Here is a 57,671-nt window from a genome sequence, read left to right on the forward strand (position 1 = left end):
AAAAGGAGCAAAAAACTATAGTTTTCTACTCCTTTTTATTAACAATTAATTCCTAAAAAGACTTTTTCAGTGCCCTCCTATTTTGGGCAGTTGTTTTTTTATCGTCAACAATTTGCGGTAAATATATGGAAATGTAGTAACATAAACTTAAAATTCCATAACTATCAAACGGTCTATAATGCTTATATTTAAGTAAGATTTTTAAAGAAACAAATTAAAAATTAATTTGTTTCTAATGTTTAATTTAAATAATAAAATAATATGTTACAGAAAAAAGATACCGCACCCGATTTCACGTTATACGCTTCACCCGACAAAGAAATATCATTATCTGATATGAAAGGTAAAAATGTAATCCTTGCATTTTATCCTGCAGATTGGAGTCCGGTTTGTAGCGACCAAATGGCTTTATACAATGAAACGCTTAAATATTTCAAAAAACAAGATGCCGAAATATTAGGTATATCAGTAGATAGTAAATGGTGTCATAAGGCTTTTGCCGAATCCCGTAATTTACACTTCCCATTATTAGCCGACTTTGAACCTAAAGGTGCAATTTCAAAGGTATATGGGGTTTATGATGAAGCCGAAGGTCAGTCTAAACGAGCTTTATTTGTGATCAATAAAGAAGGTGTTATCGAATGGAGCTATGTTTCTCCAAATGAAGTAAATCCTGGTGCCGATGGTATTTTAGAAGCATTGGAAAATATGAATAAATAAAAAAAAAAGAAATGAGTTTACATCCAGAAATTAATAAAAAAGACCACATCAAAGGAGATTCAAATGCTAATTTAGAAATTGTAGAATTTGGTGATTTTCAATGTGGTCATTGTGGTGCAGCACATCCAGTAGTAGAAAAAATAACAAAAGAATTTGGAGGCCAAGTTAAATTTGTATTCCGTAATTTTCCTTTATCAGAAATGCATGCACATGCTCTCGATGCTGCCAGAGCCGCAGAAGCTGCTGCAATACAAGGAAAATATTGGGAGATGCACAATAGTATTTTTGAAAACCAAGAGTATTTACAATCGAATGACTTTATTGTGCATGCCGAAAAACTAGGACTAGATATTGAAAAATTCAAAGATGATATGCAACTAACTAGTGTAGCAGAAAAGATAGATAATGACTTTGAAAGCGGTATTCGAAGCGGAGTAAATGGTACGCCTTCCTTTTTCGTTAACGGAAATAAATTTGACGGAGATGCTTCTAATTTGTTAGAATTAATTCAAAATAATATTCAATAAGATCTTTCTGTTAAAAAATAGTTTTGATAGTGACCTAGGTCATTTTAATTGTTTTTATACTTCGATACCTTCGTAAAATCATTAATTTAAAACTAAAAAAATGAAAACACCTAATATTGGAATTTCAGCAGAAAACAGACAACTAATAGCAGACCAATTATCAAAAATAGTAGCAGACGAATTCATACTTTATTCAAAAACGCTTAATTTTCATTGGAATATTGAAGGCCCTGATTTTCATTCAGTGCACTTATACTTAGAAACGTTGTATCAAGAGCAACAAGAAACTGTTGATACTGCAGCCGAAAAAATACGCGCTATAGGTCATTATGTACCCGCTACTTTAAGTAAATATTTAGAATTAACACATCTTACAGAACAAACAAAGGGAAAGAACGATAGTCAAAGTATATTCACTGAATTGTTAGAAGACCACGAAAGTATAATTGTTTTTATTAGAGAAGAAATACAACCCATTGCGGAGAAAATGAAAGCTGATGGTATTAGTGATTATATTACAGGATTGATGGAACAACACGAGAAAACTGCTTGGATGTTGCGTTCACATTTAAAATAAAATAGTGCTTTAAGCATATCTAATAAGCTAATTTAAAAACCCAAGCAGTATCAATTCTGTTTGGGTTTTTAATTATTTAGGATAGTTAGCTTTTCAAATTAGTGTTGTATTAACTGGGAGTTTGAAAAAAAAGGGCCGTTAAAAAAGCCGTTATAATCTAACAAGTGTAAAATAGGAGTAAACAATATTACATTAAAAAATATAGTGAATGCTGCCGATATTAATACAAAAGATATTACCGTAAAAGCTTATGAACACACCATAAAATTGACGGTTAAAGTACATTTATTGAAAGAAAAAGAGAATGCAATAAGAACAGCTTTATATGCACCAGGAGTATATAATCTTGAAAAGGAGTTAGAAGTTGAATATTAACTTTTGTCTAAAAAAAGATAAAAGAAGTCAATATGAACGTATTCTTATAGAAACTACCGTAATTCAAAAAAATGGATTAAGGAAATTTTGTGTAATGACCTAGGTCAGTCATTAGTGAGTTTTTCTGTAGTAGTTTTGTGTCAGCAGGCAAAAATAGGAGTCCTGCTTTAGAAAAAGAATATAAGAAATAATTAAAACTATAGAAATGAACTATAAAAATATTACAGTAGCTGGAAGTGGCGTTTTAGGGTATCAAATTGCGTTTCAAACTGCGTTTCATGGCTTTCATGTAACCGTATATGACATCAATGATGCTGTTTTGGAAAAAGCAAAAGAAAAATTTAAAAGCTTGAGTGAAGCTTATAAAAAAGATTTAATGGCTACAAAAGAGCAATTAGATAAAACCTTTCAAAACCTTAGTTACAATTCTGATTTAGCAGTTGCTGTTGCAAATGCCGACTTAGTAATTGAAGCTGTACCCGAAAACCCAAAAATAAAAATAGATTTTTACAATAAATTAGCAAAAGTAGCTCCTGAAAAAACTGTTTTTGCGACAAACTCTTCGACACTTTTACCGAGTGAATTTGCTGAAGCAACAGGAAGACCTTCAAAATTTTTAGCATTGCATTTTGCAAATACGATTTGGATTCATAACACGGCAGAAATCATGGGACATGCTACTACAGACCCCAAAGTTTTTAAAGACGTAGTTAGTTTTGCCAAAGCTATTGGGATGTTGGCTTTACCACTACACAAAGAACAGCCGGGATACATCCTCAACTCTTTATTAGTCCCCTTGTTAAGTGCTGCGACAAACTTGTTAGTAAATGAAGTTGCTGATCCAGAAACGATAGATAAAACTTGGATGAAAGCTACTGGAGCTCCACTAGGACCTTTTGCAATTCTTGATGTTGTAGGGATTACAACAGCTTATAATATTAATATAATTGCTGAAGAGAAAAATCAAGATGAATTAAAAATTAAAACAGTAAAATACTTAAAAGAGAATTTTATTGATAAAAATAAATTAGGTGTTGCAACTGGCGAAGGGTTTTATAAATATCCTAATCCAGCTTATAAAGATCCTGATTTCTTAAAATAGATTGTAACTGATTATATAGGTTATGTCATTTAATTATTGAGCTTTTCCTGAAAAAGGATTCCGCCGTTAAGGAGTTGTTGTTTGTGTTGATTTGCCTTTAACTATGTGGCCAGACAAGCATATATCGCTTTTGGGCGTGCTGTAGTTGCTGCAGCTTTTGAAGGTGTTGACAGCACACTTATGGAAGGTTTTGATCCAGATTCTTTAGACAAGATTTGAGGATTGAGAGAAAAAGGACTTCGAAGCTGCGTATTATTGGCCTTAGGATATCGGGATGTAGAAAACGATTGGCTGGTTAATCTAAAAGAAGTTCGGAAAAGTACGGAGGATTTGGCTACTTTTATCGATTGATAGTCTTACAATAATGGTAGAATTAAATTAGAGTGGTTCAAAGGCAATTTGTTTTTTACTAGGAGTTGATTAACTAGCGGATTAACTAATTTTTAAACTTAAGTATATGAGAATTATTTCTTGGAATATAAATGGCATAAGGGCTATTGTGAAAAAAGATTTTTTTGAATCAATCGAAGCAATGAATCCTGATATCCTGTGTTTACAGGAAACAAAAGCTCAGGATAGTGAAGTTGAAAAGGCCTTATTACCACTGAAAAGTTATAATCATAATTATAATTCAGGAACTAAAAAAGGTTATTCAGGAACAGCAGAATTAAGTAAAACAAAGCCTATATCATTTACTAACGATATGAACTTTTTAGAACACGATGCTGAAGGAAGAATACAGTGCGCTGAATATGTAGACTTCTATTTGGTAAACGTTTATGTTCCTAACTCTGGACAACAATTAGATCGTTTAGACTATAGAAAAAAATGGGATATCGATTTTCTCCATTACTTAAAAGAGTTAGAGAACACTAAACCTGTTATTGTTTGTGGTGATTTTAATGTAGCTCATAAAGCAATTGATTTAAAAAATGATAAAGCAAATTACAATAAAACAGCGGGTTATACTCAAATTGAAATCGATGGAATGGATAATTTTATCAATGCAGGGTTTGTAGATTCTTTTAGATATTTTCATCCCAATGATATTGCATATACCTTCTGGAGCTATCGTTTTAAGGCAAGGGAGCGTAATACGGGTTGGAGAATTGATTATTTTTTAGTTAGTAGTTCTTTGGTTGATAAAATAAAATCTGTGGAAATATTGCCTCAATATCATGGGTCAGATCATTGCCCAATTAGTATGGAAATTATTTTTTAGTGTGATCAAATTACTCACCGTCGCGCGTTGAGGTACTCTTTTAAAAACATCTATTTGAAATGCGCTTACGGTAGATAAATTTGAATCTGCGTTCATCAATACTAGCCCATAGCCTAATTTCGATAATTTATAGTCCTGAATTATTTCCCTGTTGATTGCGCTATAAACTGGCTTAAAATGTTTTTGAACCTAGATTCCTGAAGCATTTGCAACCTTAACAGCCGTTGCAAAAGCATTTGCAATTTGATCTGGTGATAATCCCTTGTCTAGTAGGTCACTGGCAAAATACGTCATATTTATGGTGTAGTAAAAATTCATAAAATTATGAATGTTATTATTTACTTTGTATCCTTTTTCAAATAGTATTAGTTCCATATTTATAGTTTCTAAAATAAGATGTAATCACGTCATTTTTATTAATGTCTATTTTAAAAAAGTAGGCTTTTTGTTCTAATTCCGGTGTTAGTTGTTTAAAAATTAGCTAAACAGTATGTATAAAAGTCTCAGGAAAACAACTGGTTTTTATTCAATCAAATGTTTGCTACTTCGTGTTATAATTTTATTCTCAGTACAAGTGTCTAATTATCATAAGAATATCGGTTCAATAAACTTACTTGTATTATTTTTTTTGCTTCATTCAAAAGTTGTTCAACTTCCTCAAGCGTATTATTTCTTATTTGGGCAATTTCTTCCAGCTCTAGTTGTTGACTACTAAACAACTCAAAAACATTTCGCATCGAGTAAGGTAAATTGTGTAGTACCATTGCTATGTGTTTTTGAATTTCTTCGGCACTTATGTCTTTATCAATTTTTTCAATCAATGCCTTTTGATTATCTTCTATAAAAACGTGGTTTAAAGTATAATCATTGTGGTTGTAAGACATATCATCTAGTTCTTCAATCATTAGTAAATCTCCACCACCGTCTGTACTATAATTTTCCTGCATTTCATCCCATTCAGGTTTGGAATAATCATCAATATTTTTAAAGAAAAATTCATCAAACTCTTCTTCTACGATAATATCATCTAGCAATTCATTAGTTTTCTTGAATAACCAGAGATAAAAATCTTTTTCATGCTTAACGTCCTCTATGTTATCATAGATTGTAATAAAAAGTTGGTCTATAATATCATCTGCTTTGAATTTATTTTTCGAAAAATGTCCTTTTTTAATTGCTGTGTTCAGTTGTCCAGTGACATACTTTTTTATTTCAGGCATTATTTTCAACACCAATGCATTAAAATTGGGCTCATCACCTTCATTTTTTAGTTGAATAAGATCCTGAAAACTATTGCTTACGAATAAACGGAACTCTTTTTTGTTATGAGAATGTGAAATATTTGTTTGCATAAGACGATTGTTTTAATAAGTTAAGTATAAAGGTGCAAACTTGCTAGTACAGATAAAATGACGTAGGTCAGTCTATAAAAATAGAGCAACTGACTTACATCATTTAATTTGCTTTATAATCGAAGTATATTTGAATAAAATGTTTGTCATGTGGCTGAAAAACATGGTTTTAAAAAACAATATAGAAGTAGTATAGTTGTTGAAAATAATTTCTTTAGTCCATTAAAATTGAACCAAAAGGAGAATATATTCCCTTAGACCTTAAAACAGAATCGTATGAAAACACAGCGTCATAATATCCAAATTACGCATAAGGAAAAAATTTTATTTCCTGAGTCTGGAATAACGAAAAATGATTTAATTGTTTATTATGAAAAAATAGCTGATCACTTACTTCCCTTTTTAAAAAACCGCCCTTTAACAATGCAACGTTTTCCAAAAGGAATCGAAGAAGAAGGGTTTTTCCAAAAAAATGTACCTCTATTCTTTCCTGATTGGATAAAAAAAGAAGAGATTAGAAAGGTTGGTGGCTGGTTAAATCAAGTAATTTGTGATACTAATGAAACACTACTTTATTTAGTAAATCAATATGTTATTACCTTTCATACCTCATCGAGTACAATAGATAACATTGAATATCCAGATAAACTTATTTTTGATCTAGATTCTCCAAAAGAAAATTTCGAATTGGCTATCGTAGGAGCTAAGGCTTTAAGAGAACTATTAGAAAATAATTTGGGATTTAAGGCCTTTTTAATGACTACGGGGTCTAGAGGATTACACGTTATTGTTCCTTTAAAACAAAAAGAAGACTTTAATCAAGTACACGCTTTTGCTAAAGTAATATCAAATTATATTGCTAGTCATAACCCAGATACATTTACAACTACAATTCGTAAAGATAAACGGGAAGGATGTCTATATATTGACTATCTGCGAAATTCTTACGGCCAAACAAGTGTTGCGCCATATTCAGTAAGAGCTATCGAAAAAGCGCCGGTAGCTACCCCTATATTTTGGAGTGAATTAGAGGATGATAATTTAAATGCACAGCTTTGGAACATCAATAATATTTTTAAAAGACTCGAGACAAAAGATGATCCTTGGAAAGATTTTCATGTTTCTGGAGCAAGCATTAAAAATGCTAAAGCTTTGATGGAACAAAAGTTAAGTTCGAAATAATTGATTGAAATATTTCGAACTTTCTTAGTTAAATAAATAGTGTTCTAGTAATTATTAAGATAGAAAAGCGTATATCATTAGCTATGATGGTTTTATGCTTCTTCGCAATTGAATTATAGAAATTGAATTTAACTGATTTAAGTACTTTAAAAAGTGAATTGCTAGTGATTATTTGCAATTTGTCCTAACCTATTTTTGTCTAATATCACCAGTTTTCTGTTTGTTTCAACACTAATTAATCCTTCGTTTTTAAATTCTGTCAACATTCTAATGGCTGTTTCTGTAGCAGTCCCAATAAGTCCGGCAAAATCTTCTCTGGGAATGATAATTCCCGTATGGTTGTCATCTTTCATCATTCCTTTTTTGTCTAGTTCTAAAAGTGCTTTGGCAGTTCGTTTTCTTACAGTTGCAAATGCCATATCGACCAGTTGCTCTTGCAGTTCAATGATGTTATTAGATATCATACCAAAAAACTTATTTGAGACATCTCTATTTCCATATAGCAGTTTAGTAAATTCTTCTTTTGGAATCGATAAAATCTCTGCATCTTCTAATACACTGGCTGTTTCTACATAAGTTCCAGTTTTAGCAAGCAGGGATAGCTGACCTATAAAATCTCCGGGGCCATATAAACCCATAACAAATTCTTTTCCTGACTCTGTAGATCGGTATGTTTTTACATTACCTGTTTTAATAAAATATAATTGAAGCGCAGTACTTCCTTCTCTAAATATTTCCTCCTTGTTTTTATATTTTTTAAGAGTATGTTCTTTAGATAGCTCTTCAAGATTTAGATACTCTGATGCTTCATTTAGGAATTCACTAATGCCGTCAATATTGTTAGAAAACTCCTTTGTTATAAATTCCTTTTTCTTTAAGCGACATTCTATTGCGTCTAATAAATCTTCCTCTTCAAAAGGTTTAATTAAATAATCATCGGCACCTAAATTCATGCCCTTTCTTATATCGGCCTTTTCAGATTTTGCTGTGAGATAAATAAAAGGAATATTTGCTGTCTTTGGGTTTATACTTAGACATTCATACACCCCGTAACCATCTAATTCCGGCATCATAATATCGCAAATAATAATATCTGGAAGATGTTCGATTGCTTTTTCAATCCCTATTTTACCATTTTCAGCAGTAATGACATTGTAATTTTCCAGTTCAAGAATATCGGCTGTATTTTCTCTTACGTCTTGATTATCTTCAATTAAAAGTATTTTCTTCATTTTATTTTTTATTTAAAGGAAACTCAATAAAAAAAGTAGTGCCCTCATTTAATTGACTCTTAAAACTAATAGTACCACCCATTAATTCTGTGTACTGTTTCACAATGTTTAGTCCTAAACCAGTTCCTTGAATATTTGCAGCATTATTAGCACGATAAAACCGCTGAAACATATTGTTTTGATCTTCGGTAGGAATTCCAATACCTTGATCTTTTATTTCTATATATACAAGTTGATGATTAGCTTCTATCGTAATAATTATTTCTTTATTATCTTCTGAATATTTTATTGCGTTCGATAATAAATTATATATGATATGTTTAAGAAGTTTTAAATCTAAAAACACTTCAATTATTAAATGGTCACATTTTAATGTGATTATTTGGCCATTTTTTTTGATTCCATCTATTTCGTCAATTAATGATTTTGAGAAATCCACTAAATTGAATACTTGTGGTTCGGCAATTATTTTTCCTTCTTGCAGTTTACTCAGAGAAAGGAAATCATTAAGTATCACTACTAGGTTTTTAACATTTGACCTTATTTTAGAAACATAATTTAATCTTTTTTCCTCTTTACCGGCTTCATTTTGCTTTTCAATTAATATAGCAGAAGAAAGAATAGCACTCAAAGGTGTCCTAAATTCATGCGACGCCATCGAAATGAAACGTGATTTTAATTCGCTCAATTCCTGCTCTTTTTTTAAGGTATTAAACATTTCAAACTCAGCCTTCTTTTGCAAGGTGACGTTATTAAAGATTAATAAAACTTGCTCAATTTTTTCGTCCTTATTCGATAAAGGGGTAGTGTTGACTAGATAATGCTTGTCTTTATGTTCAATTTCAAAAGAGATATGTTCTCCTTTGAGCGTTTTTTTGATGTTCTCTTTAACTTTTGCCTTAATATAATCTGTAACTCCAACAACGTCATCAACTCTGGTTTCTTTATCGGCTAAATTTTTGAAGCCCAACGCGACTAATTCTTCTCCTGCAATAAATACGATCTTAAATTTTGAGTCAATTACAGTAATAAATCCCCGTGGAAAATTATGAGAGACATTATCAAGCAATTGCTTACTTCTCAAAACTTTGGTTTCGGCCTCCTTGGTTTCATGTATTTGATTCTGAAGACTTACATTAGATTCCGTTAATTTTTGTACGACAGTTGTAAGTTCTTTAGTTCGCTCTTTTACTTTTTCTTTTAACTCTATAGTGTAATCGCGTAATTTTTCTTCGCTCTCTTTTAATTTGTCTTCTGCTTTCTTCTGCTTCGCAATGCTATTAGTTACCCCAATAATTCTTTCCGAATTTCCGTCTGTATCTTTAAAAACTTTTCCTTTTTCATGAAGCCAATGTACTGATAAATCAGGATGTACTATTCTATATTCTATATTATAACTGCTACTATTTTTTATTGCTTCGGCTATGGTTGACTCTACAATGTCCCTGTCTTCAGGATAAATTTTCTGTAAAAAATCTAAGTAGCTAACAGTATGTTCTTCTGGCTTAAAGCCAAACAAATAATTTTGATATGAATCCCTCACAAAACTATTTGTATGTAAATTCCGGTACCAGGAGCCAAATTCACCCGCTTCCAAGGTCAGTATTAATCTTTGTTCGTTTTCGAGGATGCTTTTTTCTGTAATTTTACTTTCGGTGATATCGCGTACAATGCATAGAAAATTACTCTCATCTGTTTGAACTATTCGTGATTCTAAATGTTTCAACTCACCCATAATGGTAAGTGAATATTCTACGATTTGATTTTTTTTAGTTTTTTCGCAATTAGCAAAACCCATTCTTATTTTATCGCAAACATTTTTTGGAAGTAGCTTATCAATATTTTGACCTATGTGCTCGCTGTAAGCTGCTACCAGCTGAAAATCATTTGGAGCATTAACTTCAAGATGATTTCCGTATTTGTCATAAAGAATCACTAAGTCTGGTAAAGCCTCTAGTATAGCCTGGGTTTTTTCTTTACTGCTTTCTAGTTTTAATTCAATATTTTGATGCTTAGTAATATCTTGAATGGTGCCATACATTTCTTTTGCACTGCCTTCTTCATCATAAACTGTTTTTCCTTTTGCGAGGATATATCTTGTAGTACCATCTGGCCTAACGATCCTTTTCTTGTATTTATAGCTCGTTTTATTTATTATACCTTCGTATATCGTTTTGGCAACATTTTCTCTGTCTTCTGTATGAATAAAATTTCTTACGGTTTCTTTATTTAGCCGCTCATCTCCTGGTGGAAGGCCATAGATTCTATAGAATTCGTCTGACCAACTTCTCTCGTTAGTTTGTAAGTTCCAATACCAGTTTGCAACATGCGCAATTTGCTGGGCTTCTGCCATTCTGCTTTCGCTAACTACTAATGCCTGTTTTGCAGACATACGCTGCGTAATGTCAATTATAAAAGCAATTACCACTTGTTTATTGTCTATTTCAGTGGGACTTAAGCTTATTTCCAACTGAAATTGCGAGTCATCTTTTTTTAATCCCCATAAATCTAAATCGTGTCCCATACGTCTAGCCTTGGGTTTTGTAGAATAATTGGCTCTATGGGATTTGTGATTATTTTTAAATTTAGCTGGAATAAGACTTTCAACTTCTTTTTGAATTAATTCATTTCTTTTGTAACCAAACATTTGCTCGCTAGCAGGATTTGCTTTAATAATTAAACCATTTTCATCAATTACTAAAATTCCTTCTACTGAAGACTGGAAAATACTTTTAAAAAGGATGTCATCTTTTGGATTATCAATCATTTTTACTATTTTTAAATTCGTCCACTTTCCTTAATTTTGGTAGAGAATCAGGATAATTTTCTTGTATAAAGCCTATAAGCTGTTCTCTTATCTCACAGCGCATATTCCAAACATCTGTAGCATTTTTAGCACTAAAGGTGGCCCGTAATTCAATGGTTCGATCATCACTGTTTGTAACTAATAATTCACCTACTTTATTATCCCATAACAGATTATCTTTTAAAAGTGATAGTAATTTTGTTCTCAATATCGCAACAGGAAAGGTATAATCCACATGCAGAAAAACACTGCCAATTAATTCTCTAGAACTAAAGATCCAGTTTACAAATGAGTTATCGCTAAAGAAATTTAGGGGTAAAACGAGACGTCTCCAATCCCAAGTTTTAATGACCACATAGGTTAGAGTTATATCTTCAACAACGCCAAATTCTCCTTGTATAACAACTTCATCATCTATTTTAATAGGCTGGGTAAAAGCTATTTGAAAACCAGTTATTAGATTAGCAATCGATTTTTGAGCAGCGACACCTGCTATAATACCTATAACGCCGGCTGAAGTTAGAATAGTGGTACCTAGCTTTCTTGCCGCTGGAATATTCCATAAGATTACTGCAATAGCAATAGTGATAATGATAATAATGGAAAAACTCTTCAAAAAGCGCAGTTGCGTCAAAACCTTTCTCTCTTTTGCCTGATGGTATCCATCAATAGTAAACTTTTCTTTAACAACTTCTTCTGAAGCATTTAATAATGTAATTATGACCCAAGAGAAATTGATGATAATTAAATTTTCAACCATCTTTTGCCAAAATGTATTTAATTCAATAACGCTAAAAGAACTGTAGATAAATAGAAGAGGAAGTAAAAATTTAGTAGGTTTTCTTAAATGTTTTATCAGTTGCGATTTTAAAACGGTTGGATTTTTTCGAGTAGAAAACTTAATAAACCAAAATAGTCCCCATCGCAAGAGAAGGCCCAATAAAATACAACCTAAGATTACTATACTATAAGTAATGATAGGCTCTAAATGGATTGATGTTTTTATTTCATTGAAATTCATATATTTAACAAAAATACATTAACAATTGGTTATTTAAAATGATTTTTATCATATAGTTTTTTAATTCGAAGAAAATTTAGGTCGGACTTTATAGAAGTACTCTACGTATGTACTTTATTCCTTTTGATAAATTTGTTCAATACTGTAAAGCTAATCAGGAATTTAATCGAAAGGGTCGGGGAGGTTAAGGAAACTATTGCGACAGATTGTCCAGGAAACTTTCCAAGAGACTGCGGATTTTCCTAGTTTAAATTTTTGTAATTAAAAGAGGAATAAATTTATAACAAATCAATAGTAAAATTAGTATCTGAGATGGTATTAATTACTAAATTTACGCTATGATTATAAAGAAAAAAACAAACTGGTTCGGAATGCTGTTTGAATGGAACGGTTCAGTTCTTCCTCAATTATTACCACGCTTATTTATACTTTTCCTATACACGATTGCTATTGTATATTTTAGAGATTCTTTACTCGAATACCATCTTTACATTAACCCAGCAATTTTTACTCTTTTTGGAATTGCATTAGCGATTTTCCTAGGATTTAGAAACACGGTTAGTTACGATCGATTTTGGGAAGGGCGAAAGCTTTGGGGAGCTCTTTTAAATGATACCCGCTCACTTGCTCGTCAATCCCATACGCTTGTAGACGGAGTAGATTATCAAAAACAGCGGACTCATTTCATACTGATGCTTACGGCCCTTGTTCATGCTTTAAAACATCAGTTAAGACAAACGAATCCTGATACTGATATGGAACGTCTATTAGCAAGTTCTTATACTCAAAAATTACAAACAGCTGTTTTTAAACCCATTGTTATTTTAAAAGAGTTGGGACTATGGGTAAATAAAGCAAAAAGTGATGGGAAATTAGACAGTATAACACAGGTTGCTTTTGATGAAAATCTTAATAAATTGTCGGACATTATAGGAGGTTGTGAAAGGATTGCCAGCACTCCCATACCTTATACCTACAGTATTTTATTGCATCGTACAGTATATATCTATTGTTTTTTACTTCCTTTTGGTTTTGGGGAAAGTATGTTGTGGACTTTGCCTTTTGTAATTGTCTTTATTGCTTATACTTTTGTGGCTCTTGAAGCAATTGCAGATGAGTTAGAAGATCCATTTGGTATTGAGCCCAATGATTTAGCCTTAGATGCTATGTCTGCAATGATCGAGAATACCCTGTCAGAGATTGATAACAAACATATTGAACCTATTGAAAAATCTAAATACTACTATATCACTTAGGTTTCACAGCATAAAATAGAAGTAGTGGATTAATTTATAAATGACATGAATTGAACGTCAAGGCTCTTAGAATGCAATTGGCGCAGCAAGACAACTGTCAGGAATATCAAATGCATTTACAAGAGAAACAGCATCCTGTCTAATTTCCCAGCAAAGCTGATTGACCATCTTGCGTATGGCTTTTGTTTTTACAGCTTCCATATAACCATCTTCAAGATACCATCCTTTATTTTTTTCAATCTGAGAAAGTGCATACAATTGATATAATTTTAGCATGACTTCCTTCGTGTTTTTGTCTTTGATGGTTTCTATGGCCTCTTGAAACTGCTCAAGAACAACTCGTTCAAGATAGGCTTGAGCAACGTCAATCATTTGATGCTGCACAACATTAAAAGCATCATAAGGATCAAGTCCGCTATCAATTAGTTTTTTTATTCGCTTTGCTGCAGACGCCAATGTTGTTTTCTCTCTATACTGAAAAGCATTCAAATGAAACTCCTCATCAATTAAATGAGAATCATCTGTTTTTCTAGTAATAATTGGATTCTTTTCAGAAATAGAAGTTTTGGCATTCTCATAAACATAACTTATCATTCCCATTGCGTCCATTTTTCCAAATGATTTTCTAAATTCGGACAAACGGTTTTTGGCAACTAATTGCATTAATACGGTATTATCACCTTCAAAAGTGGTGTAAATTTCAGTATCGTTTTTTAAAGCATCAATACGATTTTCAGATAAATAACCTTTCCCGCCACAAGCCTCACGACATTCCTGTAAAATAGCAGTTGTACTCCAAGTAGAGTAGGCTTTCATACCTGCGGCGAGGGCTTCAATTTCAGGCATTTCAGATTCACTTTTATTGATGAAACGCTGCGTAACGTATTGTAACGCAAAATGGATTGCATATGTTTTTGCTAGCGAAGGAAGGAGTCTGCGTTGGTGGATTCTGTAATTTAAGATTGGAACTTCAGAACCGCCTTCAGGTCCAAATTGCCTGCGCTGATCGCTATATCTAATTGCAATTGTTAACCCAGATTTGGCTGCAGCCAATGCAGATCTAGGAATACCAATTCTGCCACCAACCAAAGTTCCTAGCATTGTAAAAAACCGTCTATTATCACTTGGAATCGGGCTTTCAAATTCTCCCTTTTCATTTATCGAGGAAAACCGATCTAGCATATTTTCTTTTGGAATCACTACATTTTCAAAACGAATTGTACCATTATCAACGCCATTAAGCCCCATTTTTAGTCCGCAATCACCTATAGTAATTCCTTTTAGAACAATACTGTTAGCATCACGAAGCGGAACGATAAATACATTTACACCATAATCAGTTTCACCAATGATTAATTTAGCAAAAACCGTTGCCATTTGTCCATGTACAGCGGCGTTACCAATGTATTCTTTTTGCGCCTTTTCATGCGGTGTGTGAATGGTAAATGTTTGGTCTTTATGATTATATGTGGCTGTTGTTTCCATTCCTTTAACATTCGAGCCGTGATTCGTTTCTGTCATAGCAAAACAACCTGGAAGTTGAAGAGAGCCAATATCTTTTAAGTACTTACTGTAATGTTTTTCGGTTCCAAGGGATTGAATACTCATTCCCCAAAGTCCAAATTGTACTCCAAACTTGATTACTAAGCTTAAATCGTGGTAACTCAATGTTTCCATTACTGCAAAATAATCTTCAATATTATCGCCACCACCATATTCTTTTGGATACGCCATATTCCCCAGATTTTCTTTTGCTAGGATTTTACACCAATCATAGACTTTTTCCCTATAAACAGACGTGTCCGTTGAAGTTTCATAGGCAAATTCAGGTTGGCTAATAATAGCTTTTACTTTTTTTATAATATCGGCTTGTTTCCCATCGAGAATTTGAGTCAATTTTTCTATTTCAAATCTATTGTTAGTTTGATGATTAGAAGTATAGGTCTTCGCAATTGTTTTGAAGTCTCTCATAGCTTCTTCGCCTGAAATCCCTAAATCATTTTCGAGTTGTCTGAAAGCATGTCTATGGGCGCTAATTACTTTATCACTTTCAGACAGTAAGATTGAAATGTCAAAAATGGATCTGATTGAAGGGTTGTTCTGAAGAATAATTTCAATTTCAGATTTCCAATTAGCCACAGCTTCTCTCGTTGGTGGGGATGAAATAGCAATTTTTGAGAGAAGTAACTCCTGTTCCTCCTTGGAAATCCAGCCCTGGGAAATGATGAATTTTTGTAAAGTCAAGAATTCTTTCTGGCTCAATAGATCATCAGACCAAACGAGATAAAAAAGAGGTATAAAAGCTTTTAGTTTTGAATTTCCCATGGTAAATTTGAATTAAGTTTTTAAACTTCTTCAAGATAACGAAATTTAACTATTGAAAATGAAAACGATAAAGAAAATCGATGACCGTCAAAAAGTTTAAGGTCGTTACATTCTTTTTAACTTCCTATTAGTATTTCATTGTGCCAAAACAAATAATACAATCCTTACTTTTGTTATTACATTAAGAAAAGAAATCCATGAATAAAAATAATCTCTCCCAAACAAAAATATCAGTTCTAGACCTCGCAATAGTTAGAGACGGGGGTAATGTAGCTGATACTTTTAAAAATAGTCTTGATCTTGCTCAACATGTTGAAAAATGGGGGTATAACCGATTTTGGTTAGCGGAACATCACAATATGCCAGGAATTGCCAGTAGCGCAACTTCTATTTTAATTGGATATATTGCATCAGGAACCTCTACTTTAAGAGTTGGGTCTGGTGGAATTATGCTGCCTAATCATGCACCACTAATCATTGCGGAACAATTTGGAACACTGGCAACACTTTTTTCAGACCGAATTGATTTAGGCTTAGGTCGTGCTCCCGGAACGGATCAATTTACGGCAGCAGCTTTGAAAAGAGATGAACATGCAGCTCAGGAATTTCCCGCTAATGTGGAAGAACTACAACTGTATTTTTCTGAGGGAAATAAAAGAGGACGTGTTCGCGCTATACCAGGCGAAGGATTAGACATCCCAATATGGATTTTAGGTTCGAGTACTGACAGTGCTTATTTAGCTGCTGCCAAAGGGTTGCCGTATGCTTTTGCAAGTCATTTTGCTCCTGCACAATTACTAACCGCCATAGCGATATATCGCAATAATTTTCAACCTTCGGAACAATTAAAAGAACCTTATGTTATTGCTTGCATTAATGTAATTGCAGCCGATTCTGATCAAGAGGCGGCTCGTTTAGCGACTTCTTTTAAGAGGTTATTCCTAGGAATTATAACAGGAAACAGACAGCAGCTTAAAGAAGCGGTTGACCCTGGTGAAGGTTTTATGGATCCAATGGAAGAAGCAGCATTGCAACAAATGATTGCGTATACGTTCATAGGCGGTCCGGAAAAAGTAAAAAAAGAATTAGACTATTTTCTTGAAAAAACGAAAGTAGATGAATTGATGGTAGCTTCTGCTATTTATGATCATGAAGCCAGACTTCATTCCTATGAAATTTTGGGACAAGTGAAAAATTAATTAGACTTAATACAGTGTTAATGCACCCAGGATTTCTTCTGACATGAAAGGACCACCTGGGTATTTAGCCGTATAATCCAAGTTAAGCCATACTTGACCGCGTTCATCAATATGATAGTGAAGTTGATTTTGATAGCTTTCCTTTTCAAAAAGTACATTTTTAATTAAGTAATTGACGGTTTCCAGATCATTTAATGTACCTATCAGGATTTCAGGATAAATATGTCCTTTAGTATGTATAAGTCGTGGGGTCCCTCCAATGGACCGTACAGCAGCGGCCATCAAAATAGAGTGGTCGTCACAATCTCCAGAAAAATAACTCAAAGATTCACTTGCGGTTGCAATATAGTCCCCATCTTTTGGATCACTTACATAATTCCAACGGCTGTTTATTTCTTTAAATACAGCAAAACATTGAATTATAGTTCGATAATCAGAATATCCTTTTATGTTTTTGAAATGTTTCGAAGTAGCCATAATAGCAAAATTCCGTACTCGTGGATTTTGGTACTCAATGGCATTAATAATTTTAGATTTATTGGGAAACGGCAACAGTTTCGCAATTATTATATCTTGCGGATTTGGATTATCAGACATGGTATATAACATCGAATCATAATCTTCATAGACACTGTTAAACCCATAGTTTCCAGATGCTGTTCCATAAAATAAAACTAAAATATATAAGAAGATGCAAATGATAATAATGGTTCTTAAGAGTCTTAAAATCAGCTGAATCACAACGATTATAAATAAAAATAAAAGAATTCTGTCAAGATTAAAAAACCAGTTTAGTTCTATTAAATTCTCATGGGCTATGATGAAAAGAGGGATTGCTATTAAAATATTCATTACAAAAATAATAACGTCATCCCAGGGTTTTTTAACCCGAAGTTTTTGTTTAAAATTTTTAAAAGAAATATTTTTAATATTTATCATAGTGCCACCAACAATCAAAAAACTAGAGTAGTTTTACAATTTTATCAAAAGTACCTATTTTATCAATGATTTTCAGTTGAAATAGTTGATTTTGAACATTGTTTAACATTTCGCTTGTTAATGGTTTTTCTGACCATTCTGTTAATGACAACCATTCTTGAATATCTACTGTTTTTTGGTGGTAATTAGCCGCTAGCGTTTTGTCTATATTAGGAATGTCTTTGAAACTTTTGGTAGTTTTATTGATACAGCTCAAGATGTTTTTAATCACCTCAGGATTGTTTTCTAGTATTTCATCACGAACAGCAACAACAAAGCAAGGCCAAGGAGTGGGGCAGTCGCCAATGCGTCTAAAAACACCTTTATCGACTAATGGTTTTGTCATAAAACGTTCCCACATAAAATAATCAGCATTGCCAGAAGTCAAAGCTTCGACAGCACCATCAATGGTATTGATGATTTCAAATTTAAGATTGTCTGTATTCCAACCTTGATTTCCCGCATTTACGTAAGCCATTAATTGAGAGCCAGAACCTAAACGGGAAATAGCCACTTTAGTATTTTCTAAATCGGAAAGAGTGTTATATTTGGAGTTGGCAGCCACATGAATTCCCCAAATCAATGGACTTTCTACATAAACCTGAACAATTTTAGAAGGGTTTCCGGCAACGATATCTTTAACAATCCCTTCTGTCAATATTACCGCAATATCAGTTTCTCCGTCGCGGAGCATCTGACACATTTTCCCCGTTCCTTCAGGTACATCAGTCCACTGTAAGTCGATATTATGGGCTTCAAAATCTTTGTTTTCTAAGGCTAAGTGCCAAGGTAAATTGAAATGTTCCGGTACTCCGGCAATTTTTATTGTTTTCATTTTACAAATTTATTGCTAAGGTACTAAGAGAAACGAGGATTTCAAATAAAAAAAATCCCTAAACATAGAAAAATGAATAGGGAATCAACAAATTAAAAACTGAAAAATATAGATTTAGTTAGACAATTCAATTGCCTTCTTTTGCATCATACTTCCGGTTTTTGCAAATCGGGTGTAAAAAGAAAAAGCTTCTTCTAGTAGGTGAGGAGTTTGTCCACCACCTAAACAAGCCCGATTGTAATAATCAGTTAGTTCCTCTTTGTAATCTGGATGAGCACAATTTTCAATTATCACTTTTACGCGCTCTCTTGGTGCTAAACCTCTTAAATCAGCTAAACCTTGTTCAGTAACTAGAATATCTACATCATGTTCTGTATGATCTATATGAGGAACCATAGGTACTACATGCGATATTGCATTGAATTCTTTAGAAGCTGACTGCGTGACAAAAATGCTCAAAAAACTATTTCGGGCAAAATCTCCAGACCCACCAATGCCATTCATCATTTTAGTCCCTGAGATATGTGTTGAATTTACATTGCCATAGATATCAAACTCGATAGCAGTATTAATAGCTATAATTCCCAATCTTCGTATTACTTCTGCAGAATTACTAATGTTTTGAGGACGTAGAACCATTTTGTCTTTATATTGATCAAAATTTTCTAGTACTTGTTTGTAACAGGCTTCAGAAACTGTGATCGATGATGCCGAAGCAAAATCCATTTTTCCAGAATCGAATAATTCAAAGGTACTGTCTTGCAATACTTCAGAATACATGACTAAATTTTCAAAGCTTCCTCTTGAAAATCCTGACATCACTGCATTGGCGACTTTTCCAATACCAACTTGTAAGGGCATTAATGATTTTGTCAGTCTACCAACTTCGATTTCATTTTCGAAAAAAGCTAAAAGATGATCGGCAATCGCAGTTGTTTTTTCATCTGGGGCACTAACTAAGGCAGCACTATCCGGAAGTTCTGTAAACACAATTCCCACAACTTTATTAGGATCAATAGTTATATAATCGACCCCAATTCGATCATAAGTAGATTTGATGTTGACAACATCTCTATTCGGATATTTATCATGCATAAAAACATCATGTAATCCTTTAAATTTTAAAGGTATAGAGGTGTTTATTTCAATAATAATCTTATCTGCTAAGTGTGCGAAAGTGGCTGAATTTCCCACAGAAGTTGTAGGTATAATATTTCCTTGTTCATTTACGTAAGTAGCTTCAAGAATTGCAAAATCAAGTTTTGGTAAATGTTTGTTTTCCAATAATTCAGCAGTCTCACTTAGATGTTGGTCTATGAACAAAACCTCGCCTTCATTAATTTTATTTCTAAGTGAACTATCTGCCTGGAAAGGCATTCTTTTATATAATGCATTATTTTTGGCTAGATCAGCATCCGTATTATGTCCTAAAGAGGCACCGGTAATAAGTGTAATAGCTACATTTTCAAATTCTGCTTTTTTTGCAAATGCAGGAAGAACTGCTTTGCTATCGCCAGCTTTTGTAAATCCGCTTGTACCCACCACCATTTTATCTTTTAAAAAATTAGCAGCTTCTTGTGCAGAAATTACTTTGTCTTTGTAACTTTGAAATCGAATTCGCTCTAAATGCATAATTTTTTATTTTTAGTAAGGAATTTAATAATAATAGGTGTGTTTTATTAATGAATTAAAAATAATTAATATTACAATATTACAGAAATTTACAATTGACGAAATATCTTAAAAAGACAAATATTTATCCATTTCGGACACCACAAAATCAATAAATGATTGAAGAAAAGTACTATATAAATAAAGTTGACACGGATAAAAAAAGTATTTATTGTCATCATGATTTGATGGGTGAATTACTAATTCCAACCCATAAACATGACAAAGCACAAATGTTATATACTGAAGGTGTTATTGTTTATGTGATTACGCAAACAAATACTTATTTCTTGCCCGCCCGCCATTTTATGTGGATTCCAAAGGGTGTGGAGCACAGTATTCATACCAATTCTGAAAATGTAATTATGAGAAATTTATATTTTCCTGTTAAAAAGAATGAGCATACTTTTTATGAAAGTGAAGGGATTTATCCAATCAACGATTTGCTACTTCAAATGATGCTTTTTACCAATAGATGGGATGGAAATTTAATAAAAGGAAGTCGAAATTATGATATAACGAAAGCTATTAAAGCAATTTTACCTACAATATGTTTGAATAACTTGCCACTATCCTTGCCTTTTTCTAAAGACGTTCGGCTAACAAAAATAGTAAAGTACTTAGATGATAATTTAGGGGAAAGCATTTTATTTTCTAAAATAGCTGTTCAATTCGGATTTAGTGAGCGCTCACTATATCGATTGTTTCAAAAAGATTTAGGGATGTCATTCATACAATACCTCACTATTCGAAGGATTTTAAAAGCAATCGAATTATTGTTAGAAAAACACCTTACCGTCAATGAAGTGGCGCAAGCTGTAGGTTATAATAGTGTACCGACTTTTAGTAATACTTTCTACAAAATCCTTAGACAGCGACCGTCGGACTATATAAATGGAGAGCGAATTCTAAAAAAAAGTTAGCAATTTGATTTGCTAACTTCTTTAATTTTTTCCAATATTCAATTTAAATTACTTCGCTAATTTATCTAAAGTAGAAGGAATCAGTTCATCTGCCGCTTTGTATGTATCAGGGTTAAAAGTTCTCGAAGCATGATTAGCAATAATAGCTTCAGCGATAAGGCATTGTGTCTTAAAAGCGCTTAAAGTTAATGTATTGCATTAGTTTCGAATTCTTCGTAATACTCCTAGTTACACCAAGGGTTTGGTCATAAAGTGTTCCCAAATAAAATAATCGGTACTGCCATTGCTTAAGGCTTCAACAGCCTCTTCTATGGTGTCTACAATTTAAAACTAAAGGTTGTCTATTCTTCAACCTTGATTATTTGCATTTAATTCATACCAAAGACAAGCAATACCATTCCAATCAAACTCGTTTTTTTGTTGCATTCCTAATTTCTCTAGAATCCTGCGCGAACCAACATTTTCAATATTTGCGGACGCATACATTGTTTTTATGTTCATAATATTGAATCCGTAATCGAGCCAGGCTTTTGCCGATTCGTAACCAAATCCTTGTCCCCAATAATTTTCAATAAATCGATAACCTATTTCGTAGAAGTTAACATGGCCATTTTCTGGTTCAGTAATGAATTTTATACCGCACCAACCTATAAAAGTATTTGTTTCTTTCAGAATAACCGCATAGCGACCTATTCCGTTTTCAAGGTATTGGTTTCTGATATTGGCGATATATTCCCTGCTTTCTTCTATTGAAATAACGGGCTGATTACCCAGAAACTCATGTACATTTGGATTTGAATCCAAAAGAAATATTCCTTCGGCATCGGAAGGAATAATTTTTCTTAGTGTTAAACGATTAGTTTCGATAGTAGCATTCATGTTACAATGAGTTGGTATTTGTACTATATATTTTCGGCCTAATAGAACTCGAAATCTTTTTTTGAGGTTTTCATCGAAAAAAAGATTGTAATCTTGTCTAGAGGACGAGACGGGAAATGACTCCTAAATAAATTAATTATTAGCTAATTTTTCTAAAGTATAAGCGATTAATTCATCAACTGCTTTGTACGGATCTGCACTAAAAGTTCCTGTAGCACGATTTGCAATAATGGCATTTAATGATAACGCATGGTGTCCTAAAAGTGCGGAAAGGCCATAGATTGCAGCAGTTTCCATTTCGAGATTAGTGATTCTATTATCTTCAAATTTGAAATTATCCATTTTAGAATTTAAACTTTCGTCTTGAATATTCAAACGCAATACACGACCTTGAGGCCCGTAAAAACCTCCTGCAGTTGCTGTAATTCCTTTGTGCATTTTGTCGCTTTCGATGATTTTCTCCAGTTTTTCTGAACAGGCAATTATGTAAGGCTTTCCTTTGCGCACATCCCAATTAGTATGTTTTACAAAAGCATCTTCCATCCCTAGGATTGACACTTCATCAACAAGATAGGAGCGAAGCATATTATCCAAGCCTAAGCCGAATTTAGCCATCACAAAACTATCCACGGGAATATCAGCGTGCAAGGATCCCGAAGTTCCAATTCTAATGATGTTTAGCGACGTAAGCTTTTCTTTTGGTTGGCGTGTTTCTAAATCAATATTTACTAAGGCATCTAATTCATTGATTACAATATCAATATTGTCAGGCCCTATTCCTGTTGACATTACTGTTATTCTTTTGCCTTTGAATATTCCTGTTTGGGTTTTGAATTCTCTTTTTTGAGTAGAAAATTCGATGCTGTCAAAAAATTGAGTTATTTTTTCTACACGGTTTTGATCACCTACAAAGATGATATCGTGTGCAATATGTTCTGGTTTCAGATTCAAGTGATAAACGCTTCCGTCTGGATTTAGTATTAATTCTGATGATTGTATCATTTATTTTTATGTTTAACCGCAAAGTTCGCAAGGTTTTTCGCAAAGTTCACAAAGTTGTTATTATTAGAGCGTCCTATAGAAGGGAGTCTATTTCAATTCTGATTTTTATTATTTTCGTTTCCTCCCCTTTGGTGAGGTCAGGAGGGAATTAACCTCCCACGCGTTTTACTTTGAAACCTTTTAATTTCAGAATTTCCATGATTTTATCGCGGTAATCTCCTTGAATAATAATAGAATCGTCTTTAAAAGTACCACCAACGCTTAACTTGGTTTTAATTTCTTTGGCTAGGATTTTAAAATCCTCGTCAGATCCTTCATAACCTTCAATTACGGTAGTAGCCTTTCCTTTCCTTTTTTCGAATTTACATATCATAGGTTCTTTTTGAACGTATAATTCATGCGGAGCTTCTTCCACTTTCTCTTCGGAACCGGGCTCGTGGTCTGGGAATAGATTTTTTAATTGGTCTTGTAAGTCCATATTTTATGTTTTGATTAAACGCAGATGACGTGTGTTTTATTTTTTGTTTTCAGATTGCGTTTAAATTGAACGCAGATAACGTGGATTTAAAACGGATGGTCACGGATTTTTTTATTTACTTGTAATCTTACTTTCTGACATAGCTTTGTTTTTATAATGAATATGATATGAATAATAGAACGCGGATGACGCAGATTTAAAATGAATAATCGCGGATCTTTTATTTATACTGAAAGCATTATTTTTGGTTATTTTGATATATTTTTCTAATAAATTCAGGCTTTTTACCAAAATTTAAAAGCAAACCAACCTCACAGTCAGTAGATTTTAAATAATTTATTAATTGAAACTCATTTGCTTCAATCAGATAATCCTGAGCTTTCAACTCTAAAATTATTAAATCATTTACTATAATATCTGCAAAGTATTCTCCGACTTCAATTTCTTTATAATAAACTTTAATTTTTTTCTGAGCTTCAACTTTAAAACCATTTTCTTTAAGTTCATAATATAAAGCATTTTGATACACTCTCTCAAGAAAACCATATCCAAGTTCATTGTAAACATCATAAAAATGTTTTAAAATAGATTGAGTTAATTCTCGATGTAAAATACTACTCATAAATATTTAAAATAAAACGTTTTATATAAAATTGATCTGCTAAAATCTGTATTATCAGTGTTCCAATTACTTTAAACTCAAATCAGCATTCTCAATGTTGCAATGTTAAACAAAAAGAAAAAAGACATTAAGTAAACTCAATGTCTTTTATTACTAGAAGTAAATTTAGGAATTATTTTTTGATTAATCCTAAATCTACCAAACGTTCATATAGGTAATCACCAGCAGTAATATCTTCAAATTGTTTTGGATGTTCTGCATCAATGCAGTTCTCTAAACAATTCAACGGCATATCACTCACAGGGTGCATAAAAAACGGTACAGAATAACGTGAAGTTCCCCATAATTCTCTTGGTGGGTTAACCACTTGATGAATCGTAGATTTCAATTTGTTGTTCGTGTAACGAGATAACATATCACCTACATTTATTACCAATTCATCCGGTGCAGCAATGGCATCAATCCAATCCCCATTATGGTTTTGAACTTGAAGTCCTTTTCCCTGAGCTCCCATTAATAAGGTGATCAAGTTGATGTCACCATGAGCAGCAGCGCGAATCGCATTTGCAGGCTCTGAAGTAATAGGTGGGTAATGAATGGGTCTTAAAATAGAATTTCCGTCTTTGGCGAAATTGTCAAAATGGAATTCATCCAGTCCCAAACGCAACGCTAAAGCACGTAACACATAAACACCTGTTTTTTCAAGCATTTGGTATGCTTCTTTACCTACCGCATTAAAGCGTGGTAACTCTTTTACTTCAACATTTTCAGGATACTCTGAAGCGTATTTTGAATCTTCACTCACATACTGACCAAAATGCCAAAATTCTTTCAAATCTCCCTCTTTGCGTCCTTTGGCATGTTCTGTTCCGAAAGAAACATAGCCTCTTTGCCCTCCAATTCCTGGAATTTCATAGCTATGTTTAGTTTCTAACGGTAAGGCGAAAAAACTTTTTATTTCACCATACAATTCTTCTACCAATTGATCATCTAAAAAATGACCTTTTAGTGCTACGAAGCCAATATCTTCAAATGCACTTCCGATTTCATTTACAAATTTTTGTTTACGTTTCGGGTCGTCCGAAAGGAAATCACGCAAGTCAACACTAGGAATGTTTTGCATATAATACTTATTTTTTAATAACTTAGAAGGCTTTAAAACCCTTCCAATTACAAATATATTAAATAATTTTATATTAGAATTTTAAAAGACAATAAGTAGATGAAATAATATAACAAATTTAACCAAAACTGTTATATTTTTTTATCTTTGAATCGCGTAATAAAGCCAATAAAATGAACTTTGACAGAAAAAATCTTACTGACGAAACCTTATTAGATTTATATAAAAGGATCCTTAAGCCGAGGCTTATTGAAGAAAAAATGCTGATCCTTATTCGTCAGGGAAAGGTATCCAAGTGGTTTTCAGGAATCGGGCAAGAAGCCATTTCGGTTGGAGTGACGGCAGTTTTAGATAGGGATGAATACATCTTGTCTATGCACCGTAACTTAGGGGTGTTTACCGGCCGTGATATTCCATTGTACCGTTTGTTCTCGCAATGGCAAGGAAAAGCGAATGGCTTTACCAAAGGGCGTGACAGAAGTTTCCATTTTGGAACCCAACAGTATAAGATTATTGGGATGATTTCGCATCTTGGTCCGCAATTAGGTGTTGCTGATGGAATCGCCTTGGCTAATAAGCTAAAGAAAAACGGCAAAATTACCGCAGTTTTTACGGGTGAAGGCGCTACTAGCGAAGGAGATTTTCATGAAGCTTTGAATATTGCTTCAGTTTGGGAGTTACCCGTTATGTTCGTCATTGAGAATAACGGCTACGGTCTTTCGACTCCCACAAACGAGCAGTACCGTTGCGAAAATCTGGCAGACAAAGGAAAAGGATACGGAATGGAAAGTTATATTATTGATGGAAATAACATTCTGGAGGTATACAATTTACTGTCAGAATTAAAAATATCAATGATAGAAAAACCGCGTCCCGTTTTATTAGAGTTTAAAACCTTCAGAATGCGCGGACATGAAGAGGCGAGTGGTACTAAATATGTACCTCAAGAATTAATGGATCTATGGGCTTTGAAAGATCCCGTAGAAAATTACCGAAGCTTTTTAAAAGAAAACGGAATCCTTACAGAAGATTTTGACGCTACGTTAAGAAGCGAAATCAAAAAAGAAATTGATGAGAGTTTAGCTATTACCAATGCAGAACCGGAAATTGAAGCAACATTAAGTGAAGAATTAAATGATTTGTTTAAAATATTTAACCCTGAGTTAATTAATCCATCACAAGACACAGAAAAAATAAGATTTATAGATGCGATTTCGACCAGTTTAAGGCAATCTATGGAACGTCATGACAACTTGGTTATCATGGGTCAGGACATTGCTGAATACGGTGGTGCTTTTAAAATTACTGATGGATTTGTGGCGCAATTTGGAAAAGAACGAGTAATCAATACACCTATTTGTGAGAGTGCCGTAGTATCTGCGGGAATGGGATTATCCATTAACGGATACAAAGCGATTGTAGAAATGCAGTTTGCCGATTTTGTTTCGACGGGATTCAATCCAATTGTGAACTTATTGGCCAAGTCACATTACCGTTGGTTAGAAAATGCAGATGTTGTTGTTCGTATGCCTTGCGGTGGCGGAACGCAAGCGGGGCCTTTTCATTCACAGACCAATGAAGCCTGGTTTACTAAAACACCCGGCTTAAAGGTGGTGTATCCTGCTTTTCCTTATGACGCAAAAGGTTTACTGAATGCTTCTATAAATGACCCGAATCCAGTGCTATTTTTTGAACACAAACAACTGTACCGTAGCGTGTATCAAGAAGTACCAAAAGACTATTACACCTTACCACTAGGAAAAGCGGCTTTGCTGAAAGAAGGAAAAGAGGTTTCTATCATTGCTTTTGGAGCAGCGGTACACTGGGCTTTGGATACATTAGCAAGTAATCCTGAAATTTCAGCAGATTTATTAGACTTAAGAACGCTACAACCTTTGGATACCGAAGCTATTTTTGCTTCCGTTAAGAAAACAGGAAGAGTAATTATATATCAAGAGGACTCCATGTTTGGAGGTATTGCCAGCGATATATCGGCAATGATTATGGAAGAATGCTTTAAATATCTGGATGCTCCAGTAAAGAGGGTAGCGAGTTTAGACACCCCTATTCCGTTTACAAAAGCACTGGAAGATCAATATTTGCCAAAAGGCCGATTTGAAAAGGATTTACTGACTCTTTTAGCGTATTAATTATAGATTTTAAAATGCTGTTCATCGAACAGCATTTTTTTTTACCTTTAAAATCTCAAATAAAACCAATGAAAAAAAACATTTTCTCCATTCTGTTCCTAGTTTTACTATTTTCATGTCAGAAAAAAGAGGAAAAGACAGTTCCAATAGATTCAAATAAAAACTTCGAGAAATACAAAGAAACTTTTGTTACTTCTCTTTGGGAATTGTATCCGGATTGGGCTGCTAATCAAGGATATCATAAGTTGGATAGTGTTTTGGTAGTTTCAGACTCTAGTTATATAAAAAGACAATTAGATTTTGCTCATGCTCAACTGGATTCGCTGCAAAACTACTCTTTGGAAAACCTTACGGACAATAATATTATTGATTTTTACATGATACAAAATCAATTAAAAAGCTCGATTTTTTCCATTGATAAATTAAAATCTTACCAATGGAATCCGGCAGAATATAATGTGAGTGGTGCTTTCGCCGAAATATTAAATGGAAAATATGACTCTTTAGAGGTCCGTCTACATAGTTTTAATTTGAAAATGGATGCGGTTCCGGCTTATTATGAAGCAGCGAAAGTAAATATAAAAAACCCAACGCTAGAACATACCGCTCTTGCTATTTCTCAAAATTTAGGAGGCATATCTGTTTTTGAAAAAGACTTGATTTCCGCTTTAGCTAAAAGTAAATTATCCAATACTGAGAAGAAAGAGATTAAAGAAAAAGCAAAAACAGCAGTACATGCTATTGTGGTTTACACCAATTGGTTAAAGGATTTAGACAATAAAACGCCTCGCTCTTTTAGGTTAGGTGAGAAATTGTACACTGAAAAATTTAATTTAGATATTCAGTCTAGCTATAGTGCCGATACTATTTTTGTAAAGGCAGTAAATCATAAAAAAGAACTGCACGAAAAGATGTTTGCTTTGGCCGATTCCTTGTGGCCAAAATACATGAAATCAACAGCTAAGCCAGCTGATAAGTTACAACTGATTAAAATGGTAATAGACAAGATTTCCCTTCAACATACTACACCTGCTAAATTTCAATCGGAGATAGAGAAACAAATACCTGAACTCGTTGCGTATGTAAAAGCCAAAGATTTACTTTATATAGACCCTTCAAAGCCGTTGGTTGTACGTAAGGAACCGAGCTATATGGCTGGAGTTGCAGGAGCTTCGATTTCGGCACCTGGGCCGTATGATAAAAATGCCAACACCTATTATAATGTAGGTAGCATGTCAGGTTGGAGTGCAGAAAAATCAGAAAGCTATTTAAGGGAGTACAATGATTATATTTTGCAAATACTAAACATTCATGAGGCCATACCGGGACATTATACTCAATTAGTATATAGCAATCAGTCGCCAAGTCTCATTAAAGCAATTTTTGGGAATGGAGCGATGGTAGAAGGTTGGGCAGTTTATGCCGAAAGAATGATGCTGGAAAGCGGATACAAAAACTCAGCTGAAATGTGGTTGATGTATTATAAGTGGAATCTAAGAACGACTTGTAATGCGATATTAGATTATAGCGTGCATACTAAGAACATGACTAAGGAAGAAGCGATGAATTTGTTGATTACTGAAGCTTTTCAGCAACAAGCTGAAGCAGAAGGGAAGTGGAACCGCGTTAATCTGTCTCAGGTTCAGCTGTGTTCTTATTTTACAGGCTATACTGAAATTTATGATTTTAGGGAAATGCTTAAAAAAGAACAAGGTGCTAAATTTAGCCTAAAACAATTTCACGAGCAATTTTTGAGCTACGGTAGCGCTCCCGTAAAATACATTAAGGAATTAATGCTGAAAGCGACTAAAAAGTAAATCAAATTCAGCATTCTGTTATTTTTTAATTCTAGAAAGAACCTAGAATCCAGTCGCGGATTAAGTATAAGTACAACGGAAAAGAACTCCAAGACGAGCTGGGGCTTAATTTTTCAGAGATAATGTGAAAATTATTTATGATCTTACATCATCTTTTAAAAAATAGTTCATGAATAAATTGAAATTATATTTACTGTTTTTTGTTCTCTTTTTTGTTATATCCTGCCAAAATAAATCCGAACAAGCGCCTGTAGGGGTAGTAGATTATTTACAATCATTAGAGAAGTATCCAAAAAGGCTGACAACCCATTTTCCAATAGAAAAGGAAATAAAATCTGAATATGTGTTTCATTATAATTATTTGTCAAAATATTCACCTTCACTATTAATTGTTAAACAGAAAGAATCCCAATCAATAATTGACTCATTGATTTCAGTTTCTAGAAAAATAATATACTCAGATACGTCATATTATATTGTAAATAAGTATCTTAAAGATTCAAACATATTGAACATCACTAAAAATTATGAGCAATTTCAAACACAAATAAAACATAAATCTGCAGTGCCAATACCTAATTTTTATACATTAAGTGATTTTGATGAAAATAGCTATAACTTGTTAAATAAATCATATTCAATATATTTAATTGAAGCTGAGTCTAAACAGTGTTGTTCTGAAAAATTTCATGAAGGTTCTTGGCATATGCCTGATGACTGGAAAGATGGATTTAGTAGAGGATATGCAATCAATTTAGAAAATAATTCTGTTATTTATTGGTTAGTGATTTGGTAATAGCTCAAAATAAAATTTAAGAATTTATTTCCAGTGTACGAGGAGCCAGCTCATGAGCAAATAGTAGTTTCGTCGTAAAATAAGTTTACATATTTAGATGTAAAACAATTTCACGAGCAATTTTTGAGCTACGGTAGCGCTCCCATAAAATACATTAAGGAATTAATGCTGAAAGCGACTAAAAAGTAAATCAAATTCAGCATTTCGTTATTTTTTAATTCTAGAAAGAACCTAGTATCCAATATATGATTATAAACATAATGACTGTTCCTACGCAACCGCAACCCATTTTTTTTGCTCCGTAACCCGCAATTATTGTTTTAAAGAATCCGTTCATGGCTTTAAGTATTTGATTAGTTTTTCTTTTTTTATTAAAAATAATCTATTCTTTTATACAAATGATTGGTACAATAATATGTTGATATAAAAACATCTAATTTTGAAACACTACTGTTGTACAAAGATTACAATTTGCCAAAGGATAGTTATTAACTATTATAATTCTAGAAACAACTTTTTAATTAAGGCAATCTCTTTTTCGTACATCGTTTTTTTTCTGGTTGCAAAATAGAGAATGTTTTTTAAAGGTATTTTTCCTTCCCAAAGGAGTTTTATCTGATTGCTTTCAATTTCTTTTTTACATAAAAAGTCAGGAACGACGGCAACTCCTTTACCACTGCTAAGGCAGCGTATAATTGAGTTTATATTAGGAACAATATAATTAGGTCTAAATTCAGGGTATTTATTGAAACTCAATTGCCAGAAACGTCGCAGGTGTTCCATGTCTCCAGTAGTACCGTACCATTTTTGTTGTTTCAACCAATTTTCAATGGCCTCCATGTTCTCTTCTTTTGCGATAGCATTGAAGGCGGTACTATCAATTTCATTTCCACCTACCAAAACAATCGTTTCTGAAGAAAACTCCTGATATTCAATACCATTTTTAACTACCATTTGTGGCGTAATAATTAAATCTAAAATACCTTTTTCTAATCTGTCTACCATCTCAGGGTATTCATCAAATTGAATGATAACATTAAAAGGTAAGGTGGAAATATATTGTTCTAAAGTAATTTGAAAGGTTTCAAAACACATACCAATACTTATTGTTGGCGTGTTTTTCTCCGTACTTCTTTGAAAGTTTTTTTCTGCTTCTTCTAGTTTTGAAAGCGGTTCGATTATAAAATTATAGAGCACTTTCCCTCTTTCTGTGGGGACCATTTTCCTCCCCGTACGGTCAAAAAGTTTGTAACCAACATAATTTTCTAAGGAACTCAAGTGCAAACTCACTCCAGGTTGTGAAATAAAAAGTGCTTCGGCAGCATTTGTTAATGTTCCTGTTTTATAAACTGCTTTAAAAGTGCGATACCATTCTAAATTGACCATAACTATTATAATTATGATACAAAGGTATGAATTATGTTATTTTAATAATAGAAGTATCCGTTTTATCTTTGCATTATAAATTTAAAGAAACAACATGAAGAAAATATTTATAATAAACGGAGGTCAGAAATTTGGTCATTCAGGTGGACGCTTTAATGAGACTATCGCTAATGCCACAGCTGATTTTTTTCATAAACATGCCGATTTTGAAGTGAAATCAACCAATATAAATGATGATTATAATCCTGCTCAGGAAGTAGAAAATTTTGTATGGGCTGATGTGATTATTTACCACACACCAATTTGGTGGATGCAATTGCCTTTTGGATTCAAGAAGTACATAGATGTAGTTTTTACCGAAGGTCATACTAAGGGAATCTATAAAAGTGACGGAAGATCCTCTGCTAATCCGACCATTAATTACGGAACAGGAGGAATGCTTCACGGTAAAAAATATATGGTAACTAGTTCTTGGAATGCTCCAAAAGAAGCTTTTACTTTACCAGGGGAATTCTTTAATCAACATAGTGTAGACGAAGGGGCTTTATTTGGCTTTCACAGAATGAATGCTTTTACGGGTATGCTACCTTTAGAAAGTATGCATTTTCACGATATAGAAAAAAATGCCGATGTTGAAAAAGACCTAAAATCCTATAATGATCATTTAACAACACTCTTTATAAATTAATTATGAAAATACATTTGACAGTTATCTTAAAAAGTAAAAAACAAAACGTTTCTAGCTTGCGTGAAGCATTACTTGATTTAGTTCAAAAAAGCACGCAAGAAAAAGCATGCTTACAATATGATTTACATCAAAATAAAGACGATGAAACCGTTTTTATCCTTCATGAAACGTGGGAAGATGAACAAGGATTAGCGCTGCACAATAATCAAGTATATCTAAAAGATTTTTTTGAGCATTGTAAAGTTTTATTGGATGAAAAGCCAACAGTGTTTAGTACAAATCATTTAGCTTAAAACTATTTTTGTTTTTTATAAAAGCTACATTTATTATAATTTGGGAACTATAGTTTGATAGTGTAATTTTGGAAAAAATTAGAATCTAAAAATTGATTTCACAAATGAAGCCGTTAAATGAAAAATTAATACTAAAAGATGCCACAATAAATAAAGTTCAATTTGATAAAGAATGGTTTTATAAACTGGACGATATCGCATTTTATTTAAACGAAGATTTAACAGAAGTGGAAACCATTTATTTACCCATTACAATCGAAGGAGAAGAAGAGTTAGTAAAATGTTGTTCTTTTGAAGACATAATTAGAGCAAGAAAAGAATTGAAATAATACAAAAAATAAAGAGTCGGTCTAAAATCTAATTTTGGACCGACTCTTTATTATATAACTAGCGATTAATCAGTTTTGCTTTCTCTCTGATAATATCGGCAATTTTTCTGTTTTCAATTTTACTTTCTAGCCATGAGATGATGTCTAAATAAAGGAATGCCCTTTTTTCGTAGGTGTTTTTTTCCAATTCAATAAAACGTTCTCTCATTTTTATAAACTCTTTCTTAATGTCACTTGGATAAAACGAATTTAAGTTTTTCATGAATCGAATGATTTCTTTCTGCACTTCATGCATGTCATTCATTTTCAATAAGAATTTATAGGTACTTTTTAATTGGGATTCTAAATTAAAATCTTTCCCCATTTCGTAAATTTCTATCAGATAAAGAAGTCGTGCAAAGCACATCAAATCCTCTCGCATCGTCAAATTTTTATTGTTGATGATCTTCTCTAAATAATAAATGGATTCCGCATACTTTTCAGTACCAAAATAAATACAGGCAATTTTATAATAAAACATCATTTCGTGATGTTCATCAAGATGTTCACTATGTAATTTAATTTTATCTAGTACTTCAGGAATCAGGTATTCACTTTCTTCAAAAGTACCTTCTAGTATGTGGTAATTTAGTTTGTTGTTATAAAGATATAGGAAAGACAGTGAAGCAATATTGTCATTTACCGGAAAACGAGGATCTTGTATCGTCTCTTCTAATTTTAACAGGTATTTTTTAAATTTAGATTTGTATTTCAACATAAATAAGGATTCCAGTAGATAATGGTTTCCTTTTATGAAAAATACTGGATTTAAGTAAATCATATTTGGGTTGTCATAAAATAAGGTCACCCATTTGTAGGCATATTTATAACTCCCTACAAAATCCTGAATTAAAAAACTATGCCATAAGTTAGCATTGTAAAACCAATATTTTTCACGAAATCCAAATTTGTCCTCATCAAATTTAGCGATATGTTTATGGAAATAATTGTCAATATACTGCTGGTCTTCATCACTTTTTACGTAGCCAGTTTTAAGCATGATGCCATAAAGCTGTAGCGATAAGTTAGATAACTTACTTGAAATAGTGTTTTTATAGTTTAACTCCTTAGCTTGGATTACTAATTCATCTGCCCGTCCTTGAATACTTCGGGTTATATATTGTGACTCAATTAATTTTTCAAATTCGACAATTTCAAAGGCCATGTACTTCTCATCGTTTTCTAATGCCTGGATTTTTGTCTTATCCAATAATTTTAAACTCTGCTTGTACAATCCTTTATTGTATAGAATACTGGCAAAATCTATTTGCTCTCTTAACTGATAACGAATGTTTTGACTCGGTATATTCAATCGAATACTCACTAGAATCTGTTTGTATAGATACGATTTTAGGTTCGATAACTGTACTTTTTTGATGATGCCACTTTTCAATATAAGTTTTTCATCATAGACTTCAGATTTGTCTAAAATATTGAATAATTCGATAAATTTTGTGTTCGAACTAGTTTCAAGTCGACTCGCAAAAATCTTAAATTGTCTTTTTTCTGATTTAGATAAGGATTTTATCAATACGAATAAAAAATCTTTTTGATGGTTAGCCATTGTATAATATAGGAGCTTAAATGTATGTAAATCAATAGTTTACAAAGTTTTTATTGTCTTTATAAACAGTATATTTCATTAAATTGAGTTTTATATAACGCTAATGAAATCTAAATTTGTTACTGAGACGTGAAATTACATTAAAAAAATGAAAATGAATAGAGAGAAAGTCCAAATATTTGATACTACTTTAAGAGATGGGGAACAAGTTCCTGGATGCAAATTAGATACCAAACAAAAACTCGTTATAGCAAATCGATTGGATGAAATGGGTGTTGATATAATCGAAGCTGGATTTCCTGTTTCAAGTCCTGGAGATTTTTTGTCCGTTTCTGAAATTAGTAAAATTGTAAAAAACGCTACTGTTTGCGGATTAACAAGAGCAGTAAAAAATGATATCGATGTTGCAGCAGCAGCTTTAAAATATGCCAAAAGACCACGTATTCATACTGGAATAGGTACTTCTGAATCTCATATTGTACATAAATTAAATACAACAAGAGAGGATATAATTGTTAGAGCAAAGTTTGCAGTTGCTCATGCTAAATCTTATGTGGAGGATGTAGAGTTTTATGCTGAAGATGCGGGAAGAACTGACAATGAATTTTTAGCTCGAGTCTGTGAGGAAGTCATTAAATCAGGAGCAACGGTGTTAAATATACCAGATACGACAGGATACTGTCTGCCTGAAGAATACGGAGCAAAAATAAAATATTTACGTGAAAACGTAAAAGGTATTGAAAACGTTATCCTTTCTTGCCATTGTCATAATGATTTAGGAATGGCAACTGCTAATTCAATTGCAGGAGCGGTAAACGGTGCCAGACAAATTGAATGTACCATTAATGGGATAGGAGAAAGAGCTGGAAATACAGCACTTGAAGAAGTGGTAATGATTTTCAAACAACATCCTTACCTGAATTTATATACTGATATCGACACTAAACAATTAAACGAAATGAGTCGTTTAGTTTCTGAAAGTATGGGTATGATAGTACAGCCTAATAAAGCTATTGTAGGAGCAAATGCTTTTGCACATAGTTCAGGAATTCATCAGGATGGCGTTATTAAAAATAGAGCTACGTATGAAATTATGGATCCTTTAGAGGTTGGTGTTAATGAGTCCTCCATTGTTCTTACAGCAAGAAGTGGTAGAGCAGCATTGGCTTATAGAGCAAAAAAAGTAGGTTACGAACTTACAAAAGTACAGTTAGATATAGTGTACGTTGAGTTTTTGAGATTTGCTGATGTAAAAAAAGAAGTAATTGATGATGATATACATCAAATTATTGAAGCTTGTAAAATAGAAAGTGATTTAATAAGAAGTTAATAACCGTAAGCCATGAATTTAAAAATAGCAGTATTATCAGGAGATGGAATAGGACCTGAGGTAATCTTACAGGCAAAAAAAGCATTATATGCAATTAGCGTAATGTTTGATCACGAGTTTATTTTTGAAGATGCCCTTATAGGCGCTGTCGCTATTGATAAAACAGGTGCATCATTACCTGAACAAACATTAAATTTATGTTTGAACACTGATGCAGTATTATTAGGGACTGTAGGAGACGGAAACCCTAAATATGATAGCAATCCAGATGCTCAAAAACGTCCTTCACAGGCTGTTTTAAAATTAAGAAAAGAGTTAGGGCTTTTTGCCAATAAAAGACCAATTAGAACGTATTCAACTCTTATGCATTCTTCTCCTTTGAAAAGAGAGATTATTGAAGGAGCTGATTTTATTGTTTTTAGAGAATTGACAGGCGGAATGTACTTTAGTGACAAAACATTAAATGAAGAGAAAACAAAAGCTTCTGATGTTTGTGAATATTCTGAAGAAGAAATTACAAGAATCACGCATTTAGCTTTTAAAGAAGCTCAAAAAAGAAGAAATAAAGTTACTATGGTTGACAAAGCTAATGTGCTTGAAACTTCTCGTTTGTGGAGAAACGTAGTGCAAAAAGTAGCTTTAGATTACCCAGATGTGCAATTGAACTTTTTATTTGTGGATACCGCAGCAATGCAATTAATATTAAACCCTAGACAGTTTGATGTTATTTTAACAGAGAACCTTTTTGGTGATATTCTTTCTGACGAAGCAAGTGCTATTACCGGTTCAATCGGGTTATTGGCTTCTGCTTCTTTCGGAACTAAAAAAGCATTGTTTGAGCCTGTTCATAAATCTTTTCCACAAGCTAAAGGTAAAAATATCGCAAATCCTATTGCTTCTATTGTTGCTGCAGCCATGTTGCTAGAACACTTTGGCTTGACCGAAGAAGCAAAATTAGTGCATGAAGCAATAGAAAAAGCTATTGAATATAATGTGGTTACTATTGATTTGAATCCGGGAACTAGTTTTGGAACTAATGAAGTAGGAGAGTTCGTTTCTAATTTTATTTTAAATAAAGACGACTTATTGTATTTCAATAATGACAATGTACACATCGGGCAATCGACTATCGTTTAAAGAAGAAAATAAATACACACACAGATATAATTATATAAATGGAATTAAATAAATATAGCAAAACCATAACTCAAGACGAAACGCAACCTGCTGCACAAGCAATGCTTTACGGAATTGGTTTAACTGAAGAAGATTTAAAGAAAGCTCAAGTAGGAATTGTTAGTATGGGCTACGAAGGGAACACTTGTAACATGCACCTAAATGGTTTGGCTAAAGAAATCAAAAAAGGGGTTTGGAAAGAAGATTTAGTAGGGCTTATTTTTAACACAATCGGTGTAAGTGACGGTATTTCTAACGGAACTGACGGAATGCGTTTTTCATTAGTTTCTAGAGATGTTATTGCAGATTCTATCGAAACAGTAATGGGAGCACAATGGTACGATGGTTTAATCGCTGTTCCGGGTTGTGATAAAAACATGCCAGGATCTGTAATTGCTATGGGACGAGTGAATCGCCCATCGATTATGGTTTATGGAGGTTCGATCCACTCTGGTAAATGGAAAGGCGAGTCTTTAAATATTGTTTCTGCATTTGAAGCATTAGGAAAAAAATTCAACAATACGATTGCTCCTGAGGATTTCAAGGGAGTGATTCAAAATGCTTGTCCGGGAGCAGGTGCTTGTGGTGGAATGTATACTGCAAATACGATGTCTTCGGCTATTGAAGCTTTAGGGATGAGTTTGCCTTATAGTTCTTCTAACCCTGCGTTAAGCGAAGAGAAAAAACAAGAATGTATTGACGCTGGAAAAGCAATCAGAATCTTGTTAGAAAAAGATATCAAACCAAGAGATATCATGACACGTGAAGCCTTTCTAAATGCAATTACAATGGTAGCCGTTTTAGGTGGTTCTACTAACGCAGTAATGCATTTAATTGCTATGGCACATTCTGTTGACATCGAAATTACTCTTAAAGATTTCCAAGATATTAGTGATAAAACACCTTTACTTGCAGATTTGAAACCAAGTGGTAAATACCTAATGGAAGATTTGCATGAAGCTGGAGGAGTTCCTGCAGTAATGAAGTACTTACTGAAACAAGGATTATTACATGGTGACTGTTTAACCGTAACTGGGAAAACATTAGCAGAGAATTTAGCTGTTGTTCCAGATTTGAACGACGGTCAGGAAGTAATACACGAAATTCAGAAAGCATTAAAAGCAACTGGAAATATCCAAATTCTTTACGGAAATCTTGCTGAAGAAGGTTGTGTTGCTAAAATTAGTGGTAACGAAGGAGAATATTTTGAAGGTGACGCAATTGTTTATGAAAATGAGCATGATGTTATAACTGGAGTTCGTGGAGGTGAAGTAAAACCAGGTAATGTAGTCGTCATTAGGTACTGTGGACCTAAAGGTGGGCCAGGAATGCCGGAAATGCTTAAACCTACATCAGCCATTATGGGTGCTGGATTAGGAAAAAGTGTAGCTTTAATTACTGACGGTAGATTTTCTGGTGGTTCACATGGATTTGTTGTTGGTCACGTTACGCCAGAGGCTTTTGATGGTGGTGGAATAGCATTAGTTAAAAATGGGGATATAATCACTATTGACGCTGTAAAAAACACTATTAATCTGAAAATTTCTGACGAAGAGTTTGCAGCAAGAAAAGCAAATTGGGTCCAACCTGATTTAAAAGTAAAAAAAGGAGTATTACTAAAATATATAAGATCAGTTTCAAGTGCCTCTACAGGTTGTGTAACTGATAAATAAAGCAAAAAGCCTTTGCGCTTAAGCGAATAAATAAATACCGATGGGAACAAAAAAAATATCAGGCGCTGAAGCCGTTATTAGATGCTTATTAGAAGAAGGAGTAGATTTGGTTTACGGATATCCAGGTGGAGCAATCATGCCGGTTTACGACGAGTTATATAAATTTAAAGATCAATTGCACCATGTTTTAGTGCGTCACGAACAAGGGGCGACACATGCGGCGCAAGGATTTGCAAGAGCTACCGGAAAAGTTGGAGTGGCGATAGCCACTTCAGGTCCTGGAGCTACAAACTTGGTCACGGGAATTGCAGATGCGCAAATTGACTCAACACCTATGGTTTGTATCACGGGTCAGGTTGGTAAACACTTATTAGGTTCTGATGCTTTTCAAGAAACAGATATTATTGGGATTTCAACTCCAGTAACTAAATGGAATTACCAAATTACTGAGGCTTCTGAAATTCCAGAAATCATGGCAAAGGCTTTCTATATTGCTAGATCAGGACGTCCAGGACCAGTATTAGTAGATATTACTAAAAATGCACAATTTGATGAATTCGAATTCAGCTATAAAAAATGTACCGGAATTAGAAGTTATGTGGCTGTTCCAAAATTAAATATTGAAAAAGTAAAAGAAGCTGCAGAATTAATCAACAAGGCTAAGAAACCATTTATTGTTTTTGGTCAAGGGATTATTTTAGGTCAGGCTGAAGAGTTATTAAAAGCATTTGTTGAAAAATCAGGAATTCCTGCTGCTTGGACAATTTTAGGACTTTCTGCATTACCTACAGAGCATCCATTAAATGTAGGAATGTTAGGAATGCATGGAAATTATGCACCAAATATTTTAACTAATGAGTGTGATGTTTTAATTGCACTAGGAATGCGTTTTGATGACCGCGTGACGGGAAATTTAGAAACGTATGCTAAACAAGCTAAAGTAATTCACTTCGATATCGATCCTGCTGAAATAGATAAAAATGTAAAAACGGAAGTAGCTGTTTTAGGTGATGTAAAAGAAGGATTAGCTGCTTTATTGCCTTTAATCGAAAACAATACACATGAATCTTGGCACAATAGATTCAAAGAATTATATGAAGTTGAATTAGAGGCTGTAATCAACGATGAATTGAAACCTAAAAAGGAAGGGATTTCTATGGGTGAAACTATCGAAATGATCAACAAACATTCTAAAGGAGACGCTATTATGGTTTCGGATGTGGGGCAACACCAAATGTTTACTTGTCGTTATTCTAAATTCAATAAATCTAAAAGTAATGTTACTTCTGGAGGATTAGGAACGATGGGCTTTGCATTACCAGCAGCTATAGGTGCTAAGATGGGAATGCCAGAAAGGGAAGTAGTTGCTATTATTGGTGATGGTGGATTCCAAATGACTATTCAGGAATTAGGAACTATTTTTCAGACGAAAGTCCCAGTAAAAATTGTAATACTAAACAATGAATTTTTAGGAATGGTTCGTCAATGGCAGCAATTGTTTTTTGACAGGCGTTATGCTTCGACTGAAATGACTAACCCTAATTTTGTTGCTATTGCAGAAGGCTATTATATCAAAGCTAAAAAAGTAACGAAAAGAGAAGATTTAGATGCTGCTGTTGCTGAAATGATGGCTTCAAAAGAATCGTACTTCCTTGAAGTTATGGTAGAAAAAGAAAATAATGTATTCCCTATGATACCAACAGGAGCTTCTGTTTCTGATATCAGATTAAGTTAATATTATGGAAAATCAAACATTCACAATTTCTGTTTATTCAGAAAATAACGTTGGTCTATTAAATAGAATATCAGGTATATTCTTAAAGCGTCACATCAATATCCTTAGTTTAAATGTCTCAGAATCAGAGATAGAAAATGTTTCTAGATTTGTGATTGTGGTGCATACCACAGAAAAATGGGTGCAAAACATTGTAGGTCAAATAGAAAAACAAATTGAGGTTATAAAAGCCTTTTATCATATTGATGACGAAACTATCTTTTTAGAAAATGCCTTATTCAAAATTGAATCTGGATTACTATTCGACGAAAAGCAAATTCAAAATATAATAAAAGAAAGTAACTCAGAAATAGTTACCGTGTCCAGAGACTTTTTTGTGATTTCTAAATCAGGAAGACGTTCAGACATTGAGGAACTATATAATAAATTAAAACCTTTCGGAATCATGCAATTTGTGCGTTCAGGAAGAATATCCGTTTCCAAAGAAAAAATGGAAATATCAACACTATTAGAAGAACTAAAAAATAAATAAAAATTAGACGATGGCAAATTATTTCAATTCATTACCACTTAGATTACAATTAGAACAATTAGGCGTATGCGAATTCATGGATCAATCTGAATTTGCTGATGGTATAACAGCTTTAAAAGGAAAAAAAGTAGTTATTGTCGGTTGTGGAGCACAAGGACTAAACCAAGGTTTAAACATGAGAGATTCAGGTTTAGATATTTCTTATGCGCTAAGAGCCGAAGCAATTGCACAAAAGAGAGCTTCTTTTATGAATGCTGCTGATAATGGTTTTACAGTGGGAACTTATGAAGAATTAATCCCTACGGCTGATTTGGTTTGTAACCTTACACCAGACAAACAACATACTGCGGTAGTTACTGCAATTATGCCTTTGATGAAAAAAGGTTCAACATTGGCCTATTCTCATGGTTTTAATATTGTGGAAGAAGGAATGCAGATTCGTAAAGACATTACTGTTATTATGTGTGCTCCAAAATGTCCAGGCTCTGAGGTTCGTGAAGAATATAAAAGAGGTTTTGGTGTACCTACCTTAATTGCGGTACATCCTGAAAATGATCCAAATAATGAAGGTTTTGCTCAAGCAAAAGCGTATGCTGTTGCAACAGGAGGACACAAAGCGGGTGTATTAAATTCATCATTTGTTGCTGAAGTAAAATCAGATTTAATGGGAGAGCAAACTATTCTTTGTGGAATGCTACAAACAGGATCTATTTTATGTTTTGATAAAATGGTCGAAAAAGGAATAGAGCCTGCTTATGCTTCTAAATTAATCCAATACGGTTGGGAAACGGTAACAGAAGCCTTGAAACATGGTGGAATCACTAATATGATGGATCGTTTAAACAATCCTTCAAAAGTGGAAGCGTATAGATTAGCTGATGAGTTGAAAGACATTATGCGTCCTTTATTTCAAAAACATATGGATGATATCATTTCAGGTGAATTTTCAAAAAATATGATGATTGACTGGGATAATGATGATGTTAATTTATTGACTTGGAGAGCGGCCACTGCTGAAACTAATTTTGAAAAAACTGCAGCGACTACAGATACTATTTCTGAACAAGAATACTTTGATAATGGAGTATTGATGATTGCTATGGTAAAGGCAGGTGTAGAATTGGCTTTTGAAACTATGACAGAAACAGGTATTATTGAAGAATCAGCTTATTATGAATCTCTTCATGAATTGCCTTTAATTGCCAATACAGTAGCTAGAAAAAAATTATACGAAATGAATAGAATTATTTCTGATACTGCAGAATATGGTTGTTATTTATTTGATCATGCTTGTAAGCCGTTATTAACGGAATTTATGAAAACTATCGATACTAATGTTATAGGAAAACCTTTTGCTACGACAAATGGTATTGATAACTCAGTATTAATTGCTGTTAACAAAAGTATTCGTCAGCACCCAATTGAAGAAACAGGGGAATGGTTGAGAGAATCTATGACTGCTATGAAAAAAATAGGATAATAAAAAAAATAGGAATTGCCACACAGGAGCGTGTGCTGGAATTTGCACTGTATCAAAAATGTCTATGTATATTTTGAGTTAGTATACGATGTATTTAAACATTGGTAAAGGATATGGAAGCTGATTACATTCACTTAACTTCGACCGAGCGACAAGTTAAGTGAAGTGGTTCCTTATTATGATAAGAGAAATATTTGTAGGGATTTTTAATTCGAAGATCTATTGCAAGTAAGGTTGTAGAACCATTAGCACGGTGGAGACGGATATGTTATTTACAATGCGTTTTTATAGTTTCTTTGGGTGCTAGATTAATTGTTATGAAGATTGTTAATGAAGAAAGGCGGGGTAGAAAATCTACTTCGTCTTTTTTGTTTTTTATCATATTATTCAAAATAGCTCATTTTTAAAGAATACTTACTTATATTGTACTATTATTATTGAGTTTTTAATTTATCGCCGAATTTATAAATTTATTTGTTTTTGGAATAGAGGGAATTTTAATACTTTTATAAAAAATTTACAAGCATGAGCTACTATAAGATTCAAAACTTCGAGCAATACTTCAAACATTATAACAAATCTGTCCGTGAACCCCGAAAATTTTGGGGTAAAATAGCCGAAGAGAATTTTACTTGGTTTCAACAATGGGATAAAGTTGTTGAGTTTGATATGGCTGAAGCTGAAATAAAATGGTTTACTGAAGCAAAAGTAAACATGGCTAAAAACTGCATTGACAGACACCTTAATAAAAGAGGAGAAAAAACAGCGATTATTTTTGAGCCAAATAATCCGAGTGAGGAAGCTTTGCATATTTCTTATAATGAATTGCATCAAAGGGTAGGTAAAATGGCCAACGTTTTGCGCGAACAAGGAATTAATAAAGGAGATCGAGTTTGTATTTATTTACCGATGATTCCGGAATTAGCTGTTTCAATTTTAGCTTGTGCGAGAATTGGCGCGATTCATTCCGTTGTTTTTGCTGGCTTTTCTGCTTCTGCAGTCGCTAACCGAATAACGGATAGTGAATGTAAAATGGTGATTACATCAGATGGTGGTTACCGCGGTAATAAAACAATCGAATTAAAAGAGATAATTGACGAAGCCTTAGAAAAATGTCCATCGGTAGAAAAGGTATTGGTTGTTAAAAGAACCAACACTCCAATTACGATGAAAGAAGGTAGAGATATTTATTTACAACCTTTACTAGACGAGGCATCAGATAACTGTGTTGCTGAAATTATGGATTCTGAAGATCCATTGTTTATTCTGTATACGTCTGGTTCGACAGGAAAACCAAAAGGAATGGTTCATACTACGGCAGGATATATGGTTTATACTGCTTATACATTCAAAAATGTATTCAATTACGAAGAAAATGATATCTTTTGGTGTACAGCAGATATCGGCTGGATTACTGGACATTCTTATTCTTTGTATGGTCCTTTATTGAATGGAGCGACAACGGTAATTTTTGAAGGCGTTCCTTCTTATCCCGATTTTAGTCGTTTTTGGGAAATTATCGAAAAACATAAAGTTTCGCAATTCTATACTGCGCCAACAGCCATTCGTGCTTTGGCCAAAGAAAATGTAAAATATGTACAAAAACATCATTTAAAAACCTTGAAAGTAATTGGTTCGGTTGGAGAACCAATAAATGAAGAAGCTTGGCACTGGTACAATGATCATGTAGGACAAAAAAAATGTCCTGTCGTAGATACATGGTGGCAAACCGAAACTGGAGGAATAATGATTGCGCCAATAGCATTTGTAACTCCTACGAAGCCTACTTATGCAACATTACCTTTACCGGGAGTTCAGGCAGTATTAATGGATGAAAACCGTAATGAAATAGAAGGCAATCAAGTGGTAGGAAGTTTATGTATTAAATTCCCATGGCCTGGGATTGCAAGAACAATTTGGGGGGATCACCAAAGATATAAAGACACTTATTTTACGGCGTTTCCTGGAACTTATTTTACAGGTGACGGTGCTTTGCGTGATGAAGTAGGTTATTACAGAATAACGGGTCGTGTTGATGATATAGTCATTGTTTCTGGACATAATCTTGGTACTGCTCCAATTGAAGATGCAATAAATGAACATCCTGCCGTTGCTGAAAGTGCAATAGTTGGTTTTCCTCATGACATTAAAGGAAATGCACTTTATGGCTATGTGATTTTAAAAGAAACAGGCGAAATTAGAAATAAAGAAAATCTGTTTAAAGAAATTAATCAATACATTTCAGATCACGTAGGACCTATAGCTAAATTAGATAAGATACAGTTTGTTTCCGGTTTACCTAAAACGCGATCTGGTAAAATTATGCGTAGAATCCTTAGAAAAATTGCTGAAGGTGATTTTTCTAATTTTGGAGACACCTCTACTTTAGTTGATCCTGAAATTGTAGACGAAATAAAAAAAGACAGAAAATAAGTTTTTATTTTTATAATTTTTAATAGAAAACTGCTTCCTGTTTGGGAGCAGTTTTTTTATTTTTTAATAACTTTCATTTCCAAGAAATAACCTAAATTAGCCACTATGGAAAAGATAGCGTCTGTTATTATTGTTGGAGGAGGATTAGCTGGGCTCACGTCAGCTATTCATTTATCTAAAATAGGGGTGGCTGTTATTTTGATCGAAAAGAATGAGTTTCCAAAACACAAAGTTTGCGGAGAATACATTTCAAATGAAGTATTGCCTTATCTCGAATGGCTGGATATCAAAGTTTCTCAATTAACTCCTACGAAAATTAGTCAACTTCAATTTTCGACAGAAAATGGTAAATCAATTAAAATTGAATTGCCGCTTGGAGGTTTTGGTGTCAGTCGTTTTGCTCTAGATGCTTATTTATATAAGAAAGCTGTTGCAAATGGGTGTGTCGTTATACAAGATACTGTCGAAGACATTGTTTATAACGAGAATCAATTTACAGTACGAACTTCAGATAATATGGTGCTAAAAGCAGAAATCGTAATTGGTGCTTTTGGGAAACGTTCCAATATTGATCAAAAATTAAATAGAAATTTTATTCAAAAAAAATCTTCGTGGTTAGCAGTAAAAGCACATTACTCTGGCGATTTTCCTAGTAATTTGGTGGGATTGCATAATTTTAAGGGAGGTTATTGTGGGGTTTCAAAAGTAGAAAATGACACAATTAATATTTGCTATTTAGCAGATTACGACACTTTTAAAAAGCACAAAAATATTCAAGAGTATCAGAAAGATGTGGTTTCTAAAAATCCGCACTTAAAATTAATTTTAGATGCCAGTACGATGCTTTTTGAAAAGCCTTTAACGATCAGCCAGATTTCTTTCGAAAAAAAAAGAGCAGTAGAAAATGGTATTCTTATGATAGGAGACACAGCTGGGCTGATACATCCTTTATGCGGGAACGGAATGGCGATGGCTATTCATAGTGCTAAAATTGCTTCTGATTTGGTTGGTGCTTATTTTGAGGGCGAGATTACATCTAGGACTTCATTGGAAAAAAAATATTTTAAACAATGGAATTATAATTTTAATAGTAGGTTGAAGATGGGCCGGATATTATCTAAAATTTTAGAAAAACAAAAACTGTCCGAGTCTCTAATGCGTATAGTAGTTAGATTCCCTTTCGTTTTAAAAATAATCATAAGGAAAACCCATGGCAAACCCATTATAAATTAATCAGATATGTCATTAAACACAAAATATAGAACTGATGAACCGGAAATCATGGATGATTTTGCTCTAGAAGGCGAAATTTTACGTGAAGCTTTAGATAAAATCGCAAAAATTAATCAGCTATTAGGAGGAAACAAACTAACTTTACTAGGAGTGAAGGAGTTAATCGCTAATAATCCTAAAACAACTGAAATCACGATTGTTGATGTGGGTTGTGGTAATGGAGATATGTTAAGAACACTTGCTGATTATGGATTGCAGCATAATTTAAAACTTAATCTAATAGGGGTTGATGCAAATAATTTCACTGTAAGGCATGCTATTAATTTATCAAAACAATATCTAAATATAGCGTACCGTTGTGAAGATATCTTTGATAAACCTTTTAAAGAATTAAAGTATGATATTGTATTGTGCACCCTGACTTTACATCATTTCAAGGAAGATGAAATTATGGAAATAATGACAACATTTTATGAGAATGCCAGTCTCGGAGTTGTTATTAATGATTTACATCGAAGTGCTGTCGCTTACCGATTGTTTCAGTCCTTGTGTTTTGTTTTTCAATTGAATGATATGTCCAGGGAAGATGGTTTGGTTTCAATATTAAGAGGTTTTAGAAAAGAAGACTTACTTCGGTTTTCAAAAAAATTAAATTTTAAAAAATATAAAATCCAATGGAAATGGGCTTTTAGATACCAATGGATAATTTCAAAGATATGAGTGTAAAAATAAATACAGTAACAAAACAATTACCGAAATATTCCAGAACTACAGCGGAAATAATTCCGTTTCTAGATGCTTGGCTCACGGGACAAGATGAGCGCTTCATCAGAAAAGTAAAGAAAATATTTGAGGGTGCGGCAGTAGACAAGCGCTATTCCATCATGGATCCGATCGAAGTTTTTACAAAAACATCATTCGAAGAGCGAAATGATATTTATGTTCGTGAAGTCATTGATTTAGGAGAAAAGGTACTGGAAAAAGCATTGTTGAAATCGGGTTGGAAGGCAGAAGATTTAGATTATATCATAACGGTGAGTTGCACTGGTATCATGATCCCTTCATTAGATGCCTATTTAATTAATAAGCTAAAGTTACGGCAGGACATTGTGCGTCTACCGGTAACGGAGATGGGCTGTGCTGCTGGAATATCTGGAATTATATATGCTAAAAACTTTTTGCAGTCTAATCCTGGTAAACGCGCAGCGGTGATCGCAGTAGAAAGTCCGACAGCAACATTTCAGCTGAATGATTTTTCGATGGCTAATATTGTAAGTGCTGCTATTTTTGGAGATGGAGCTGCCTGTGTCTTACTCTCGTCTCACGAAGACGATGAAGGTCCCGAAATACTAGCAGAAGAGATGTATCATTTTTATGAAAATGAACACATGATGGGCTTTAAGCTAACCAATAGTGGTTTGCAAATGATTTTAGACATTGAAGTGCCAAATACTATTGCTTCTCATTTCCCAGCGATTATACATCCTTTTTTAGAAAAAAATAATCTAAAAATTGATGATATGGACCATCTCATATTTCATCCGGGTGGAAAAAAGATAGTTCAAACAGTGGAAGCTTTATTTTCAGATTTAGGTAAAAACATAGATGATACAAAAGAAGTTTTGCGTTTGTATGGTAATATGTCGAGTGCAACCGTTCTGTATGTTTTGGAGCGATTCATGGATAATATGCCTCCAAAAGGAGATAAAGGATTAATGCTGAGTTTTGGCCCGGGGTTTTCGGCCCAGAGAGTATTGTTGCAGTTTTAGTAAAAGAAGATACAAGAGTGATGAAAAATCAAGAAATTATATCAAAATTACCGTATTCTAAACCATTCCTGTTTGTTGATGAAATCATTAAGATTGATGAAAATGGAGTAGAAGGTAACTTTACTTTCGATGAAAAATTAGATTTTTATAAAGGTCATTTTGAAAATAATCCGGTGACGCCTGGTGTAATTTTAACCGAGACAATGGCCCAAATTGGATTGGTTTGCCTAGGTGTATTTTTATTAGATAATAACTTTAATAAAAATACTTCAATAGCTTTAACATCAACTAATATTGAATTTATGAAACCCGTATTTCCTAATGAAAAAGTGACCGTATTTTCAGAAAAGATGTACTTCAGATTTGGTAAACTAAAATGTAAAGTGAGTATGAAAAATGAGTTTGGGGTTGTTGTTTGCAGTGGAGAAATTGCAGGAATGATAGTCTAATATTTCTTTTAATTCCTCAGTGGTTTTCGCTTTGCCTAATTTCGAATTAAAAAAGTAAGAGCTTAAAAAAAAATGTATCGAGAAATCTTGATGCATTTTTAATGATTTAAATAATAATGCCATGAATAGGAGAGTAGTAATAACCGGACTTGGTGTGGTGGCTCCAAATGGAGTAGGGCTTGATGCCTTTACTCATGCGATTAAAAATGGAATTTCTGGTATTCGTAAAGATGCGGACTTGGAACGCCTGCAATTTTCGTGTCAGATTTCAGGAAAACCTGAGATTTCGGAGGCACTATCATTGGATTATTTTACGGAATTAGAACTGCGAAATTTTAACTCCACGGGTATTTTGTATGGTGTAATAGCGGGAATGGATGCATGGAAGGATGCTGAGTTACCCATATTGAATAACGAGGACCCTGATTGGGATAGCGGAACGATTTTTGGTACAGGAACTTCTGGTATCGATAAATTTCGCGAAAGCATTTACAAAATTGATGATTTGCAAACTCGTAGACTTGGAAGTACAGCTGTAGCACAAACAATGAATAGTGGCGTTAGTGCTTATCTAGGAGGGAAATTAGGTTTAGGGAACCAGGTAACTACTAATTCATCTGCTTGTACTACTGGGGCCGAAAGCATTTTGATGGCTTATGAACGTATCAAGTCGGGGTTGGCTAATCGAATGTTAGCTGGGAGCACTAGTGACAGTGGGCCTTATATCTGGGGTGGTTTTGATGCTTTGCGTGTTTGTACTTTTAAGCACAATGAAAGTCCAGAGCAAGGTTCGAGACCTATGAGTGCCAGTGCCTCTGGATTTGTACCTGGAAGCGGAGCAGGAGCTTTCGTATTGGAAGATTTGGAAACAGCGCTTTCACGTGGCGTACGAATTTATGCTGAAGTGTTAGGTGGAAATGTAAATTCAGGTGGACAGCGTGGTGAGGGAACAATGACGGCTCCAAATCCTATAGCTGTTCAAAAGTGTATCAAAGATGCGATTGCTAATGCTGGAATCCAAGCAGATGAAATCGACACTATCAATGGTCACTTGACTGCTACATCAAAAGACAGCTTAGAAATAAAGAATTGGAGTGAAGCTTTGGGCAGAAGCGGCAACGATTTCCCCTATATCAACTCATTGAAATCAATGGTAGGTCATTGCTTGTCAGCAGCTGGGAGTATAGAAAGTGTTGCTGCAGTATTACAAGTACATCAAGGATTTATTTTTCCCAATATTAATTGTGAGGACTTAAACCTTGAAATCGAAAATATAATTGATGTTTCAAGAGTTCCTAAAAATTTGATTGAAAAAGAATTAAATATTATAGCCAAAGCCAGTTTTGGTTTTGGAGACGTTAATGGTTGCCTCATTTTGAAAAAATATACAGTTTAAAAACTATAGCATGAACAAAGAAGAGACTTTAGAACAATTAAGAAATATAGTAAAGCCCTACATTAATAATGAAGAAGCTTTTGAAAATTTCACGGAAGACACAGATTTCATAACTGATTTAAATATTAATTCGGCTAATCTGGTGGATATCATTTTAGATGTCGAAGACTATTTTAAAATCCATATCGATAATGATTCGATGGAAAAAATGATTGACGTGAAATCTACATTGGAAATAATAGAAACTAAATTAGCAAAAAGGTGATTGGAAACGATGTTGTAGATTTGGCTTTAGCTCGAATAGAAAGCAATTGGAAACGTCAAGGATATTTGGATAAAATATTTACGCAAAAAGAACAATTGCTTATTTCAACTGCTGAAAATTCAGACATCATGGTATGGAATTTATGGAGCAGGAAGGAAGCAGCTTACAAAATCTACAATAGAGCCACAGGAATACGCGGCTACTTTCCCCTGAAGTTAGAATGTACTTACGAAAATAGAAATATAGGTTCCGTTCTATGTAATGGTTATACCTACTATACTAAAACTGAAATAATACAGGATAAAATTCACACAATTGCAGTAACTGATAAGATGGATCTTAATTTTGTCTTGGAGCTCGGACCTACAGTGAAAATAATAAAAAAGAAGGGAGTTCCATTTCTTGTAGAAGGGAAAAAGAATTCTTTAAATCTCGTTTCATTAAGTCATCATGGTCGTTACAGTACTATGGTACGGTTAAAACAATAAAGAACAACGAGATTGAATCTGTTTAATATGTGGAAAGTTTTAGCTCTTTATGATTTTATTCAGTTAAAATAAAACTAGCAAATTATTGTCTTTAAGGGTTTATTTAATACCTAACCTTGACTTTAATTTTAGAAATAATAAAGCCGTTTTATAGGCGTCTTCAGTTGACGAATTTCTCTCGCTGTTTGGGACTTTATAAATTTCAGATAATTCGTTTAATGAAAATTGCTTATCAGTGATATCGTTTAATTTTCGATGCATCATATCAATATCCAAGGCTTCATTTTTTAATCGGCCGCATTCTAGTTTTTCTAAGGCCTCATTAATCATTTCGACATCAAAATCAATATGATGTCCCACTAAAGTAGAATTTCCAATAAACTCAACAAAGGCTTTTATGGCTTCTGTTTCTGCAAGTTTATTCATCTTGCTTTCGATAATAAACTCATTTGAAAGTTTATTATCGTGTAGGTATTTGTATTGCAATAAAATGACTTCAAAACTGTCTCCAATAAAAAGACTGTCATCTACAACGGCAAACGCACCGATTGATAAGATTACATCTTTATGCGGATTCATACCTGTAGTTTCAGTAGAGATAACAACGTAACGATTCGATTTTTTATCGAATTTAGCAAGGTATGTTTTCCAGAATTCCGGAAGTTCTTTATTGATATTTTTTATCCATTCTAGCATAACTAGGAAAATTGAGTCAGTTGAAACTTATTTTTAATTAATTCTTCCAATTCTCTCATTGGAGCTAGCGCATTTTTCAGTTTTTCTTTGTCGATTTTTGATAACTCCTCCAAATTTATAAATTGTCCAGAATCTTCATTTTTTAAGCCTTCTACTGTTCTTATTTTCGATAAAGTTAAGAAAGCTTCAGCACAATTAAGATATATTTCTGAATATTTAGGGTCGTTAATCGCTAATTGTTTAAAGCGAGTGTAGGTATTGTTAATCCCTTTTATGCCTTGACTTAGGATAAATAGACGGGCACCATCTATAAGCGGCATTAAGGCACGGGTCTTTATATCGAACTTATCTTTGTTGGGGCCAGTTTCTTCCAGAATGAACTTTTTGAAAAAACTTAAAGGAGAATTTTTTCTTAACGCATCATTGCCTAAAAAGTCAAAAAACAATGTATTGTTGCTCGCATTTTTGAAAACAACATTACTAATTGCATCTTCAATTTTTGATTCTCCAAAAACAAGTTCATAATCAAAGAATATACTACTCAAATTATTACTGCTTTCACCAGGAGTATTCATCCAGTTGTCGTATTGTTTTATCCAATCCGTCAATGACTTGCACCACATCATATTGCTTGCCATATGTCCGTTAGGGCATAATTCATAGCCTATTTCTTCAAGTGTAAGGGTCGTTTTTCGTCCTAGTTCAAGAAAATAATCTTTTACCTCTCTGTATTTTTCGGTAGCTACATCTTCAAAAACTAAAATACTATCTTGATCTGTAAGTAGCAGCTGTTCTTTTCTTCCTTGACTACCAATGCTTAACCAGGCAAAACGAGCAGGAGGGGAGCCCATTTCAAGAATAGAGATTTCGATTGCGCGCTTTAATAGGGCAAAATTGATCTCAGAAGTAATATTAGAAATATGTGTAAGAGGAATATTTTTGTAAATCGATGTTTGAATAAGATCAGTTAGTCGTACACGAATTTGTTTTAATTCTTTCGGAGTATGAGTACGCTTAATTTCTTTAATTAGAACACCGGGATTACTGGCTTGTGCAACAATCAAATCGTGTTCAGAAACAACTCCTTTTACATTCGATTTATTCGTACCATCTGCGGTTACACACAAATGGGTGACATTATTTTTTAACATCAGTAATTGTGCTTCTGCCAGCGAAACATTTTCTAGTACTGTTATTACTGGCGACGACATAATTTTATCTACTGAAACAGTTATTGGAAACCTGCCTGTAGCAATTTTAGATGACATATCCGTATCGGTAACAATTCCGATAGGCATATTCGCATCACAAATAACAGCGCTATTAAGTCGCATTTCAGCCATAAGTTGCGCTACTTCACTAACCATAGTGTTAGGAGTAGTTATTAGCGGTGTATTGTTATAAGATAAAGTTTGGAAATATTGCATTTGAGACTGTTTGTCCGTATAAAATAAGGTGTCTGAAATGTGATTTCCACGTAAATTGTCGTTTTCTGTTGAGGCAGGTGTATTAGTGGCAAAATTTTCCAATAAATAATTTAAAACCTCAGTGTTATTTGCTACAAATGGTCTAAAAATGGCAATAGGAATAGCATAAACGACACTTTCTTCGCGCGCTTTTGCAGTCATTCTATAATTGTTTTTTGCGAAAAATGGACGCAAACCAAAAATAGCACCTTCATGACATTTATTCAAAATCGTTTCTTCAGCATCTGCTATAACAGATAAGTGAATTACTCCAGAGGCCACAACGTAAAAACTATCGTGTAAAACATCATTATATTGGAACAATGTTTTGTTTTTTTCCAAATTTACCACACGAATATTTGCAGCAATTTCAGATAACTCTTCAAATGTTAAATGGTCAAATGGCGAGTATTTCTTTAAAAAATCAGCAATGCGTTCTACAATCGTGTTCATAATTTTGTTGTGGTTTCTTTGTGTAAAATTAATAAAATTATTATTTATATGGTCGTATTATGAATGTTAAATCTTGGTTTTATTAATTAAAGGATATTATTGTTTCTTATTAAGGATAGAGTGAATAGAAAACAGTTTTACTGATGATATTTTAAAGGGAGTTAAAGATTGTACATAATTTCTATTTTACATAATATAAATTATAATTCAAATATATATTGTTTTATTTGGGGGATTATTTCCTGTTGATAGTTTTCTGTCTTTAAACTTTAAATTTATCATTCTAAAGAAAGTTCTCTTTTACTAATTTGTTGATATACCGTCGAATTATGATGCGGTGTTTATTACGACGGATACTATTTATAATTGACAAGACTGGTCAGATCTCTAAATATAAAATGTTTTACGATGAGGCGGCACAGTTAAGATAAAATAAAGTCTATTGCTTAAATAATATTTAAAACGTAATTTAACGTTAAACAAACTATAAAATGTTTTACGATGATGCGGCAGTTAAGATAAAATAAAGTATATTGCTTAAATAATATTTAGAACGTATTTTAACGTTAAACAAACTTATTTAAACTACTACCACTAAATGGATTTTACGAACCCGTTAGTTTATGGAGTTCCTTGTTTTTTGGGCTTTATCGCTATAGAGCTTACCTACAGCAAAACTTTTGATGACAAACAATTATATAAATGGAAAGACTTATTCTCAAGTTTATCGCTTGGAATAGGATCTGCGGTAGTCGGTGCGCTTATAAAAACAGTAGCCGTAATATTTGTTTTTAATTTTGCCTATGATTTCTTCAACCCCATAGTAGATGGTGTTCGTATGAATATAATGGGCTGGGAATCTTTTGGATATGCATGGTACATTTGGTTATTTTGTATGCTCTTAGATGATTTTTCTTATTACTGGTTCCATCGACAAAATCACATGGTCCGCTTTTTATGGGCAGCACATATTGTACATCATTCTTCAGATAATTTTAATTTGGGTACAGCCGTTCGAAATGGTTGGTTCACTATTTTTTATAAACCCTTTTTTTATGTTTGGATTGTGATCATTGGTTTTCCGCCAGAAATGCTTGTTGTTTGTATGGCTATTGAAGCTCTATGGCAATTCCAACTGCATACACAGTATATAAAAAAAATGGGGTTTATAGAAAAATTTCTAAATACCCACACCATGCATCAAGTTCACCATGCACGCAATATTGAATATATGGATAAAAACCATGGTGGCTTCCTAAATGTTTTTGATAGAATTTTTGGAACTTGGAAAGAACTAGATGATTCTATAGCTATAGAATACGGGGTTTCTGTACCTCCAGACTCTTATAATCTATATATTATCTTAACCAATGAGTACAAAAATATTTGGGAAGACATGAAAAAATCAAAAAATTGGTATCACAAGTTCAAGTATATTTTCGGCGCTCCTGGCTGGAGTCATGATGGGAGCACTCTTACTGTAAAGCAAATGAGATACGAAATAGCAAAAACATCTAAGAGTAGTATTTAAAAGGCAGCTACTACTCTACTACCTAAAATATCTTAATACAAATTTTTGATTTAGTCTAAAAACTCCATCATTTCTCGTAGTCAAATTTGCATGAGGGATAGTAGTGGTATCCTTTTATGGAGCTTGCGGAATAAAAAATATAGCGAATAGCCCGGCCCGAAAGTAACGAGGAGGAACGACGAAGTTATCTGACGGGACATGCTCAAAAAACAAAAATTATCATTTACATACTTTATAGTCTTATAATTATAGTTTTAATATGGTAATCAAACACTTAAGGGTGTTTAATTAAAAATGAAATTGTTTTGCTGATTGCCCTATCGTTTTGGTAATAGTATTTTATGAATAAACTTCATTTTTTCAACCATATTCGGTGTAATAATGAATGGATAAACATCAGGAATTCCCATTGCTCTATTGATGCTATTGACGGCAAATGATAAAGGAATACAAGTCTCTATAATCACATCAAAATTTTCTACAGTATAAGGGTCGAAAGAAACGTTAGCTTTCATAGTGTTTGACGGATTGATTGGCTTTACATTTAAACCAAAAAAATAGGCTGTTTCTAGCATATCCATAATATGGAGATAGTGTGCCCAAGTTTCTGCCCAATCTTCCCAAGGATGTGATGTAGCATACTTGCTTACAAATGACTTTTGCCAATCTGCGGGAGCACCTTCCTTGTAATGCTTCTGTAAAGCATCAGCATAACTCACTTGTTCGTCTCCAAAAATGGCTCTAAACTCGGTTAATAGCTGCTCGTTAGTATATATTAAGCGATCCCAGAAATAGTGACCTACCTCATGTCTAAGATGACCAATCAATGTACGATAAGGTTCTAGAAATTGCTTTCGCATTTGCTCTCTTAGCGCAGAGTCTGCTTCTCTTAAAAGGATAGTAATAACTCCGTCTGCGTGACCTGTCATTAGATCAGGGTCGTTTTGTTTTACAACAAAGTCGAAACACAATCCTTCGTCATTGATCATTTTACTTGGCAGTGGTAGCCCAATTTTTTGAAGTTGATAAATCAAGCGGTGCTTTGCAATTTCAAGATTTTTCCATTTTTCAAAATTTTCTGTATCGGAAAGATTTGGTATTGTTCTGTTTAGCTGGCAAGCATGACAAAATTCTTCAGGTGAATTCTTCTCAATTAGCCAGTTACAAACGTTGTATTCTTTATTCTTACAATACTTATACTCAATGTGCTTCTGATCAGAAATCAAAGATATACCCAGCGGGTCGAAGGTCAGCATCTTGCGGTCTTCATCTCTAAAACCTGATAAATGCCCGCAATTTTCACAAGTATAACTTTCGAAAAATAGAGATTGAGCACAATGACCACATTGAAATATTTTCATATATTTAATTTTGTTGTAAAAATAAGCATATGATTGTCATTTACTTATATTTTTCTATTGAAAGTTGGGTTTCTAATTTAGAAGTTGCACTACCTCGAATACCTCCAGAGACTGGCATTGTGTTTTCGAAGTGCGCACTTGAAGCAATCGGGAAATGCGTATTTCCTGTAAGAATACCGTGACTTGGATCTAAACCTAGCCAACCAATTCCTGGTAAAAAGACCTCCACCCAGGCATGTAGTTCATAAGCGGGGTGGATCATGTCAAAATAATAGTAACCACTAACAAAACGTGCAGCGATTCCAAACTGTCTTAACAGGTTTATTTGCATCCATGACAAATCTCGGCAAGATCCTCTTTTTATTGTAAAGGTTTCGTCTGGTTTTAATGGTGATCCTACTTCTCTATATTCAACACTAAAATCGTCATGTAATTGTTTATTCAGATTTGTTAAAAACGAAATCGTATTAAAATTAGATTCTTTTAAAATGGCTGTTCCGTAATCAAGTAATTCTTGTGAGATGAGTTGGCCTTCTAACGTAGAAAAAAGTAATTTTTTCTGCAATTCATCATATTGTAATGGTAGTTGATTAGAGTGTAGTGGATAAATTAGGAAATCAAAAGGGTTAAAGTCCTTCGTTTCCAGAATGGTTGTTGACGTAATTGTTAATTGGTTCGTCATCCCTTCAAACCAACAAAAATCTACTACATTATTTTCTTCATCTTGTACTACCCTATGCCCTGTCGGTTCTGGCAGAATCGTTATTGAATAATCTGTTACATCGACATAAGTTGTTTCTCTTGGTCGGAACCTCAAATAATGTGGTTCCAGAAACACTTCTGAATTAAACAAATAGACTGTATTATGAGTAATCTTAAATTTCATTGGTTGATTCTAATTTTTAGTATTCTAATACTTTGGTACAATTAATTTTTAAGGATTAGTTCTCGATACCTGCCCGTGGCAAACAGGTATTTTTTTTCATTTCATTCCACAAAATGCACTCGAACTGACGATTTTAAAAACTAAACAGCTAGAGATTCTATTTTACTTCTGAGTAATCAGTTTGTATCACAAAAAACGAGTTGTAAATAGCTGAAGATATTTTATTTAACTTTCCTTGGATCTCATCCAGATACTCATGCATGCCTTTATCTATAATGTCATTAATGTCAATATATTCCAATTGCGATCTTAGGGCGCCTAATTGTTTTTGTGCGTCATTACTAAAGCCAACAGCACTACCAGACAACGTAATAAGTGATTGCTCAGCAATTAGTAGACAAGCAAGTATAGATCTAGGAAATTCTCTATCTAGAATCAAAAACTCTGCAATGCAGGAAGGCGATAGCTTTCCGTATTTTTTTCTATACATATCATAAGCACTTACTGATTTTAAAAGGGCTGCCCATTGTATTAAATCTATCGACGATCCAACTTCCGTAGGAGAGTCTAATAAAAGATGGTATTTAGCGTCTAGTACTCTTGATGTTTTATCTGCACGTTCTAAAACTTGTCCCAATTTACCAAAATTCCAACCTTCATTTCTAGATATGGTAGAATCATACATCCCGTAAACTAATTGACATCCGTTTTTTATGTGGGTAAAAAAATTTCTAATATTTACATCTAAACATTGTTTTTTGTCTTGACCGTCTTTCACTAAAAAATAAAGGGCATTGATTTGCTCCCACACTTCTTTTGTGATTTCGGTTCTTACCGCACGAGCATTTTC

Annotated in this window: 52 protein-coding genes and 1 pseudogene (1 of these 53 running past the window's edge); 32 read left to right on the plus strand and 21 right to left on the minus strand. The window is 33.5% G+C overall.

The features are described from left to right. Positions 1–261: 261 nt before the first annotated feature. The 7 genes and pseudogenes from QO200_RS15495 (at position 262) to QO200_RS15525 (ending at position 4,523) form a co-directional block, all read left to right on the plus strand. Positions 262–720, plus strand: coding sequence for a redoxin domain-containing protein (locus QO200_RS15495; RefSeq protein ID WP_371541768.1), 459 nt, complete (start codon positions 262–264; stop codon positions 718–720). A gap of 11 nt (positions 721–731) precedes the next feature. Continuing rightward, complete coding sequence (locus QO200_RS15500; protein WP_371541771.1) at positions 732–1,247, plus strand: DsbA family protein; 516 nt, start codon at positions 732–734, stop codon at positions 1,245–1,247. Positions 1,248–1,347: 100 nt separating this feature from the next. Continuing rightward, complete coding sequence (locus tag QO200_RS15505; protein WP_371541774.1) at positions 1,348–1,824, plus strand: Dps family protein; 477 nt, start codon at positions 1,348–1,350, stop codon at positions 1,822–1,824. Positions 1,825–2,028: 204 nt separating this feature from the next. Next, positions 2,029–2,199 carry a hypothetical protein gene (locus QO200_RS15510; RefSeq protein WP_371541777.1) on the plus strand — a complete coding sequence of 57 codons (171 nt, stop codon included), beginning with the start codon at positions 2,029–2,031 and terminating at the stop codon, positions 2,197–2,199. A 205-nt stretch (positions 2,200–2,404) separates the two neighbouring features. Then, complete coding sequence (locus tag QO200_RS15515) at positions 2,405–3,301, plus strand: 3-hydroxyacyl-CoA dehydrogenase (RefSeq protein WP_371541780.1); 897 nt, start codon at positions 2,405–2,407, stop codon at positions 3,299–3,301. A gap of 96 nt (positions 3,302–3,397) precedes the next feature. Continuing rightward, positions 3,398–3,652: pseudogene (locus QO200_RS15520) on the plus strand (nitroreductase family protein); the annotation flags it as partial. Between the two features lie 106 nt (positions 3,653–3,758). Then, the gene (locus QO200_RS15525) at positions 3,759–4,523 is read left to right on the plus strand and encodes an exodeoxyribonuclease III (RefSeq protein ID WP_371541783.1); all 765 of its coding nucleotides are present in this window, start codon (positions 3,759–3,761) and stop codon (positions 4,521–4,523) included. A 189-nt stretch (positions 4,524–4,712) separates the two neighbouring features. On the opposite strand, the gene QO200_RS15530 is transcribed toward QO200_RS15525, so the two are convergent. Then, positions 4,713–4,898 carry a hypothetical protein gene (locus QO200_RS15530; protein ID WP_371541786.1) on the minus strand — a complete coding sequence of 62 codons (186 nt, stop codon included), beginning with the start codon at positions 4,896–4,898 and terminating at the stop codon, positions 4,713–4,715. Positions 4,899–5,101: 203 nt separating this feature from the next. After that, on the minus strand, positions 5,102–5,875 hold the full coding sequence (locus QO200_RS15535) for an RNA polymerase sigma factor (RefSeq protein ID WP_371541789.1): 774 nt from the start codon (positions 5,873–5,875) through the stop codon (positions 5,102–5,104). A 276-nt stretch (positions 5,876–6,151) separates the two neighbouring features. On the opposite strand from QO200_RS15535, the gene ligD reads away from it, so the two are divergent. Then, positions 6,152–7,057 carry a non-homologous end-joining DNA ligase gene (ligD, locus tag QO200_RS15540; RefSeq protein WP_371541792.1) on the plus strand — a complete coding sequence of 302 codons (906 nt, stop codon included), beginning with the start codon at positions 6,152–6,154 and terminating at the stop codon, positions 7,055–7,057. Positions 7,058–7,218: 161 nt separating this feature from the next. Here ligD and QO200_RS15545 read toward each other — a convergent pair whose 3' ends face one another. The 3 genes from QO200_RS15545 to QO200_RS15555 are packed head-to-tail and all read right to left on the minus strand — an operon-like array spanning position 7,219 to position 12,116. After that, positions 7,219–8,289 (minus strand): response regulator, encoded by a 1,071-nt coding sequence (locus QO200_RS15545; protein WP_371541795.1) that lies wholly within the window; start codon positions 8,287–8,289, stop codon positions 7,219–7,221. 1 nt (position 8,290) lies between these two features. Continuing rightward, entirely contained in the window at positions 8,291–11,056 is a 2,766-nt protein-coding gene (locus QO200_RS15550) for a PAS domain S-box protein (RefSeq protein ID WP_371541797.1), read from the minus strand. After that, positions 11,049–12,116, minus strand: a complete 1,068-nt coding sequence (locus QO200_RS15555; RefSeq protein ID WP_371541800.1) for a mechanosensitive ion channel family protein — start codon at positions 12,114–12,116, stop codon at positions 11,049–11,051. Before QO200_RS15555 ends, QO200_RS15550 begins: the two co-directional genes overlap by 8 nt. 338 nt (positions 12,117–12,454) lie before the next feature. On the opposite strand from QO200_RS15555, the gene QO200_RS15560 reads away from it, so the two are divergent. After that, on the plus strand, positions 12,455–13,372 hold the full coding sequence (locus tag QO200_RS15560) for a bestrophin family protein (RefSeq protein ID WP_371541803.1): 918 nt from the start codon (positions 12,455–12,457) through the stop codon (positions 13,370–13,372). Positions 13,373–13,438: 66 nt separating this feature from the next. Here the strand turns inward: QO200_RS15560 and QO200_RS15565 are convergent, their stop codons facing one another. Next, positions 13,439–15,697 carry an acyl-CoA dehydrogenase gene (locus QO200_RS15565; RefSeq protein ID WP_371541806.1) on the minus strand — a complete coding sequence of 753 codons (2,259 nt, stop codon included), beginning with the start codon at positions 15,695–15,697 and terminating at the stop codon, positions 13,439–13,441. A gap of 197 nt (positions 15,698–15,894) precedes the next feature. Here QO200_RS15565 and QO200_RS15570 point away from each other — a divergent pair, with 197 nt between their 5' ends. Then, complete coding sequence (locus tag QO200_RS15570; RefSeq protein WP_371541809.1) at positions 15,895–16,896, plus strand: LLM class flavin-dependent oxidoreductase; 1,002 nt, start codon at positions 15,895–15,897, stop codon at positions 16,894–16,896. A gap of 6 nt (positions 16,897–16,902) precedes the next feature. Here the strand turns inward: QO200_RS15570 and QO200_RS15575 are convergent, their stop codons facing one another. From QO200_RS15575 to QO200_RS15585, 3 genes are all read right to left on the minus strand, one after another. Continuing rightward, the gene (locus tag QO200_RS15575) at positions 16,903–17,835 is read right to left on the minus strand and encodes a transglutaminase (protein WP_371541813.1); all 933 of its coding nucleotides are present in this window, start codon (positions 17,833–17,835) and stop codon (positions 16,903–16,905) included. Positions 17,836–17,857: 22 nt separating this feature from the next. After that, entirely contained in the window at positions 17,858–18,709 is an 852-nt protein-coding gene (locus QO200_RS15580) for a substrate-binding domain-containing protein (RefSeq protein WP_371541816.1), read from the minus strand. A 114-nt stretch (positions 18,710–18,823) separates the two neighbouring features. Next, entirely contained in the window at positions 18,824–20,341 is a 1,518-nt protein-coding gene (locus tag QO200_RS15585; protein ID WP_371541819.1) for a succinate CoA transferase, read from the minus strand. Between the two features lie 155 nt (positions 20,342–20,496). On the opposite strand from QO200_RS15585, the gene QO200_RS15590 reads away from it, so the two are divergent. After that, positions 20,497–21,303 carry an AraC family transcriptional regulator gene (locus QO200_RS15590; protein ID WP_371541822.1) on the plus strand — a complete coding sequence of 269 codons (807 nt, stop codon included), beginning with the start codon at positions 20,497–20,499 and terminating at the stop codon, positions 21,301–21,303. Positions 21,304–21,651: 348 nt separating this feature from the next. Here QO200_RS15590 and QO200_RS15595 read toward each other — a convergent pair whose 3' ends face one another. The 5 genes from QO200_RS15595 to QO200_RS15615 form a co-directional block, all read right to left on the minus strand. Next, positions 21,652–22,182, minus strand: coding sequence for a GNAT family N-acetyltransferase (locus QO200_RS15595; protein WP_371541825.1), 531 nt, complete (start codon positions 22,180–22,182; stop codon positions 21,652–21,654). A gap of 132 nt (positions 22,183–22,314) precedes the next feature. Then, on the minus strand, positions 22,315–23,184 hold the full coding sequence (locus tag QO200_RS15600; RefSeq protein WP_371541827.1) for a nucleoside phosphorylase: 870 nt from the start codon (positions 23,182–23,184) through the stop codon (positions 22,315–22,317). A gap of 148 nt (positions 23,185–23,332) precedes the next feature. Beyond that, a complete protein-coding gene (locus tag QO200_RS15605) occupies positions 23,333–23,662 on the minus strand; it encodes a translation initiation factor (RefSeq protein WP_371541830.1) in 330 nt (109 codons plus the stop codon). Positions 23,663–23,900: 238 nt separating this feature from the next. Further along, positions 23,901–24,284: a GxxExxY protein gene (locus tag QO200_RS15610; protein ID WP_371541833.1), complete on the minus strand. Its 384-nt coding sequence runs from the start codon at positions 24,282–24,284 to the stop codon at positions 23,901–23,903. Between the two features lie 172 nt (positions 24,285–24,456). Further along, a complete protein-coding gene (locus QO200_RS15615) occupies positions 24,457–25,407 on the minus strand; it encodes an isopenicillin N synthase family dioxygenase (RefSeq protein WP_371541835.1) in 951 nt (316 codons plus the stop codon). A gap of 173 nt (positions 25,408–25,580) precedes the next feature. On the opposite strand from QO200_RS15615, the gene QO200_RS15620 reads away from it, so the two are divergent. From QO200_RS15620 to QO200_RS15630, 3 genes are all read left to right on the plus strand, one after another. After that, positions 25,581–27,557: a thiamine pyrophosphate-dependent enzyme gene (locus QO200_RS15620; RefSeq protein ID WP_371541837.1), complete on the plus strand. Its 1,977-nt coding sequence runs from the start codon at positions 25,581–25,583 to the stop codon at positions 27,555–27,557. Between the two features lie 68 nt (positions 27,558–27,625). Beyond that, positions 27,626–29,374 (plus strand): DUF885 domain-containing protein, encoded by a 1,749-nt coding sequence (locus QO200_RS15625; protein WP_371541840.1) that lies wholly within the window; start codon positions 27,626–27,628, stop codon positions 29,372–29,374. Positions 29,375–29,543: 169 nt separating this feature from the next. Further along, a complete protein-coding gene (locus tag QO200_RS15630; RefSeq protein WP_371541842.1) occupies positions 29,544–30,170 on the plus strand; it encodes a hypothetical protein in 627 nt (208 codons plus the stop codon). A gap of 495 nt (positions 30,171–30,665) precedes the next feature. Here the strand turns inward: QO200_RS15630 and QO200_RS15635 are convergent, their stop codons facing one another. Beyond that, on the minus strand, positions 30,666–31,556 hold the full coding sequence (locus QO200_RS15635) for a LysR family transcriptional regulator (protein WP_371541844.1): 891 nt from the start codon (positions 31,554–31,556) through the stop codon (positions 30,666–30,668). A 94-nt stretch (positions 31,557–31,650) separates the two neighbouring features. Between QO200_RS15635 and QO200_RS15640 the strand changes: the two genes are divergently transcribed. From QO200_RS15640 to QO200_RS15650, 3 genes are all read left to right on the plus strand, one after another. After that, on the plus strand, positions 31,651–32,244 hold the full coding sequence (locus QO200_RS15640; protein ID WP_371541846.1) for an NAD(P)H-dependent oxidoreductase: 594 nt from the start codon (positions 31,651–31,653) through the stop codon (positions 32,242–32,244). Between the two features lie 2 nt (positions 32,245–32,246). Next, positions 32,247–32,537, plus strand: coding sequence for a putative quinol monooxygenase (locus QO200_RS15645; protein ID WP_371541848.1), 291 nt, complete (start codon positions 32,247–32,249; stop codon positions 32,535–32,537). Positions 32,538–32,641: 104 nt separating this feature from the next. After that, the gene (locus QO200_RS15650) at positions 32,642–32,866 is read left to right on the plus strand and encodes a hypothetical protein (RefSeq protein WP_371541851.1); all 225 of its coding nucleotides are present in this window, start codon (positions 32,642–32,644) and stop codon (positions 32,864–32,866) included. Positions 32,867–32,924: 58 nt separating this feature from the next. Here the strand turns inward: QO200_RS15650 and QO200_RS15655 are convergent, their stop codons facing one another. Then, entirely contained in the window at positions 32,925–34,469 is a 1,545-nt protein-coding gene (locus tag QO200_RS15655) for a hypothetical protein (RefSeq protein WP_371541854.1), read from the minus strand. 154 nt (positions 34,470–34,623) lie between these two features. On the opposite strand from QO200_RS15655, the gene QO200_RS15660 reads away from it, so the two are divergent. From QO200_RS15660 to QO200_RS15725, 14 genes are all read left to right on the plus strand, one after another. Beyond that, a complete protein-coding gene (locus QO200_RS15660; RefSeq protein ID WP_371541857.1) occupies positions 34,624–35,799 on the plus strand; it encodes a 2-isopropylmalate synthase in 1,176 nt (391 codons plus the stop codon). Between the two features lie 12 nt (positions 35,800–35,811). Beyond that, on the plus strand, positions 35,812–36,936 hold the full coding sequence (leuB, locus tag QO200_RS15665; protein WP_371541860.1) for a 3-isopropylmalate dehydrogenase: 1,125 nt from the start codon (positions 35,812–35,814) through the stop codon (positions 36,934–36,936). A gap of 38 nt (positions 36,937–36,974) precedes the next feature. Beyond that, on the plus strand, positions 36,975–38,648 hold the full coding sequence (gene ilvD, locus QO200_RS15670; RefSeq protein WP_371541863.1) for a dihydroxy-acid dehydratase: 1,674 nt from the start codon (positions 36,975–36,977) through the stop codon (positions 38,646–38,648). Positions 38,649–38,688: 40 nt separating this feature from the next. After that, positions 38,689–40,383: a biosynthetic-type acetolactate synthase large subunit gene (gene ilvB / locus QO200_RS15675; RefSeq protein WP_371541866.1), complete on the plus strand. Its 1,695-nt coding sequence runs from the start codon at positions 38,689–38,691 to the stop codon at positions 40,381–40,383. 4 nt (positions 40,384–40,387) lie between these two features. Continuing rightward, positions 40,388–40,915, plus strand: coding sequence for an acetolactate synthase small subunit (gene ilvN / locus QO200_RS15680; protein ID WP_371541868.1), 528 nt, complete (start codon positions 40,388–40,390; stop codon positions 40,913–40,915). 10 nt (positions 40,916–40,925) lie between these two features. Next, positions 40,926–42,395 (plus strand): ketol-acid reductoisomerase, encoded by a 1,470-nt coding sequence (ilvC, locus tag QO200_RS15685; protein WP_371541871.1) that lies wholly within the window; start codon positions 40,926–40,928, stop codon positions 42,393–42,395. 525 nt (positions 42,396–42,920) lie between these two features. Next, the gene (gene acs, locus QO200_RS15690) at positions 42,921–44,828 is read left to right on the plus strand and encodes an acetate--CoA ligase (protein ID WP_371541872.1); all 1,908 of its coding nucleotides are present in this window, start codon (positions 42,921–42,923) and stop codon (positions 44,826–44,828) included. 105 nt (positions 44,829–44,933) lie between these two features. Then, positions 44,934–46,061 (plus strand): NAD(P)/FAD-dependent oxidoreductase, encoded by a 1,128-nt coding sequence (locus QO200_RS15695; RefSeq protein ID WP_371541875.1) that lies wholly within the window; start codon positions 44,934–44,936, stop codon positions 46,059–46,061. Positions 46,062–46,067: 6 nt separating this feature from the next. Next, on the plus strand, positions 46,068–46,781 hold the full coding sequence (locus QO200_RS15700; RefSeq protein WP_371541878.1) for a methyltransferase domain-containing protein: 714 nt from the start codon (positions 46,068–46,070) through the stop codon (positions 46,779–46,781). Next, entirely contained in the window at positions 46,778–47,830 is a 1,053-nt protein-coding gene (locus tag QO200_RS15705) for a type III polyketide synthase (protein WP_371541881.1), read from the plus strand. Before QO200_RS15700 ends, QO200_RS15705 begins: the two co-directional genes overlap by 4 nt. Positions 47,831–47,850: 20 nt before the next feature. Further along, complete coding sequence (locus QO200_RS15710; protein WP_371541884.1) at positions 47,851–48,279, plus strand: 3-hydroxyacyl-ACP dehydratase FabZ family protein; 429 nt, start codon at positions 47,851–47,853, stop codon at positions 48,277–48,279. A gap of 121 nt (positions 48,280–48,400) precedes the next feature. Beyond that, positions 48,401–49,675 (plus strand): beta-ketoacyl synthase, encoded by a 1,275-nt coding sequence (locus QO200_RS15715; protein ID WP_371541887.1) that lies wholly within the window; start codon positions 48,401–48,403, stop codon positions 49,673–49,675. 10 nt (positions 49,676–49,685) lie between these two features. Then, positions 49,686–49,940 carry an acyl carrier protein gene (locus tag QO200_RS15720; RefSeq protein ID WP_371541890.1) on the plus strand — a complete coding sequence of 85 codons (255 nt, stop codon included), beginning with the start codon at positions 49,686–49,688 and terminating at the stop codon, positions 49,938–49,940. Beyond that, positions 49,937–50,428 (plus strand): 4'-phosphopantetheinyl transferase superfamily protein, encoded by a 492-nt coding sequence (locus QO200_RS15725; RefSeq protein WP_371541893.1) that lies wholly within the window; start codon positions 49,937–49,939, stop codon positions 50,426–50,428. The genes QO200_RS15720 and QO200_RS15725 overlap by 4 nt, the downstream gene beginning before the upstream one ends. A gap of 99 nt (positions 50,429–50,527) precedes the next feature. Here the strand turns inward: QO200_RS15725 and QO200_RS15730 are convergent, their stop codons facing one another. Together QO200_RS15730 and QO200_RS15735 are read right to left on the minus strand one after the other, a co-directional pair. Further along, positions 50,528–51,124 (minus strand): PolC-type DNA polymerase III, encoded by a 597-nt coding sequence (locus tag QO200_RS15730; protein WP_371541896.1) that lies wholly within the window; start codon positions 51,122–51,124, stop codon positions 50,528–50,530. 2 nt (positions 51,125–51,126) lie between these two features. Beyond that, entirely contained in the window at positions 51,127–53,043 is a 1,917-nt protein-coding gene (locus QO200_RS15735) for a DUF294 nucleotidyltransferase-like domain-containing protein (RefSeq protein WP_371541899.1), read from the minus strand. Between the two features lie 598 nt (positions 53,044–53,641). Between QO200_RS15735 and QO200_RS15740 the strand changes: the two genes are divergently transcribed. Beyond that, positions 53,642–54,574 carry a sterol desaturase family protein gene (locus tag QO200_RS15740; RefSeq protein ID WP_371541902.1) on the plus strand — a complete coding sequence of 311 codons (933 nt, stop codon included), beginning with the start codon at positions 53,642–53,644 and terminating at the stop codon, positions 54,572–54,574. Between the two features lie 317 nt (positions 54,575–54,891). Here QO200_RS15740 and QO200_RS15745 read toward each other — a convergent pair whose 3' ends face one another. The 3 genes from QO200_RS15745 to QO200_RS15755 all read right to left on the minus strand — a co-directional run. Then, positions 54,892–55,935, minus strand: coding sequence for a putative zinc-binding metallopeptidase (locus QO200_RS15745; protein WP_371541906.1), 1,044 nt, complete (start codon positions 55,933–55,935; stop codon positions 54,892–54,894). A 40-nt stretch (positions 55,936–55,975) separates the two neighbouring features. Further along, the gene (locus QO200_RS15750; RefSeq protein ID WP_371541909.1) at positions 55,976–56,821 is read right to left on the minus strand and encodes a transglutaminase N-terminal domain-containing protein; all 846 of its coding nucleotides are present in this window, start codon (positions 56,819–56,821) and stop codon (positions 55,976–55,978) included. Between the two features lie 157 nt (positions 56,822–56,978). After that, positions 56,979–57,671: the 3' portion of an alpha-E domain-containing protein gene (locus QO200_RS15755; protein ID WP_371541911.1), read on the minus strand. 273 nt of this gene lie beyond the right edge of the window; only the last 693 of its 966 coding nucleotides appear in the window; its start codon lies beyond the right edge, outside the window; the stop codon is at positions 56,979–56,981.

This window comes from Flavobacterium sp. Arc3, assembly GCF_041431375.1.
Classification (GTDB): domain Bacteria; phylum Bacteroidota; class Bacteroidia; order Flavobacteriales; family Flavobacteriaceae; genus Flavobacterium.

Bases quoted from the DNA above. Each gene is read 5' to 3' on its own strand.
- QO200_RS15495 (WP_371541768.1), top strand. From the start codon at position 262: ATGTTACAGAAAAAAGATACCGCACCCGATTTCACGTTATACGCTTCA.
- QO200_RS15500 (WP_371541771.1), top strand. From the start codon at position 732: ATGAGTTTACATCCAGAAATTAATAAAAAAGACCACATCAAAGGAGAT.
- QO200_RS15505 (WP_371541774.1), top strand. From the start codon at position 1,348: ATGAAAACACCTAATATTGGAATTTCAGCAGAAAACAGACAACTAATA.
- QO200_RS15515 (WP_371541780.1), top strand. From the start codon at position 2,405: ATGAACTATAAAAATATTACAGTAGCTGGAAGTGGCGTTTTAGGGTAT.
- QO200_RS15525 (WP_371541783.1), top strand. From the start codon at position 3,759: ATGAGAATTATTTCTTGGAATATAAATGGCATAAGGGCTATTGTGAAA.
- QO200_RS15530 (WP_371541786.1), bottom strand. From the start codon at position 4,898: ATGGAACTAATACTATTTGAAAAAGGATACAAAGTAAATAATAACATT.
- QO200_RS15535 (WP_371541789.1), bottom strand. From the start codon at position 5,875: ATGCAAACAAATATTTCACATTCTCATAACAAAAAAGAGTTCCGTTTA.
- ligD (WP_371541792.1), top strand. From the start codon at position 6,152: ATGAAAACACAGCGTCATAATATCCAAATTACGCATAAGGAAAAAATT.
- QO200_RS15545 (WP_371541795.1), bottom strand. From the start codon at position 8,289: ATGAAGAAAATACTTTTAATTGAAGATAATCAAGACGTAAGAGAAAAT.
- QO200_RS15550 (WP_371541797.1), bottom strand. From the start codon at position 11,056: ATGATTGATAATCCAAAAGATGACATCCTTTTTAAAAGTATTTTCCAG.
- QO200_RS15555 (WP_371541800.1), bottom strand. From the start codon at position 12,116: ATGAATTTCAATGAAATAAAAACATCAATCCATTTAGAGCCTATCATT.
- QO200_RS15560 (WP_371541803.1), top strand. From the start codon at position 12,455: ATGATTATAAAGAAAAAAACAAACTGGTTCGGAATGCTGTTTGAATGG.
- QO200_RS15565 (WP_371541806.1), bottom strand. From the start codon at position 15,697: ATGGGAAATTCAAAACTAAAAGCTTTTATACCTCTTTTTTATCTCGTT.
- QO200_RS15570 (WP_371541809.1), top strand. From the start codon at position 15,895: ATGAATAAAAATAATCTCTCCCAAACAAAAATATCAGTTCTAGACCTC.
- QO200_RS15575 (WP_371541813.1), bottom strand. From the start codon at position 17,835: ATGATAAATATTAAAAATATTTCTTTTAAAAATTTTAAACAAAAACTT.
- QO200_RS15580 (WP_371541816.1), bottom strand. From the start codon at position 18,709: ATGAAAACAATAAAAATTGCCGGAGTACCGGAACATTTCAATTTACCT.
- QO200_RS15585 (WP_371541819.1), bottom strand. From the start codon at position 20,341: ATGCATTTAGAGCGAATTCGATTTCAAAGTTACAAAGACAAAGTAATT.
- QO200_RS15590 (WP_371541822.1), top strand. From the start codon at position 20,497: ATGATTGAAGAAAAGTACTATATAAATAAAGTTGACACGGATAAAAAA.
- QO200_RS15595 (WP_371541825.1), bottom strand. From the start codon at position 22,182: ATGAATGCTACTATCGAAACTAATCGTTTAACACTAAGAAAAATTATT.
- QO200_RS15600 (WP_371541827.1), bottom strand. From the start codon at position 23,184: ATGATACAATCATCAGAATTAATACTAAATCCAGACGGAAGCGTTTAT.
- QO200_RS15605 (WP_371541830.1), bottom strand. From the start codon at position 23,662: ATGGACTTACAAGACCAATTAAAAAATCTATTCCCAGACCACGAGCCC.
- QO200_RS15610 (WP_371541833.1), bottom strand. From the start codon at position 24,284: ATGAGTAGTATTTTACATCGAGAATTAACTCAATCTATTTTAAAACAT.
- QO200_RS15615 (WP_371541835.1), bottom strand. From the start codon at position 25,407: ATGCAAAACATTCCTAGTGTTGACTTGCGTGATTTCCTTTCGGACGAC.
- QO200_RS15620 (WP_371541837.1), top strand. From the start codon at position 25,581: ATGAACTTTGACAGAAAAAATCTTACTGACGAAACCTTATTAGATTTA.
- QO200_RS15625 (WP_371541840.1), top strand. From the start codon at position 27,626: ATGAAAAAAAACATTTTCTCCATTCTGTTCCTAGTTTTACTATTTTCA.
- QO200_RS15630 (WP_371541842.1), top strand. From the start codon at position 29,544: ATGAATAAATTGAAATTATATTTACTGTTTTTTGTTCTCTTTTTTGTT.
- QO200_RS15635 (WP_371541844.1), bottom strand. From the start codon at position 31,556: ATGGTCAATTTAGAATGGTATCGCACTTTTAAAGCAGTTTATAAAACA.
- QO200_RS15640 (WP_371541846.1), top strand. From the start codon at position 31,651: ATGAAGAAAATATTTATAATAAACGGAGGTCAGAAATTTGGTCATTCA.
- QO200_RS15645 (WP_371541848.1), top strand. From the start codon at position 32,247: ATGAAAATACATTTGACAGTTATCTTAAAAAGTAAAAAACAAAACGTT.
- QO200_RS15650 (WP_371541851.1), top strand. From the start codon at position 32,642: ATGAAGCCGTTAAATGAAAAATTAATACTAAAAGATGCCACAATAAAT.
- QO200_RS15655 (WP_371541854.1), bottom strand. From the start codon at position 34,469: ATGGCTAACCATCAAAAAGATTTTTTATTCGTATTGATAAAATCCTTA.
- QO200_RS15660 (WP_371541857.1), top strand. From the start codon at position 34,624: ATGAATAGAGAGAAAGTCCAAATATTTGATACTACTTTAAGAGATGGG.
- leuB (WP_371541860.1), top strand. From the start codon at position 35,812: ATGAATTTAAAAATAGCAGTATTATCAGGAGATGGAATAGGACCTGAG.
- ilvD (WP_371541863.1), top strand. From the start codon at position 36,975: ATGGAATTAAATAAATATAGCAAAACCATAACTCAAGACGAAACGCAA.
- ilvB (WP_371541866.1), top strand. From the start codon at position 38,689: ATGGGAACAAAAAAAATATCAGGCGCTGAAGCCGTTATTAGATGCTTA.
- ilvN (WP_371541868.1), top strand. From the start codon at position 40,388: ATGGAAAATCAAACATTCACAATTTCTGTTTATTCAGAAAATAACGTT.
- ilvC (WP_371541871.1), top strand. From the start codon at position 40,926: ATGGCAAATTATTTCAATTCATTACCACTTAGATTACAATTAGAACAA.
- acs (WP_371541872.1), top strand. From the start codon at position 42,921: ATGAGCTACTATAAGATTCAAAACTTCGAGCAATACTTCAAACATTAT.
- QO200_RS15695 (WP_371541875.1), top strand. From the start codon at position 44,934: ATGGAAAAGATAGCGTCTGTTATTATTGTTGGAGGAGGATTAGCTGGG.
- QO200_RS15700 (WP_371541878.1), top strand. From the start codon at position 46,068: ATGTCATTAAACACAAAATATAGAACTGATGAACCGGAAATCATGGAT.
- QO200_RS15705 (WP_371541881.1), top strand. From the start codon at position 46,778: ATGAGTGTAAAAATAAATACAGTAACAAAACAATTACCGAAATATTCC.
- QO200_RS15710 (WP_371541884.1), top strand. From the start codon at position 47,851: ATGAAAAATCAAGAAATTATATCAAAATTACCGTATTCTAAACCATTC.
- QO200_RS15715 (WP_371541887.1), top strand. From the start codon at position 48,401: ATGAATAGGAGAGTAGTAATAACCGGACTTGGTGTGGTGGCTCCAAAT.
- QO200_RS15720 (WP_371541890.1), top strand. From the start codon at position 49,686: ATGAACAAAGAAGAGACTTTAGAACAATTAAGAAATATAGTAAAGCCC.
- QO200_RS15730 (WP_371541896.1), bottom strand. From the start codon at position 51,124: ATGCTAGAATGGATAAAAAATATCAATAAAGAACTTCCGGAATTCTGG.
- QO200_RS15735 (WP_371541899.1), bottom strand. From the start codon at position 53,043: ATGAACACGATTGTAGAACGCATTGCTGATTTTTTAAAGAAATACTCG.
- QO200_RS15740 (WP_371541902.1), top strand. From the start codon at position 53,642: ATGGATTTTACGAACCCGTTAGTTTATGGAGTTCCTTGTTTTTTGGGC.
- QO200_RS15745 (WP_371541906.1), bottom strand. From the start codon at position 55,935: ATGAAAATATTTCAATGTGGTCATTGTGCTCAATCTCTATTTTTCGAA.
- QO200_RS15750 (WP_371541909.1), bottom strand. From the start codon at position 56,821: ATGAAATTTAAGATTACTCATAATACAGTCTATTTGTTTAATTCAGAA.